Here is a 57671-nt window from a genome sequence, read left to right as displayed (position 1 = left end):
GTTGGGTCCGGGGACCAGATGTTCGAGGGGCGGATGCGGCCGGCCTGGGTTTGCCATCGACGATGGCGATCGGCGATGTCCAGACCGCCGTCCATCGACCGCTCTGCACTGAAACCCGCACGTCAAACGGGCTCTTCGAAACGGCGTTGAGGCGCACGGGATGCGCCAACTCGTGAAGTTGGCTATCGTTGCTAATACGCGAGTTACTCGCTTTTGTAAAGGTGCATCAAAGGAAATTCAGCTACTTTTGTCCTAATACGTTCAATTCGCATTGCCCTGATATCATACGTTCAATCAACCGCTTGGCCCTCTGCCTGCCGCTACCCAACGACGCAGCGTCAGGCATTTTCAGCGTGGGCGACGAAAGGATTTCTTGGTGCCAACAGCCACCAAACGAGCTCAATACGAGTTGATTCACGAGACTTTGCAGCATGGAACGGCCGCACTGGACTTCACAACGTCACTGTTCGAAAACAGTTACAAATCTCACTTCCCGGACCACATCAGTGAGGTCAGCGCCCTACTAGAGAACGCGTGGAAGTATCTGCTGGGAGCAAGCGACGGGCATGATCTGTACCAAGTATGCGCAGAGGTGCATGAGCAGTTTTTCACACCCGAAGGATCCGGGTCATGGTTCAGCGAGGGCTACGCGAGGTACAAGTCACTGCGCAAGCCGATACAGGATTTCAACAATCTCGCGGACGCCATCAAAGGCAACACAGTGCTCGACTTCGGCTGTGGCCGAGGTCATTTAGCGGCACTGCTCGCCCGTGCCGGCTTTGACTGCTCCACCACAGACGTCATGGACTACCGCGGCAAGGACGCTGGTGTCCTACCTTTTCGGCAGATGGCGTCACCCGTCGATGTCCCCTACCCGGACGACTCGTTCGACAGTGCGATCGTCAAAACGGTGCTCCATCACGTTGACGAGCCCGATCTGATTCCGCTGTTGATCAATTTGCGGCGTGTGGCACGGCGGTTGATCATCGAAGAGGACACTTACGCCGTCCGCCCAGCGCGGCTGGGAGCTCTGAGAAAACAGGCTGAATTAGCCGCATTCAACAAATTGAATGACCGTGATCAATTCCGGGCGCTGATGCTCATTGATTTCTTCGGCAATGCCGTTGCCCAGGGCCTCGTCGATATGAATTTCGGCTTTCAGTTCAAGCGGGTCAACGAATGGCATTCGATATTTAGTAGCCTTGGCTTGCGTACCGTAGAAACCGAAATCGTAGGGTTCCGCCCGGGCAACATTCACAAATGCTGCCAGGTTCGCTTCGTCGTTGATCGCGAGGAAGTGTAAGGAAGAGGCTATTTGGCCGGCCGCTCGAGCCCAAGGTGATCGCGCAATGTGGGCCCAGCGTACTCGGTGCGGAATCGGCCGCGGCGCTGCAGGATGGGCACGACCTGCTCGACGAACGTCGTGAGCTCGTGCGGCAGTGTCGATCCCATAATCGTGAACCCGTCGACCGCGCCGGCGTCCTGCCACGCCATCACGTGATCGGCCAGCTGCTCGGGCGTGCCGATGAAATGCGTCTGCCCTGCCAGCCCGCCAGTCACCTCCTTGGCGATCTCCCGTAAAGAAGCCTGCGGCCGCGCACGCGCAGCCGCAAAGAGCTGCTCCGCCCGGCTTGACGGCGCCGACCGCTCAGCCCACAGCTCGGCGGGCAGCGGAGCGTCGGGGTCGAAGCCGTCCGGATCAAGCCCTGCCGTGTAAAGAGTGTTCTGCCAACGAAACTCAGGATTCTCCAGGTCTTCGAGGCGCTGTGCCCGCGCGCGGGCTTCGGCCTCGGTGCCGCCGAGCGTGATCATCAACGCGGGCAACACCAGCACTTGATCGGGCTTTCGGCCAATGGCCGCGGCCTGCTGGTGGAGGTTGGCCCGGAAAGCCACCGCCGCCTCGAGTGAGGGAGGCCCGGAGAAAACCACCTCGGCGTATCGCGCGGCAAGCCCGATGCCTGCGACGGACTGTCCCGCTTGGACGAGCACCGGGTGCCCCTGTGGGCTGCGCGGAAACGGCTGGACGCCTTCGACGTCGTAGTACTTGCCGTGGAAGCGCGGCGCGTGCAACTTGGCACGGTCTGCCCACACGCCGCGATCGCGGTCACCGATGACCGCGTCGTCCTCCCAGCTGTCCCATACGTGGGTGACAGCGTCGACGAATTCGTGGGCCTGGGCGTAGCGGTCGGCGTGCTCCGGGTGGAACCGCTCGCCGAACGCGGCTGCGGCCAGCGGTGTGACGGTGGTGACGATGTTCCAGCCGGCGCGGCCGCCGCTGAGGTGATCCAGCGTCGCGAATCGTCGGGCCAGCTCCCACGGCTTGCTGTAGGTCGTCGAGCCCGTCCCGATCAGCCCGATGCGGTCGGTGACCGCCGCCTGCGCCGAGAGCACCGATATCGGGTCGAACTGCGTCTGGGGCAGGTACGTGGCGCGATATTCGGCGATGGCGAGGTTGTCGGCCAAGAAGATCGAGTCCATCAATCCGCGTTCAGCGATCCGCGCGATATCCGTGTAATAGGACAGGCCCAGGACATTGCGCACATCGCCTTCGACCACGCGCCACGCGGCCTCGTGATAGCCGTTTGGCCAGATGAAAGCGTTGAAGTGCAAAGGCTTGTTCATGAGTTCGACTCCTTCGTGCGCGTGACTGCCTGCGAGGGAGGCACCGTGCAGCCCTAGACATGCAGAGGGGGCAACGTGGTCCGAGCTGGAAATAGTCCTTCACGGCGCGGCTAGCCGAATTCGACGCCTGCCGCCGGCATGAGTCCTACCTCAACTTCCGCACATTTCGAAGGTGAATTCGTGCCCGCAGATGCAGATGCGATCACCGTCGGCCAGCGTCGCGCTGGCGCGAACGCGCTGATCCGCGACGTCGACCCCGTTGGCTGACCGCAGATCGGTGATAACAAAGCTGTTTCCGGTGTCGACGATCACCGCGTGGTAGCGACTGACGGTGTCATCGTCGATGACGATCTCGTTGTCGGGCAGGCGGCCGATCCGGGTGACCGTTCCTCGCAGCGGATGACGACTTCCGCGGGCGTCGCGCAGGTGCGCAACGACCGACCCGTGGTCGACTTCGGTCAGCCGCCGCCTCGTCGCGGCAGCACGTTTAGCCGTTGCGCGCGCTGCCTGTTGAACGTCCAGCGGCTCTTGGCGAAGGATCCGCTGATGAAGGCGTTGCAATGCGGGGCCGGGGTCGATCCCCAAATCGTCGGCCAGCGCGGCCTTCAGCCGACCGTAGGCGCCGAGTGCATCGTATTGGCGTTCCACCCGATAGTAGGCGGTCATCAACTGTGCCCACAGCGGTTCTCGGTACGGGTGCTCGGCCACTAGAGCTTCGAGCTCTCTGACTATGGAATGCGTTCTTCCGCAGGCGATTTCGGCTTCCGCCCGGGCGGTCAGTGCCACCAGCTTGTCCTCCGCCAGTGCCGCGGAGATGGCCTCCACGAATTGAAAGTCACGCAAATCCTCGAGCACGGGCCCGCGCCACTCGGCCAGCGCGGCCGACAAGTGGGCGCTGGCCTGTTCGAACCGGCCGGCGGCAGCGTCCTCGATTCCTGCTTTTTGTTCGATGGCGAAACGGCCGAAGTCGCAATCCTTTTCAGACACTTCCAACCGATAACCCGGCGGGGCGCTGGCCAGGATCGCGGCGGGATCCGCGCCGGCACTGGCTATCAATCGGCGGATCCTCGAGACGTGTGCATGCAGGCTCGCTCGAGCCTCTGGCGGCGGGGCTTGTTGCCACGCGGCGTCGATCAACGAGTCGATCGCGACGGTGCGGTTTCGATTGATCAGCAGGAAGGCCAACACGGCGCGCTGTTTTGCCGCACCCAACGGCAGGTCGGTACTTTCGGCGCTCATCTGCAACGGCCCCAAAAGCCCAAACCGGAGCGCACCGTGGCTCATCGGCACTCACCACAGGTACACACGCGCGCTGCTTCCGCCGATACAGGTGATCCAGCTGTCCCCCGGCTGTTGCTGACAGTGCATCAGGAAGTTGGAGCCGTTGCACAGCGCGCCCGGCACGGACTTGCAGTCAACGGCACCGGGCGCCGACACGGCCCGTGGTAGCGGGCTGGCGTCGCCGTATTCAGCCCAGTAGGTGGCCAACACGCTGTTGGCGAAAAGACATGAGGTCTCGGGCGTTCCGCGGCCGGCGCGGGTGCCAAAACCCGCGGCGTTCGGCAAGGAGAAGCCCTGATCGCAGGACTGATGCAGGCTGCTCAGGTCGGGACCGGTCACCAATGGGGGCTGCGCAGCACGCGCGCCCGGCGTCTCCCGCTGCCCGGCCGGCACGTGGGCGAACAGGCCGATGTCCAAGGCGATGCCCCCGAGGACCAGAGCCGCCGTGGCCGCGATCACGGCCGGCAGCAGCCATCGACGCTTGCCTGGATCTGGGTCGCGAGGCTCGGCCGCCGGGTGACCCGCATCCGTTGACGGAATACCGGCGGCAATCGGCCGAGTCTCGTCCGCCAATGCGCCGGCTGCCGCCGTCATGACGTCGGTCAGGTCGTCTCCAGTTCCCAACGCGCGCTGCGCCGCACGGGCCATGGCTCCCGCAGTCCCGTAGCGGTCGTCGGGGTGTTTGGCCATCCCGCGGGCGACGACCTCGTCGAGCGCGACCGGAACCCGCGGATTCGCCGCGCTCGGTCGTGGCGGTGGTAGGGCAAGGTGGGCCGCCACCAAATGCTCAAGGCTGTCACCGGCAAACGGGGCGTCGGCGGTGAGCGCCTCGTACAACACGCACGCCAGCGAATAGACGTCGACCGCGGGAGTGGTTATCCCGTCGCGGAACCGTTCGGGCGCCATGTAATTCAAGGTGCCGATCTGAGTCCCGACCGTCGTCAGCCGCGGATCGCCCTTGCCCTCGGCGATTCCGAAGTCGACGAGATACACGAAATCGGCGGGGGTGACGATGATGTTCTGCGGCTTGACGTCTCGATGGATCAATCCCTCGGCGTGGGCCGCATCCAGCGCGGCAGCGACCTGACTGATGATGGCCACCGCGCGGGATGGGGCCAGCGGGCCGTTCGCGATCAAGTCGAGCAGCGTCTGGCCCTGCACCAAGCGCATCTCGATATAGAGACTGCCGTCGATCTCGCCCCAGTCGTGGATCGGAATGACGTGTGGTTCCTGCAGAATTGCCGCTGCCTGGGACTCGCGCTGAAATCGGGTGCGAAATGTGGGATTGGTCGAAAGCTCGTCGGCCAGGATCTTGACCGCGACCGTTCGCTGTTTGCCGGTGTCGAAGGCTTCGTAGACCGCCCCGCCCCCGCCCTTGCCGAGCAGGCGCGTGAGGTTGTATTTGCCGAACGTCATACCGACGCGCGAGTCCACGGCTATCCCCTTGCTTTGGATACCGACGCAGTATCTCGCTCACGGCGCGCCAATGCACCCATTTGCTGCGGAAGCCTCGGCTGCGGGTCGCCGCCCCGACACAAGCCCGACGCAAGAAACACGCAAGGCGTGCGGCGCAGCCTCTAGTGACCGGGCACCGCGGCCCGCTAGCAAATAGACCGCCCACCGGAGCACAGAACCGGCCACGATTTCAAGGACACCAATATGATCACGACATCGCATCACGCACATCCCGCGCCGCGAAGCGACGCCCCGTGTAACGCCCCTTCGCGCAGCGGGTTCCGACGACGGATGGAGATGACGACGCTCGCGCTGACGGCAATGGCGACGCTCGCGGCGGGAATCACCCCGTCGCCAACCGCGCATGCCGAGCCCGCGCCGGCAATGGCCGCCCACGGCATCGAGGCCCCTCTCGAGACCGTTCCCTGGTCGCAGGTCGGTCCGGGGTGGATGCTCGCGATGTGGAGCCCTGTTCCAGGCTTGCACCCCGGCCAGATGCCACCTCCCGGCTCACCGACCTGGGAGACGGCCAGCACGACCCTGTACCTGGTCGATCCCGCGGGTGGCCGCTATCCGATCACCACCTTCCCGCCGCCGGGCCAAGGTTCGAGCCCGAGGTTGGTCGACTGGTCGGGTGACGGGACCCGCGCCCTGTTCGTCACGGTTGAGAAGGGCCACCGGGCGATCACCGAGGTCGACCTGCGCACCGGCGCCAAGAAGACGTTCACCGTTGAAGGCAACAATGTCGCCGCCAGCTACACACGCCCCGACGGCAAGGCAATCCTGCTGGACAGGTGGGATGCCTCGGAGCCCGAATCGCTCGAGCGCGTCGACCTCGCGGGCAACCACCAGCTGACGTACCCGGTGGAGCAACACGTCCAGGGGTTTCTCTCTACCCAGGACGGCACCCAGCTGGTGCTGGGCACGAAATCCGGTCTCACCCTGATGAGCAACGACGGGACCCCCGGCAACGCTTTGCCGCTCGCCGGCCAGAAGGACTGCACCCCGATGCGGTGGTGGGACACGGACTCGAAGATCGCCCTCACCCGTTGCGGCAGTTCCCAGGGGTCACAGCTGTGGCTGGTCCCCATCGACGGCGGGACACCGACCGCTCTCACCGCGCCCAACGACGGCCACGGCCCCGACCTTGGCGACTTGAACGCATGGCAGCTTCCGGCAGGGACCTTCCTGCAGGCCGCCGGCGCGTGCGGCGTCGTGTACGTCGCCAAGGTCAACGACGACGGCACGACCTCGCCGGTGGCGGTGCCGGATGTGAAAAGCGGCAGCGTCGTCGTCCTCGGCGTCAACGGGGGCGACCTCGATCTCCAAGCCCGAGCCGGCTGCGGAAGCGGGCAGTCACTGATCGACTACAACCCCACGGCCGGCACCTCGACGGTGCTGCTCGGGCCGACCGTCAACGGCGGCGGCGTCAGCAGTGCAGTGCCCTACCCGGGCCAGCGGTAGTGGACGGATGCCGACATGACGAAAACTGTTCTCCACCAATGGTGGATCGGCTGGACCACCGCGGCGACGATCGCGGCCGTGGCCCTCCTCGCCGCATGCTCGACGAGCACTGCGCCGCAGTCGATTTCGAGTGCACCGAAGACCGGTCAGCCCAGCAGTTGTGCGGTTAACCCGTCGTCGGTGCCGATGCCGAGTGCCGAATCCCTGCGACCGGTGCCGGCGGTGGGCCGAATCTCCGTCGCGCTGACCGGCATCACGTCGGGCATCGTCAAGCCGGGCGACGCGCCGGCGGAGGTCGACGTGACGCTGTGCAACAACTCGGCGGTTGACTACCCGAAGGTCGGCGTCGTGCTGGTGATCGAGCGCTGCAGCTGCGCGACCAACCCGATGGGTCTCCCCGACGGCACCGTCGAACGCTTTGACCCGGCGACTGGGGGCTGGATCGAGATGGACTATCCGGTCATCGGAACGGGCATGGATTACCTCGGCACCTTCGCGAATGTCCAGGCTTTACCGAAGGGCAAGGCCGTCACGCTGCGATACCGTGTGGCGCTCAACCATTCGATGACCGCGGGTAAGGGCGGCGTGGAAGCAACGGTGGTCACGCCGGATCCCCTTGTCCAGATCGGCAAAGCGAGCCTGCCCTTCACCGTCTTGAAGGAGTCGACGACTCCGTCGAGTGTCTCCGTTCCGGCGGGCAGACAAACGCTGCTGCCCTTCCCGGGTCTCACCTATCCGCGCAGCATCGCGGTCGACGGGCAGAGCAACGTCTATGTCACCGACTCGTGGAACGACCGCGTGCTGAGGTTGGCGGCTGGGGCAAGCGAACCGACGGTGTTGGCGTTCAGCGGCCTCAAGAAGCCCGGCGGCGTGGCGATAGACGGCGCCGGTGACGTGTTCGTGGCCGATGCGGCCACCAACCGGGTGCTGGAGCTAGTGGCCGGATCCAACCAACAGACGGTGCTGCCGTTCGCCGGCCTGGACCATCCCGGCGATGTCGCGGTGGATGGCGGCAGGAATGTCTACGTCACCGACAACAAGGCGCGAGTCATCAAGCTGGCGAGCGGATCCAACGAGCAGACCGTGTTGCCGTTCACGGGCCTGCGGTGGCCCGGTGGCTTGGCGGTGGACGGCGCGGGCAACGTTTTCGTCTTCGACCCCAGCAACAAGCGGATTCTCAAGCTGCCCAGCGGTTCTGATGACCAGACCGTGCTGTCGGTCGGCGGCCAGGGCGGCTCCATTGCGGTGGACCCCGCCGGTGCTGTGTACCTCGCCGACGGTGAGAACAAGCGGGTGCTGAAATTGCCGGCGGGGTCGCATGACGAGACCGAGCTGCCGTTCACCGGTCTCAACGGGCCGACCGCCGTGGCGGCCGATGGTGCCGGCAACGTGTACGTCCTCGACCGCAGCGGCTTTGGCCAGGTCGTCAAATTGGCGGTGGGCTGATGCGTGGCCTTGTTGCCCTCACCGTGGCGGTCGGAATTCCGCGTCCTCGAACTGCCGGTTCGGTGATGGTGATGTCGTATCGGGGCGCGCTGATCACGGTCGTGGCCGCGGCCGTGATCGCGAGTGCAGCGGGGTGCGGCACGTCGCGTATCGCACAACAGACCACGTCGACAGCGTCGTCTGCGGCGGTAACCACATCGGTTGTGGTGCAAGGGCAATCGGCGTGGTCAGGGCTGCACGGAACCATTGGTGCCGACCTATATTGCCATGTCCATGGTACGACCTCGGCCCCCAATATCGAGATGAGTTTCCCTCTTGACTACCCGGACATGTCGCCGGTGACCGACTTCCTAAAGCGTAACCGCGATGAATTCCTCGACTGGGTCACCAAATTCGGCCCCTCGGATGGGCGTGGTCGGCCATACGAGTACCACGTCACCGCCATGACATTCCGTTCCGGGCCGGCGGACTCAGGCACCCAAAGCCTGGTGCTCAAAATCGACAACGACACCGGTTTCGCCCATGAAGGCCACCCCAACACCACATTCCGATCGTTCAACTTCGACCTCGGCAAGCGCGTCCCGATCACCTTCGACACGCTGTTCAAGCCCGCGACGAAACCGCTGGAGGTGCTCAACCCGATCGTCGCGCGCCAATTCAACGCGCCGACAGCCGATCTCGACGAGACGACGTACCAAAACTTCGCAATGACGAACGAAGCGGTGATCTTCTTCTTCGGCCAAGACCAAGTGGTGCAGGACAACGGCGGGCCACACAAAATCACAGTGCCCCGATCCGAACTGGCGTCGCTACTTGCCTAAACCAACGGGAAAGCCGCGCTTCGTCTGCTAGCTGGTGATAGTGGCGATCTGGGCGTCAGACAGCTTCACCACGGCGCCCGGCAGCGGCTGAGCGTAGAGGTGCGGCCTGCGCAGGTATCTCGGCGAGCTGCCTGCGGTGACTGCCCAGTGCAGGAAAGACCGGATCGTCTGCGCGACGGCAGGATCCTTCTGCTTGCTGTAGACCACCGCGTATTCGTAACCGACGATCGGGTATCCGTCCGGAGCGGGTCCGTTGACCAGTGAGATCGCCTCGTTGGCCGGTGTCTGCGAGACGAATCCCAACGCTTCGGTGTCAACGCTCTGGGGGCTGGCCAGCACGAAATTGCCTGAGGCATTGCCCAATTGAGCGTCGCCGAGCCCCTTCTCCATAGCGTCGTCGTAGAACCGGGTGCCGATGTAGGCCACGCAGCCAGGAGACTTTACACAGCCACCCAACATGCCTGATTGGCCCGCGGCGCCTACCGCATTCGGCACCGTGGGAAAGTTGACGGTGGTGCCGAAGCCGGGCGACTGACCCCAACCGTCGGGGTCTTGCTTAGCCAAGTACTGGGTGAAGAGGAAAGTGTCGCTGCTTTGACCGTCGGAGCGGTGCAGCGGAACTACCGGGATGGCCGGCAGTTTTACCTCAGGGTTGATCGCGGCAATCTGCGGGTCGTTCCAGGATTTGATTGTTCCCTGGTACATGGCTGCCAGTACTTTGCCATTGAGCTTGAGGTGCCTGGTGACACCGGGCAGGTTGTAGTTGACGTGCACGGAGGAAACCGCCATCGCGATGTTCATCAGGCCCTGGTGCGCGGCGATGTCGGCATCGGACAAGTAGGCGTCTGAGGCGCCGATGTTCACCGCGCCGGCAGCGGCTTGGGCGATGCCGACACCGGATAGGGCGCTGTCGGTATTGATCGTGACGTTGGGGTATTTCGAGTGAAAGACCCCGGCCCACGAGCTCATCAGCGGGTAGAGATTGTTGGAACCGGTCTCCGACAAGGTCACGTCCGACGTCGGGGGCGCGGTGGCGAGATTGCCGGAGGTGGCCGCGGTGCTGCCTGAACCGCCTGTCGAATTCGACCCGCATGCCGCCGCGAGCAGCATCACCGCCGCCGCAATAAGCGCACGACACTTCATCTGTCCTCCCCTTTGCTTCCCCGGTGTGCACCTATCGCCGATCTCAACGAGCGTGGGAACACTATCGCGTGCTCCACGCTCGGGTAGCAAGAACGAGACAATTGGCCTCTTGAAGCGTGATCTGGCGCGGGTTGGTGGGAGCCAATTTGTATGTGCGTCAACACTTCCACCGATATCCCCGCTGATTGAGAGTCAGCGGGTGCCGGCGCTAGGTGTGCACTTTCCAGCCAGCCAACGGGGTCGGCGCCGCCGGAGCGTTAGGATCGCTGAACTCGATATATAAATCGCCTTGTTTCACATTGCTGTCGTAGGCGATGAATCCGTGGGCGGTTTGGCCATTGGCGACGGTGCCCGAGCGCAGGGGCGGCGTCTTGCCGATCGTCTGGTAATCGACCATGGATGAGCCGCCCTGGATATCCCGGTATGGGTCTTGCCGCCACGGGGTAGACGCGGCGGTGATGGACCTCTCGCTGTAGGTGAATGGTGCGTCGGACTTGCCGACGATGGTGATCTCGATGACGTTGCAGCCTCCCCCACCGCCACTGGCGCAGCCCGACGAGACCCAGGTCGCGTTGTTGAGCGTGACGTCGGCGGTCGCGGCGCTGTACTCCGTGACATGGATGGTCGTGCCGGACTTACCGGTCGGGAACGGCGACTGCTGGGTCGTCGGGTCGGCGTTGCCGGTGGGCGCTGTCGCGCACGCGGCTATCGCCAGCAATGTCGCAAGCGCTGCGCTTATGGGCGGAGGTATGGCCACCAGCAGACGATAGCGCGCTTTGGAGAAGGCTTTTGCTGTTGTTCGGCGGCCCGCGGCGATGCTGGAGAGATGTTTCGAATCGCGGGCAGGCCTTGCGGACCCTACTATTCGGCTAGCGCGGTGCTGCAGATGTTGTCACCGCTGAAACCCGGGGCGGCAGTACCGTCGTCTTCGACGAAAAGGAATCCCAGCATGAAGACGTCAGTATTGATGGCCACCATCGGCGCCGCATCGGCGGCCTTGGCCGCTGGTGTTGTGTGGACGGCATCACCCGCTTCGGCTGGCACTCCGTATTGCGATTCGCTTCCCAAACCCCAGCAAGCCCATGAGTGCAACTGCGGCTTCGACTTCGCGCCGGCCAGTCCTGAGTTTCAGGATTGCATGCGCGGAGGTGCTGCCGCGCCCGCTACCCCGAAGCCCTAGCCTTCCGGGCCACACCGAGCTGGCGCCTTGGCCGGCTTCGCGCGCGCCCAATCCGTTTGCCGCAGCCTCCATTTTTGCCGGTAATCGGCGGTTATGATCTCGCCATCGCGAGACGACAGGAGCCGCCCATGCCCGGAGATCATCAGCGTGTGGTCGACCTGCGCGCGCAACAGGTTGTACCGGACATCGGGCGGACGTTATGGCTAGGCACTCTGCTGCAGTTCGGATTGCGCTCGGTGCTGATCGTCTTGGTCGTTGCGACGTTGTTGCTGGAGCCGCCGGACCATTACGAGTGGGTCTGTGTGACCATCCCGCTGGTGTACGTGGTCGTCCTCGGATGCTGGACTGCGTGGACGCTGCGACGTCGGGCGCCCACGACGACGTCCACCAAGACGCTGGTACCACTGCTGATGTTGACCGCCGACGTCACGATGGTTTCTGTCCTGTCGATACTCGCCGGTGTGACGTCCCCGCAGGACTGGACATCGGACGTGATGAGGAATGGCTTCTTCCTGATTCCATTGATCGCGGCTGCGCAGCTGGATCCCAAGATCAGTGCGGCCGTGGCGATTCCGACTTTGTCCGTATTCGTTCTGACGTGCTGGATCACTAGGTCGGCCAACCAGGAGCCGTGGGCGTCGATCCTGCTGAGCTCTTTCGTCTTGGCAGCGTTGGCCGGCGGATCGGTTGTCCTGTCGTTCATCCAGCGGTCCAGAGTAGACATGATCGCGGACTTGGCGCGGCAGCGGCGCCAGCTGTTGGAAGAGTTGCTGGAAGTGGAAAGGCATGAGCGGCAGGCAATTTCAGAACGTCTGCACGATGGCGCCCTGCAGTACATCTTGGTTGCGCGCCAAGACATCGAGGACGTGCGAGAAGGCTCAGCCGATGCCGCGGACCGGGTGGCATCCGCGCTCGCCGAATGTTCGGGGCTACTGCGCGACGTGGTCCGCGAACTGCATCCGGACGTGCTGGTGCGGATGGGATTGAAATCGGCCCTCGCGGCCCTCGCCGCAAGTCTTGGTTCCCGGGCGGGGCTGAGCGTTGATTTCGACGCGGCCAGTTGGCCCGATGGCCTGCGCACCGAGGCCGACGACGTGCTGTACAACGCTGCACGCGAGGCGTCCAACAATGTCATCAAACATGCACGGGCGCAAAATATTCGGATCGAATTACAACACTGCGACGGGTTAGCATCGCTGCGTGTTGCCGATGACGGAGTGGGTATCTCGGAGGCTGCGATCGCGCGGAAGGCCGACGAGGGTCACATCGGAATGACGTCGATGCGCGCGAGAGTGCTTGCGTCCGGCGGACAGCTCGACGTCCGCTCGACATCTCCCGGAACCGAACTCGCCATCTCCATACCCCTACGGCAGGCACGGCATCTCACCGCGGCCTGATCGTCTTTCGCACAGCCCCGTTGGGCGTTCGTGCTATGCCTTGGATTGTCTTCGAGTTAACCGACCAGGTTTACGAATCCATGGGGCTGTGGTGAGCGGTGTGCAAAGCTTGCCGCATGCCGACCAAGGACCGGAAGATCGAGCTCCTCAATAAGCAGATTGAGGCAGCGAACGACGGTCACCCCGAGGACATCGCGGAGTGGCGATTTAGGACAGAGACCCTGCTCAGGCGCACAGTCGGCGAAGGAAGCCCTGCGCTCACAGCCTTCCGATCGATTAGCTTCAGCTGGATAAGTTGGGGCGATCCGATCGACCAAACACAGGCGCGACAGCGTGACGCCGTGATGCGGGCGGTGATGTGTCTTAAGTCCGCCGTCGCCGAACTCGAGCTCCAAGAAGGCATGTCGAAGGACCGGAAGATCGAATTACTCAACCAACAGATCGAGGCAGCGAACGACGGTCGCCCGGATGACTTGGCGGAGTGGCGAATGAGGACGGAGACAGTGCTTCGATACACAGTCGGCGAAGGCAGCCTCGCACTCACGAAGTTCCGCGACATCAGCTATGGCCGGATAACTTTTGACAACGAAGATCCGGCGGATATCCAACGCGATGGCGTGTTAAAGGCGATCGGGTACCTGCGTTCCGCAATCGAAGAAGTTGACCTCCTCGACGACGAACCGCCGTCGAGGCCGGCAATCGAGCAGCTCGGTAGGAGCATGGTTTATCGAACTTTTGCCGACCTAGTCATGGACCTGGACAAGCGGCGCGGCCTCGCCGAGAAACCACCGGTACTGCTCCTTGGCGCGGGCGCGTCGCTGCAGGCCGGCGTCGGCGCGATGCCTGAGCTCTACAAATTCTTCAATTGCAAGGACTTCGAAGAGTTCGCCGAGTACATCGATACGCTGAGCGAATCCGAGCGCTACCGCTATCTCGCCAAATTTCTGCAGAACGAGAGCTTTCCGGACGACATCACTGCGGGCTATCAGGCTCTCGCCACGTTGTTGGCAAACAAGTACTTCGACCTCGTGCTGACGACGAACGGGGATCCGTTGCTCGACGATGCGCTGTCCGCGGCGCGCCTCTGGCGACGCGACTACATAGTTCTCGTCAACGGGCTAATCCGGCCGGAGCGCATGGAACTTCCGCTACGTGAACCGAGTCCGCGCGTGAAGATCGTGAAGCTGCACGGCGATCTGTTCTCACGGTTGATGGCTTGGACCGTCGATGAGATGGACAGGTTCCTCAGCGAAAGTTGGGACATTCTCGAAGAGGCAGTCGCGGGTCGCGACTTCCTCGTGATCGGTTACAGCCTGCGTGACGAGAAAGTGCTCGAGCTCGTGAAGTCAGCCGGCGGTTCGGTGTGGTTCTTGCATCATGAGAAGGTGCCGGATCATTTGAAAAATATTCATAAGGAGATCGAGTACTTCCGCGCCGTAGTCGATTCCAAGTGCAGGTTCGAGGAATTTTTCCCCGCGCTCGCGGAGGCGTTAGGCGAAGCAGTGCCGACAAAGCCCTTGGAAGCCGCCAAGTTAGAGCTGAGTTCAGTAGTGATAGTCGATGCAGGCGCACAGACTATCGACGATTTGACGTCCGCGACTTTCGGCATCGCGGGCCCCGACGGCGTACTGAAGGCGAGCGCGTTTCTACTCGAGGAACCACGGGTGATCCTGTGCGACCGCTCTGCAAGCGATCTGCACATCGACGACGGCAACGCAATTCTCATTGATTCCAACGGTAATTCGTTCAGCACCCGCGAAATCGCCGTCAACTCAAACAGTCCTTTTGGCCCGACAGTGCTGGAAGCGCCGGGTCACCTGCGCGCGCCAGGTCTGAGGCTCGCGACCGGCCGTTTACAGCTCGGCGCCGCAGTGCAGATGCTCGTCGCTGCGGGCGCGGTAACCGGCATCAGTTCCGGCAGGGTCACGGCTCTAGACGCCTCGATACGCATCGCCGAGATTGGAGAAGTGGGTGGTCTTGTCGAGCTGGACGGTTTTGTTGCCCCGGGCGCCTCGGGTGCGCCTGTTGTCGACGAAACGTTGTCTGTGTGCGGGTTCGTTGTGGCCACGAACGCCGATCCGGAAGTTCCGCGCTCGTTCGCTTACCCGCCGGAGCACTGGGCATCGTTCGTTCGAAGGAGCGCGCCTGGCAGATCGACCAGCGGCGAGTGAGGTCCCAATGAGGGTGACGTCTTCCTGCTGTCAGCATCCGACCTGCGTTAGAAATAGTTGGCCAGCCGATACAAGCCGCTATTAGGGAGCGGACGGGGCTCGACCCGCGACCAACGGATCAGCGCCACCGTTCACGATGGTTGCTGATAGCTGCCGTAACTGTTTGTCTACCAATAGATTACGGCCATAGGCGCACCAGTCGGGGCTAGCTCCGCGCGACCCAAAGCTTTAGCGCTTTTTGACCAGTCCGCCCGGTGGATTTTCGTCAACGTCGTTGAGGATCAGCTCGCGCACGGAGGTACGCGTTCCGTACGGTCGCAGCATGGTGCTGGCCGGCCGTGGACGCACGTGCTGCGGCCACCAGAACCAGCGCCCGAGCAAGGTGGCCAGCGACGGTGTCATGAACGACCGCACGATCAAGGTGTCGAACAGCAGACCCAGCGCGATCGTCGTACCCACCTGGGCCATCACCCGCAGCGGGCTGAAGGCGAACGTGGCCATGGTCGCGGCGAACACCAGACCGGCGGCGGTCACCACCGAGCCCGAACCGGCCATCGCGCGGATGGTCCCCGTCTTGAGCCCGGCGTGAATCTCCTCCTTGAATCGCGATATCAGCAGCAGGTTGTAGTCCGAGCCGACCGCCAGCAGCAGGATGACCGCCATCGCCAGCACCATCCAGTGCAACTTGATCCCCAGGATGTACTGCCATAGCAGCACGGAGAGTCCGAACGAGGCGCCCAGCGACAGCAACACCGTGCCGACGATCACGCAGGCCGCAACGGCGCTTCGGGTGATTATCAACATGATGACGAAAATCAGTGTGGCCGCGGCAATTCCGGCGATCAACAGGTCGATGGCGGAGCCGTCGTGCATGTCTTTGTACGTCGCGGCGGTACCGCCGAGGTAGACGTTGGCACCCTCCCAGGGCGTGCCCTTGATCGCCTCGTGCACGGCTTGCTTGATCGGCTCGATGTGGCTGACGCCTTCGGGAGTCGCCGGGTCGCCTTCGTGCGAGATGATCAATCGGACAGCGTGCCCGTCCGGCGATATGAACTGTTTGAGACCCCGCGCGAAGTCCGGGCTCTTGAACGCCTCCGGCGGAAGGTAGAACGTGTCGTCATTCTTCGCTTTGTCGAAGGCATCGCCCTGCGCGGTGGCGTTGTCGGCCTGCGCTTTCGCCTGGTCGTTAAGACCCTTGGTGATCGCGTAGTTCGACATGATGGTGTCGAGGTTGTGCTGCTGGCTCTCGATCTGCGGCGGGATCAGTGCCACCAGCTTCGGCTGGATCTGATCCAGCTTGTCCAGATTCGCGCTGAGATTCACGATGTTCTCGGCCACCTGGTCGATGCCGTCGAGCGCGTTGAAGACCGACCGGATGGCCCAGCAGGCCGGGATGTCGTAACAGTGCTTCTCCCAGTAGAAGTAGCTACGGATCGGCCGGAGGAAGTCGTCGAAGTTCGCGATGTCGTCGCGCAACTTCTCGGTGATCTCCACGGTTTGCTTGGTGAGCTTGGTGGTTTCGTGAGTGGTGTTGCTTAGATCCTGGGTGACCTGCATTTGCTCATGCAGCGTCGCCATCGTTTTCTTGAGCTCATCCGCCTGGTTCAGCAGGTTTCTCGCTTGCTCTTCCTGATAGTGCTGGGTCTGGAGCCGCCCTGCGGCTTGTGCACCCATCTGAAAACCGAGGGTGCTGTGGTCAAGCGGCGTGCCCAACGGCCGGGTGATGGTCTGGACTCGGCCGATACCCGGGATGTGGAAGATCGCCTTGGCGACCTTGTCCAGGACGATGAAGTCGGCCGGGTTACGCAGGTCGTGATCGGTCTCGATCATCAATAGCTCAGGATTGAGCCGAGCCTGGTTGAAGTGCCGGTCGGCAGCCGCATAACCGACATTGGCCGGAGTATCTGCCGGCAGGAAGTGGCGGGTGTCGTAATCCGTCTTGTAGCCGGGCAGAGCGAGCAGGCCGACTAGTGCGGCGGCGATGGTCACCGCGAGAACCGGTGCGGGCCAGCGGACGATGGCCGTGCCGATGCGCCGCCAGCCCCGGGTCTGCAGCTGTCGCTTCGGATCCAGCAGCTTGAAGAACGTTGCCACGGTCAGGATCGCCGGTGCCAGAGTCAAGGCCGCGAGGACCGCGACCAGCATGCCGACGGCGCAGGGTATGCCGAGGGAGGAAAAATAAGGCAACCGGCAGAAGCTCAGGCAGTACATCGCGCCGGCGATGGTCAGCCCCGAACCCAATACGACGTGCGCCGTGCTGTGGAACATCGTGTAAAAGGCTTTTACGCGGTCTTCGCCCTGACCGCGGGCCTCGTGGTACCGGCCGACCACAAAGATCGCGTAGTCCGTTCCGGCGGCGATCGCCATCAGCACGAGCATGTTATTGGCGAACGTCGACAGCCCCATGATGCCGTAGTTGCCCAGCGTCGCGACGACACCGCGGGCCGCGGCCAATTCGATGAAGACCATGACCAGCATGATCAGCATGGTGATCACCGACCGATAGACCCACAGCAGCATCACGATGATCACCAGGAAGGTGATCATCGTGACTGTCGCGACACCTTTCTCACCCGCGTGAGACTGATCGGCAAACAGCGGACCCGCCCCGGTGACATAGGCCTTGATCCCCGGCGGCGCGGGCACCGAGTTGACGATCTTGCGGACGGCATCCGTGGATTCGCCGGACTGGGCGCTGCCCATGTTGCCGGCGAGGTAGACCTGGACGTATGCGGCCTTTTGATCGTGACTCTGCGAGCCCGCAGCGGTTAGCGGATCGCTCCAGAAGTCCTGGATGTGCTCAACATGTTTCTTGTCCTGTTCGAGCCGCTTGACGATCTCGTCGTAGTAGCGGTGGGCCTCCGCACCCAGCGGTTTGTCGCCCTCCAGCAGGATCATCGCCGAGCTGTCGGTATCGAACTCCTTGAACGTCGATCCGACGTGCATCATCGACTGGAAGGACACCGCGTCTCGGGGGCTTTGCGACACCGATTGGCGCTTGGAGACGACCTCGAGCTGCGGGGAAATGGTGTTGGTGACGAAGACGATGCCCAACCACACCAGGACGATCGGCAGCGCAAGCCGATGGATCATCCGCGGCAGGAACGGCGGGATCAGCGGCTGATCGACGCGCGGCACAGGCTCGGTGGTCTCGCTCATGCGGACTTGTCCAGGCAGTAGACCATGGCATTGACGTTTTCGTTGGCGGGCGATTGATTAGCACCCTTGATCACCGCCCCGCGCCCGTCGTGGTTGTCCACGACGAAATGGCAGGCGATCCAACTCCCGTCTCCTTGCGCTACCAGGTTTGCCGGGATGCCGGGCTTCGTTGACTTCAACACTGTGCTCCAGGGCAAGGGGACGTTGAGGGCCTGCTGCGGATGGGAGTTCTCATCGAGGTAGTTGATGGTCGCCGTGCTGCCCGGCGAGCCCCAGACCTCGAGCGTGATGGTCTTGGCGTTGAACTGGTCGAGGACCTCGCCCGACGTGCCGCCGCCGAACGAACCGCTGTGGACGCCGAAGATTCCGTGCAGTCGGTAGACCATGAAACCCGATAGTGCGACGACGGCTGCGATGGTGAGGATGAGCCAGAACCGGCTGAACAGGCCCTTCTTCTGGCCGTCGCGCTGCGGACGGGGTTTTTCCTCTTTGCGTGGGGGAACCTCAGGATCTCGCGACTCTGTCCATGGCTTGGTGGTCGTCATGGGCGCTTTCCTAACCAGGGGCGAAGGCTACTCAACTAAATAGCTCAGAGATAACCTTAGCCACTCTAACCTACACCGCGGTGGCCCGGGCCTCATGTTGTCAACCGAGAGCGATCCGCGAACTCCGTACTTATCTTCCGGCCTTTCCGCGCAAGTTGACTAGAGCGAGGCCGTGCACCCGCAGCAGGTCTGCGCTTTCAGCGTTTCGACTTTTCGTTGACGGACGCTGCCATGTGGGCCTTCTGCACTCGCGGGTGGGGCGGCTCACAGGCGCGCGCGGGCCGCTCCCCTTGCTGAGCGGGTATTGCTGCATCTCGGCGAATAGGAGGACGACAATGAGCGAGGAAACGCAACGCCAACTCGGCTCGTACGACAGCCCGATTGAAGACAAGCTCGAAGATGCTTTCACCAGGATGCTGAGCGAGGGAGCGCAGCGCCTGCACCGAACCTGGCGCGGCCTTTTGGTCACCGGCTTCTTCGGCGGCACCGAGGTCGCGCTGGGCGTGCTTGCCTACCTGGCGGTCCTAGATGCCACCCACCAGCCGCTGCTTGCTGGCTTGGCATTTTCGATTGGCTTCTTGGCCCTGCTGTTGGGCCACAGTGAGTTGTTTACCGAGGGTTTTCTGGTGCCGGTCGCGACCGTGGCGGCCAAGCGCGCCAGCTTCGTTCAGCTATTCAAGCTGTGGGGAGGCACCCTGTTCGCGAATCTCGTTGGCGGCTGGGTAGTTATGTGTCTGATCGTGGTCGGATTTCCTCAGCTGCGCGCTCAGACCGTTGAATCGGCGACCCACTTCGCCACCGCCCCGATGTCGGCCCAAACAATGTCGCTGGCCGTGCTCGGTGGTATGGCGATCACATTGATGACCCGCATGCAGCACGGCACGGACTCGATGACGGGAAAGATCGCCGCGGCCGTTGCTGTTGCTTTCCTGCTCGCCGGTCTGCAGTTGTTTCATTCAATCCTGGACTCCCTATTGATCTTCGGCGCATTGATCACCGGTCGCGCCCCGTTCGGCTATTTCGACTGGCTGACCTGGTTCGGCTATACCGTGGCGGGAAATGTGTTGGGCGGGTTGCTCTTTGTGACTCTGCTGCGACTGCTGCGGACCAAGGATCGACTGCGAGAGGAACGAGCCGACGCCGAGGTCTCGTGACGGCCATCGCCCTATTCGTCCGGGCGTGAAATCCAAGATGGTCATGGAATAGCAGATGACGCCAACCGCTTTGCCAGGTATGGGGCCGTGCGGCTGTTCTTGGCGCGAGCCACGTCCGTAGGCGGACCAGCCGCAACGACGCGACCGCCGTCGCCGCCGGCTCCTGGCCCCAGGTCGGTCACCCAGTCCGCACCCGCGACCATCCGCATGTCGTGTTCAGCCACCACCACGGTGTTATCCGCGTCGACGAGGCGGTGCAGTTGTCGGTCGAGCAGATCCACGTCGGCGGGGTGAAGCCCGGTGGTCGGCTCGTCGAGGACGTAGAGGGTGTGCCCTCGCCGCGGTCTCTGCAGTTCGGAGGCGAGCTTGATCCGCTGCGCCTCGCCACCGGACAGCTCGGTCGCGGGCTGCCCGAGTCGGAGATATCCCAATCCGACCTCTCGCAACGTCGTCAGGCTGCGCGCCGCCTTCGTCACGTCGGCAAGAAAGTCCGAGGCCTCGTCGACGGTCATCGCGAGCACGTCGGCGATCGTCCGATCGCGGTATCGCACTTCGAGTGTCTCGTCGGAGTAACGCGCTCCTTGACACGCCGGGCAGGTGGCGTATGTGCCTGGCAGAAAAAGCAATTCGACCGAGACGAACCCCTCCCCCTGACAGGTGGGGCAGCGGCCTTCGGGCACGTTGAAGGAAAACCTGCCCGCCGTCCAACCGCGGCGGCGTGCCTTCGGAGTCGCGGCGAATTCGTGGCGCACGGCGTCGAACAAGCCAGTGTAGGTCGCCAATGTCGAGCGCGGCGTGCGCCCGATCGGACGCTGGTCGACAGATACCAGCCGATTGATCTGCTCGACACCTTCTGCCGTCACGCCGACGCTCGCGTCACGATCGAGATCGACGATCTCGGTGTCGGTTTCGTCGTCATCGTTTGCGGCCGGTTCGGCTGCACGTCCGTTGCCGAGGTGGCTGTTCACGACGTCGCCAAGGACCTTGACGACGAGCGTCGACTTGCCCGAGCCGGACACTCCGGTGACCGCGCTGTACACACCAAGTGGCAGGTCTACGTCGAGATCTTTGAGATTGTGGAAGCAGATCCCGCGCAGTCGCAGCCACCCGGACGGCGTGCGCGGTTGACGAGACGGCGGCCTTGCCTCCTCGAATAGGTACTTTCGAGTGACCGATTCCTCGATGTCGGCGAGACCCGGCACCGGCCCGCTGTAGAGCACATCCCCGCCGCGCTCCCCAGCTCCGGGACCCACGTCGACGATCCAATCCGCACGCCTTACCACGTCCATGTCGTGCTCGACGATGAAGAGCGAATTGCCCGCGCGCCGCAGGCGATCGAGCACGTCGAGGAGCGGTTCGGCATCTGCAGGGTGCAGTCCAGCCGACGGTTCGTCGAGCACATAGAGCACACCGAACAGGCCGGCGCGCAGCTGAGTGGCCAGCCGCAACCGCTGCAGTTCGCCCGGTGACACCGTCGGAGTGCGCCGACCGAGCGCGAGATAGCCGAGGCCGAGATCGATGAGTACCTGTAGGCGTGCGACCAGATCCGCGGCGATCATGGTCGCTACTTCCGTCAGCTCACCGGAGTTTGTTGACTCGTATGCAGCGGCAGCATCGGTCCGAGAAGCCGTCGGGCGCAACACATCAGCGAGATCGGTCAATGGAATCGCCACGTAGTCGGCGATAGTGCGCCCGGCGAAAGTCACGTGCAACGCCTCCGGCCGAAGTCCGGAACCGCCACATAATGGACAGTCGACGCTGTCGACGAACTGCAATACGCGGCGACGCATCATCGCGCTCTGGGAGTTGGCCAACGTGTGGCGGACGTGGCGTTCGGCGCTGGAGAAGGTGCCGTTGTAGTAGTAGTCGGCCTGCACGGGATACTGGCCCGGATCGATTTCCACTGTTGGCTGCTCGTCGGTGAACAGAATCCAATTGCGTTGCCGCTTAGGAAGTTTCCGCCACGGCTTGTCGATGTCGTAACCCAGCGTGACCAGGATGTCACGGAGATTTTGGCCCTGCCAGGCACCTGGCCAAGCGGCAACGGCGCCTTCACGGATGGTTAGCGACGGGTCCGGTACCAGCGTCTCTTCGGTCACCCGGTGGATCCGTCCTAGCCCGTGACATTCTGGGCACGCCCCGACCGCGGTGTTCGGCGAGAACGCGTCGGAGTCCAGTCGTTCCGTGGTCCCCGGCGGGTAAGTTCCGGCGCGGGAGAACAACATCCTCAGCAGATTCGACAGCGTTGTGACGGTGCCGACCGTCGACCGCGACGTCGCCGAACCCCGGCGCTGCTGCAATGCAACGGCAGGCGGTAGTCCGGTGATGTCATCGACCTTCGGCGCGCCGGCTGGCAGTAGCAGGCGTCGAGCGTATGGGGCGACGGACTCGAAGTAGCGGCGCTGGGCCTCGGCGTAGATGGTCCCGAAGGCCAACGACGATTTACCCGATCCAGAGATTCCGGTGAAGGCGACCAGCGCGTCGCGGGGCGCCACGACGTCGACGCCCCGCAGATTGTGGACCCGCGTCCCGTAAACACGCACGCAAGAGTCGAGTTCATCCGTGGACTGGTTGGGCGTTCCCGTCATTGTGCTTACCCGAGTACCCGTGCTGGCCCAGCGCAAGCACGATGTTTGCTGCTCAACCGCGCAGCGGAACTGCACGGCTCCGGTCGACTCCTCATCTCGGGAGTGTCAAGGATCAACCGAATTAACTGTCAACCATCAGCCGAAGCACTGTCAGGCATCACGCGGCACGGATAACGTCTTGCGTCGTAGGCCCGCACCTTAGAGCTGAACCGCGCCGCGTCGGCCCGGTGAACGTGCTTTCGCCGACGTGCCCAGCCGCCGTGGATAGTCACATACTGCGCTGCCACGACCGATACACGATCCGACCGACCGTCGCGGGATCGGGTTCAGGTGCAGTCATCGAGGCGTCGAGGCCCGAATGATCTTCGAAGCCAAGAACTTCGCGGAGATGGAATGCCACGTCGCCCTCGGCGTCGCGATCGGGGTGCTTGAAGTACTGGGTGTGCGCCGTCCCTGGGCGTAGCCGTTCGGGCCTGTTACCACTAACCGCGATCTCGCGGATTCCCGGCCCGAACAACGGGCGAAGCACACCGCCGAACCAGTCACCGCGGACGCTGCCTCGACGGACCGGAAACCAGATGTTGGTCCAGCGGGTCACGGCGAACGGGGACTGCGCTCCCAACACACCGGGCGCACCATAGCTCGCTGGCCCGTCTCGGACAGCGTCGACAGGTAACGCCTCCGACCGAGGTGGGCAACGGACCACCACACCCCTGCGGGTCAGCGTGTCGAACAACTCGCGCCGCCGACCGTCGGAGAGGCTGAGACCGCTGAGAATCGGCGGTCGGGCTACGAACAGGTCGGCCAGCGCCATCGATGTACCAACCGTAACGAAATCTGTTATTCGCCAGGGGTTTCCGAGTGCTCGAACGTCCTGCCACAGGCCGAACTGCATTGCCTGGAAGTCATCGAGTGCACCCTGCGAGTCCGCATCGGAAGCCAGCCGGTCGGCGGCTGACTCGACGCCATCCAACGACTCGAGGCCACCGGAACTCTCGGCCGGCGCTGCGCGGAGTTCGTGCATTTCATCCCACAACGTCGTCAGCGCGTCATAGGCGATATAGCCGCCGATGCCGTGTCCCACCACGACGATGCGCGCGTAACGGCCTTGGTGCAGTGTGTACAACAGGTCGACGAGCCCACCCCGGATCGCCCGCCGGGCCGCATGGGACTCCGGCAAGGGGTCAAAGTAACGGGCGACGTTGACGAAGCCGGTCGTGAGAAAGCTGCGGGTCAACGCGCGCGGCGCGACGCGAAGCAAGGCCAGCCCGATGGTCACAACCACCACGCTGGTGGCAAGCCCGATGATCCATCCGGCCACCCCGGTGTGCAGGAAGTAGCCACCCACCACAAACAGTCCCACCAGCACGGTGAGAGGGACAAGCACAGCCAGCCACGCCAAGCGCCAGATGCCGAACAACTGGTCGGCCACGTGTCGAGGTCGGCGGAGGAAGACCCGTGCGAGCGCGGCCATGCATCCCGCATACCGGGCACTCGTCATCAGAAACGACCAGTCGTACTCGAAGAGTTCGACTCCGATCGACGGCGCAATGTAGCGGCGCGCCTCGTAGGAGTCCGTGATCTCGATGGGCTGGGAGTAGTACTCCCAACCTTCACTGCACGGGGGCAATACCGTCTTGGCGAAGTCGTCGAAGGTGTCCATGGGCCGGCGCTCGCGCAGACCGTGCACGAAGACCACGGCGGTACGTACGGCGGTGTCCGTGCTCATCGTCCTCCCGGGACCGTGCATCGAGCAGGTTAACAGTTTGCCCACCACTTAGTAGTGGGAGCACATCGGTGAGAACGAGCCGGACAGATATCGGGTGGGGCGGGCGGGGCTCGAACCCGCGACAACGGATTAGCGCGCCGCCGTCCGCGTTACATGCCAACAAATCCTGTATTCTCCTGTCTACCAAGCGATTACGTTGACCATTAGATACTCATCGTTGCCGTTGATTCCCATACCTTTTCGGCCATAAACGACGAATAGAGGACGAGCTGAGGCGGGGCAAGAAAGACCTTAAGACCTCCCTCTGCGGTAGCCCGACGTGTCTGGCTGCGGCAGCTCACACCACGGCACCACGCTGCCAGGAGCAGGCCGATTCCGTGACGAGGCACCATAAACGGCGACGTCGCGGCTCCCCGTCGAGCCCCCGCGACAACCCAGCTACTCCCGATTTGCGTACTGACAAGGTTTGAACGCACGCCTAGCTGACCCCGATGGAGGCAAGAGTTTCGCAGGCATCAGCAGCCATAGGATCGCCGGCACTCGACGTGCTGTGATGGGCACGCAGTTGTCCGCTCTAAAGAACTCGCGTCCGAGCCGCGAGTCCGAGTACGCGCCAATCTCATCCGCGAATCATGGCTAGACGAGCGGCTGGCGCAAAGCTGGATATCATGCTGAACGGAGCAACCCGCTGCCAGACTTTGAACACGTCGGGAACTCCTTGCTGAGGCTCAACGACTATATGTCGATGCCACGGGGGGCTTACAGGAGGTAAAGCGCCACAATGTCGGCGACGATCGAGGCAACTGACGAGCACTCGGCTCCCATGCAGCGGATGGAACTCGAGATCACCGGAATGTCCTGCGGGGCTTGCGCCCGGCGAATCGAATCGGTGCTCAACAAGCTGGAGGGCGTGCGGGCGTCGGTAAATTTCGCCACCCGCGTAGCCACCATCGATGCCGGTGCGGATGCCACGGCCGATGGGCTGTGCGAGGCGATCGAGCGCGCCGGGTTTCAAGCCGAGCCGGTTCAAAAGCGAGGCCTCACCGATGCCGATCCCGACGCCGATCACGCGCGCTACCTGTTGGTCCGCTTGGCGGTCGCCGCAGTGCTCTTCGTGCCGTTGGCCGATCTATCGGTGATGTTCGCGGTCGTGCCCAGCACCCGCTTCGCTGCCTGGGCATGGGTGCTTACTGCATTGGCGATCCCGGTCGTGACGTGGGCGGCGTGGCCGTTCCACCGAGTCGCGATCCGCAATGCGATGCACCACGGAGCGTCCATGGAAACGCTAATCTCGGTCGGGATCACCGCCGCCACCACCTGGTCGCTGTTCACCGTGTTCGGTCAGCACGATTCGTCCGACCGAAAGGGCATTTGGCAAGCCCTGCTGGGAAGCGACGCCATCTACTTCGAGGTCGCCGCGGGTGTCACGGTGTTCGTGCTCGCTGGACGGTATTTCGAAGCGCGCGCCAAGTCGAAGGCGGGCAGCGCGCTGCGGGCTCTGGCGGCACTGAGCGCTAAGGATGTCGCAGTCCTGCAACCCGATGGGTCCGAGATGGTCATTCCCGCCGAAGAACTCAAGGAGCAGCACCGGTTCGTAGTCCGTCCGGGACAGACGATCGCCGCAGACGGACTCGTCATCGAGGGCTCGGCAGCTGTCGACATGAGCGCAATGACCGGCGAGGCCAAACCCCTCCGGGCTACTCCAGGCGCGAGCGTCATCGGGGGCACGGTGGTGCTCGACGGCAGGCTGATCGTGGAGGCCGCGGCCGTCGGTGAGGACACGCAGTTCGCCGGCATGGTTCGTCTGGTCGAACAAGCTCAGGTGCAGAAAGCCAACGCGCAGCGACTGGCCGACCGAATCGCCTCGGTGTTCGTTCCGTGTGTGTTCGCCATCGCGGCGCTGACCGCCGTCGGATGGCTGGTGGCGGGCGAGGGACAGATCCGCGCCTTCTCCGCCGCTCTTGCTGTGCTGGTCATCGCCTGCCCCTGCGCGCTTGGATTGGCGACCCCGACGGCCATGATGGTGGCGTCCGGCCGCGGCGCTCAGCTCGGAATATTCCTCAAAGGCCACAGCTCGCTGGAGGCCACCCGCGCCGTGGACACCATCGTGTTCGACAAGACCGGCACCCTGACGACTGGACGGTTGACCATTAGCGCGGTCGTGGCGGCTCCGGGCTGGGAGACCGACGAGGTACTGAGGCTTGCGGCGTCGGTCGAGGCGGCCTCGGAGCACGCAGTCGCGATCGCGATCACCGCGGCAACCTCCCAAACGGAACCCGTAGCCGACTTTCACGCAAAGCCCGGCCTCGGAGTCAGCGGCACTGTGGCCGGTCGCGCGGTACGGGTTGGTAAGCCGTCGTGGATTGCGTCGGCGGACAGCCCGACGACGTTGGTCGCAGCTCGTCGTGATGCCGAATCACGCGGTGAGACAGCAGTATTCGTAGAAGCCGATGGTCAACCATGCGGGCTGATCGCAGTCGCTGACGCCGTGAAGGACTCGGCGGAGAGCGCCGTCGCAGCCCTGCACCACGCCGGCTTTCGCACCGTGTTGCTGACCGGAGACAACTCAGCGTCCGCCGCGGCGGTGGGCGCCCGCGTCGGTATCGACGAGGTAATCGCCGACGTCCTGCCGGAAGGCAAGGTCGACATCATCGAGCAGCTGCGAGACCGCGGCCAGGTGGTGGCCATGGTCGGTGACGGCATCAACGACGGGCCCGCACTCGTGTGCGCCGATCTGGGTATGGCCATTGGACGTGGCACCGACGTGGCAATCGGTGCCGCCGACATCATTTTGGTCCGAGACAACCTCAATGTCGTGCCCCTGGCGCTTGGTCTGGCCAGTGCCACCATGCGCACGATCAGGCTCAACATGGTTTGGGCATTCGGTTACAACATTGCGGCAATCCCGATCGCGGCAGCCGGTTTGCTCAATCCTCTCGTGGCGGGTGCGGCGATGGCGTTCTCGTCGTTCTTCGTCGTATCAAACAGCTTGCGGTTGAGGAACTTTGGTGCGGCACCGGGCGGTTCCAGTCGCCGCTCCCCCGTTGCGGATCACGCCGAAGCCGTTTGACCGCAGACAGCGTTGGTCGGACGGCCCACAGAACCCGTCGGGGTGCAAAATAGAGTCCAGCCGCCAAAAGCGCGACATCGCTCGCGCGGGCGAGCGACAAGGAGGAAACGACCATGGGACGCGAGGCCGGAGATCGCTACGCATGCAGCGAGTGTGGGTCCACAATCGTCTACGAGAAGAGCTGTCCCTGCTGCGACGAAAGCAACCACACTGAAGTGTGCTGCGACAAGCCGATGGAAAAAGTACCCGCCTAAGTCGTCCGAGATCGGAAGCGGACGCTCAATCAGGTTGGCACACGGATCTTTTATTGCCACGTCGGGCAAAATGCCGGCGCATGTCCGGCTGGGAACGCTCGAGCGGGGTGACGATCACCGCCAGCCATCCCACCGTCAGCGTCACAACGGCTAGATCGGCGAGCACCAACCAGGAGATCCCGATCCGCGTGGGGCCGGTCCGCACCCACCAAAATGCGCCGATTCCGATCACGGCACCCAGGCCGCAGCAGTAAGCCGCGGCGCAACACCAACGGTAGCGTCGCAGCCAGAGCGCGAGCGCCGACAAGACGGAAGCGGCTACGAGTAGCGCCACAGGGACCGTAGCCACACCGTCCGCGGCGCCCGACGACTTCACATGCGCGTCATGCCACCAAGCCAGCGCCGCACTCGTGGACACAGCGGTCACCGCGACGCCAGCGGCCCGCCAGACCCGCCCAACCCAAACCTGATCGAGCACCCGACTTTCGATCGACCGGAACGTGTGTTCATGGCTGATGAAATACCGCTGGTCGGTCACCCAGCTCCTCTCGCCGCGGGCGTGCGGGGCCGACGCCCTTCCACGTTGGTCGGGTCAACCCCCACCTCAGTTCCATTGGCGCTAGGTCCGCCGATTGCGCGATAGCTCACGCAACATGGCGTTGTAGGCGTCGAGATCGTCGTCCGCATAGCCGGAATCGGCATGCCGGTCCGAACGGGACGCGACCCGGCGATCTTCCCGCGCCCACTGTGCGACCAGCGCAACAACCACCAACACCACCGGCAATTCACTGGTCCCCCAGGCGATCGCCCCACCGAGATGCTGATCGCCCTGAAGGTTGGGTAGCCATGGCAGGCCGACGTAGCGATAGAACTGTCCGCCGATGACCGATGTCATCGTCATGGTCGCGATGCCGAAGAACGCGTGGAAAGGCATGACCGCGAACAGCAGCCCAAGCCGGCCGAGGAAGGGCAGTTTTCGCGGACCCGGGTCGATGCCGATGATGCCCCAAAAGAACAGGTAGCCGACCAACAGGAAGTGCATGGTCATCAGCTCGTGACCCCAGTGGTAACGCACCAGGGTGTTGAACAGTGGAGTGAAGTATACGACGTACACCGAGCCCACGAAGAGGACGAAGGACGTGACCGGGTGTGCGAGAAAAGCAGTTGCTTTCGAGTGAACCAGCCACGACAGCCATTCCCTGGGGCCCGGTGGCTGATCGTGCCCGGCCGGTATCAACGCACGCAGCGCCAGGGTCACCGGACCACCCAGCACCAGCAACACCGGGATGAACATGTTCGTCGTCATGTGATCGGCCATGTGAACGCTGAACATGGCCGACCCATAGGCTTTGACGCCGGAACTGCTGACGAACAACAGCATCAGGCACCCCGCCACCCACGCCACCAGGCGACCGACGGGCCAACTGTCGCCACGCCGGCGCAACCGCAGATAGCCGAGTACGTAGCCCAGGGCCAACACCAGTGCGCCGGCGGCGACGAACCCGTCGAACCGCCATACGGTCAGCATCGTCAGCACGCTCGGTGGATCCGGTAACGCGTAGCCCAGGAAGACGTCCCAGGTGGTGAACCGATGGCTTAGTAGCCGCGGCGCAGTCCGCGTCGCCATCGACGCGATCAACGCGACGACCGCGATCATCGCCAACGCAGCCAACACGTCGCGGGTCCCAGACTCCGGTATCGCGCGACGCTGTGCCGACGCCAGCGACGCGGCGTCGACGAGCCACACAACACCGAGCACAAGCACAGCCGCCGCGCCCGCACGGCCAAATCCGGTACCAGTCAACTCCCCCGGCCCGGTCAATATCCAGAGCAACGAGGCGCCATAGCCGAGAGCGACTGCTCCACAGACTGTTTCAAACGCGAGCACCCGGCGCGCCAGACTTGCGGCCGGTGGGGCTATCGCCGCGGCCACCTTGGCACCCGTCAGCGCCGCGACCGCCACCGCGAACACGATCGCGGCACTTGTCGCGTAGTCATGATCGGGCCCCTGCCCGGCATTGCCGCTGACCGGCAAGGCAACTACCCCGATCAGCGCGGGCGGCAGCAGTACGACGTGGTTCACCCACCGCACGGACAGACGCACGCAGACCGCCACGACAACGGCACCGAGAGCGACGGCAACCCAGGCGCGCGACATCTCGGATACCTCGATGGCATCGATCATGGCCGCGCTGCCGACTAGTTGGGTTACCGACGCGCCCGCGGTACTGGCAGCCTGAATCACCACCATCGCGATCGCGGAGACCGCCCACACCACCGACACGTACTCAATCACCAGATGTATGCGGAATGCGCCCTCGTCGATCACGCCGTCAGCGTCGGGCCATGCAACGACGATGACGTACAGCAGGCCTCCGAGGCAGATGCAACCGGCCAACGTCGCGATGAAGTAGCCGACCGGCTCGGCCACCGCAGTCACGGCGCCCGGATACTGCTCGCCACTGGCGCTGTACACGCGCGTGCCCGAAACAAGCGCATAGCCGACCAGGCCGAGCAATGCCGTGACAGATCCGGCGACCAACGCCAGAAGCGGCACATTTCGGTCTGCCGACAGCGACAGACGCATCCGATCCGACTGCACCGTCGCCGGGACCTTTCCAAAGACTATGCGTTGTCTATCACTCTACGACCCGACGTCGTAGGTGACCGACAACTGGAACTTTTTGCCGATCAGTGCCGACCATTGCACACAAACCCCTGTCCCGGCCGAAAGCAGCCCAATTTCGTGAGAAGCTCATTCGCAGAGCCCTTCGATCCCGAAGGCGCCGACCGGGACGACGACGTCTTCGAGCAGGTGTCGCAATGATCCAGGACATCTTCCTGCGCTGGATCGCCACCGTGCTGTTCGTTCTGAGCGCCGCCGAGTGCGTCCATGCGATCACGACCGGCCGCCGCTCCTGGATCCAGGTTGCCGGCGTCGTGCTGCAGCTGATCATGTCGATCGCAATGCTGGTTATGGTTTGGCCTTGGGGCGCAACACTTCCCACCGCTGGCCCCCTGGTGTTCTTTCTTCTTGCCGGCTTCTGGTTCCTGGCCGTTGGGGTTTCCGACGCCGACCACCGAGTTGTCAACGGCTACCACGCATTGAAAATGTTTGCGATGTCATGGATGTACGCCGTGATGAATGGCGGTTGGCTGGCCGGTCAGGCCGGCGCTGCCCAAGGCACACACCACATGACGTCGCCGCACACGAGCATGCCCGACATGGACATGCCGGACATGGACATGTCGTCGTCGAGCAATGGTTACCCCGGGTGGATCGAGGCGGTCAACTGGTTCTGGACAATAGGTTTCGCGATCGCCACCCTGTGGTGGCTATACCGATCCCGCGTCCCCCACAAACATGGGTTGTCCCAGCCACGGAATGACATCCTCGATGCGTTACGCCAGGCGATGATGGCCGTGGGTATGGCGATCACATTCGGAACAATGTTGTAGCGGCCGACTACGCCGCCGAGTCATCAGTGGGCCACAAATGGCCGCGCCGTCGGCCACGAGATGCATTCTGGGGCAGCACAATATCGGGTTCGGGCGCGATCGAATCCGAGATCGACTGGGCAGCGGAGTTGTTGCGCCACACCAAGATAGCGAGGGCTGCACCGATCATCACCGGCAATTGAGTCACCATCCGCATCGCCGCAGCCGACACCTCATCTACGGCGACCAATACCGCTAAGACGGCCACGAACACCGTCAGCGCACCCGCAACGCCGACAGCTCCACGCGGACACACGGCCGCCCCCACCATGGCCACACCGAGTGCGACCGACCACGCTATCGATTCGTTCAGTCCCGTTGCGTGAGCCTGCGTGAGGCCGACTTCCTGAAGAATTGCCAACACGAGCTGCACCACGCCGACACCGAGAAGGGCCCACTGTTGCCAGCCCATGCGTCGACGCCAACGTGGCAGCACATGTCCGACCTCGACGGGAACGGCGGGAGTGATAGCCGATCGGGACTTGACCAGACGACGCAACCCGTCCGCTTGAGTCTCCGTCTGATGAAGCCAGGCGCGGCACGCGACGCACACCTCGAGATGCTCATCGACACGCGCCGACGGCACAGGCTCGCGCTCGCCGTCGAGGCGGGCCGACAGCGCTTCGCGGGCCACGTCGCAATTCACTTCTCTATAGTGCTACAACCGCGAGCAAAAAGAGCGCCCGCACGCCGGGTAACCGGATCAACTTCCGCCCACCTCGGGCCCGCGTCGGAAGGCGCGAACCTGGTCGGCGACGCTGAACGCTTGTGAATCAACCGAATTCGACGATCGTGACAGCCGGCCTGAGATGGACGAACCAGGGCGAGCCGTACACAAGCGGAACAGCCCAACTCAGCAACCTGCCGCGCCCCGGCGGATACCGCAACTCGTGCACCGCACGGATCCCGGGGATCGCGCGCAGCCCGTCGTACTCGTTGGCAGTGAACCAGAAGGGCATCGGGGGCGCGGTGTATTCCTTACTAAGCTTGAAACCGACCCGCCTCGAATACACACTCAAGAACCACGGGACGCTGTCGAATACCAGCCGCCCGTTCGGAAACCGCTTGGCGCAACCCTCGATCAAGTCGAACACCACGTCGCGCCCGAGGTACTGGAGCAGCCCTTCCGCGGTTATCAGCACTCCGTGGGAGTCGTCGACTAGCTCCATCCAGGAGTAGTCGAGCGCAGACTGCGCGCAATAGTGAAGCCGATTCGATGTCGGCAGCAGCTGCTCGCGCAGGTGCACGATTGGCTCGAGGTCGACTGAAAGCCAGGTCAACTCGCCATTGTCGAGGCGCCAGAAGCTGGTCTGTAAACCCTCTGCGAGGGAGACGACGGTCGCATGTGGGTGCGCTTCCAGATACTCGCGAGAAGCGTTGTCGAACACCAAGGCTCGCAGTGCGGTTAGCTGGTGCGTACGGCCGAAGTGATCGTAGTCATAGTCGATGCTGTCACGCAGCGTGATGGCCATGGGGTCGTCAAGAATGCCACCGGCCTGTGCCGCCTCGGTCGCCCGGTGATGCAGGGTGAGAAGGGCCGTTTCGGAGATCCCGCTGAGATGGCGAGCATCGATGACTGGCATGGACCGACTGTACTGCGACCGGCCGTCCCGGGCACGACTTCCATCGTTTGCCACAGCAATCAGCTCCGTTTGCTAGCGCGACATAACGATTTTTTTGGCGGCGGGGGAACTTTTTGCCTGTGCGGCCCGACTATATCGCTGCCAATGCAGATCCACCCAGCTCGCATCGCCATCAGCGAAGCGGTGTGGATCCGTGGAACAACGCGCTCGATGCCCGCACTTAGGAGGTGACACTTGACGGCCCCGATATGGATGGCCGTGCCTCCCGAAGTGCACTCAACCCTGTTGAGCACCGGGCCAGGTCCGGGATCAATGCTGGCTGCCGCCACCCAGTGGCAGGAGCTCAGCAAACAGTATGGTCAGACCGCGGTCGAGCTGGCCCAGCTGCTGACCGAGGCATATGCCAGCGCCTGGCAGGGGAACACCGCGGCAGATTACGTGCATGCACACGCCCCCTACCTGGCCTGGCTCGAGCAGGCCTCAATCGACAGTGCGATCACCGCCGCACAGCACGAGGCGGCGGCCGCCGCTTTCGCCAGCGCCCTGGCCGCGATGCCCACGCTCGCGGAACTGGCCGCCAATCACGCGACTCATGGCGCGCTGATCGCCACGAATTTCTTCGGGATCAACACAATCCCCATCGCACTCAATGAAGCCGACTACGCCCGTATGTGGATTCAAGCCGCCGACACGATGGCCGCCTATCAGGCCATCACCGAAGCGGTGAGTTCAGCGATACCGACTCCGCAACCAGCGCCGTCCATCCTGGCGTTCGGCGCCCAGGCCCAAAGCGAACAATCCACCGCCGGAAACATATGGGATGCAATTGGTCAGTTCATTCGGGATATTCTGAATTTCTTTGCCGATCCGCTGAAATATTTCCGCCAGTTTTTCGAGCGCCTCGGATTTCACCCCGGCACCGCGATCATTTTGGCATTCATCGCACTGCTGCTTTTTGACATTCTTTGGTATCCCTACTACGCCTCCTATGCTCTCCTACTTCTCCCCTTTTTCGCTCCCGCGTTGAGCGCATTGAGCGCATTGATCTTCCTGTTCTTGGACGACGATCTGTTCGACGAGCCGTTTCCCGAGCCGGCACCGTCGAGCCCCGCCCATCACGACGCCGCATCGAGCGTGGTTGCCGCAGTCGCGGCGACCCCGCCAACCGTGCCCACCGGCAGCGCTCAAACCGGCAGCCCGGCTTCGACAACTAGCGCGCCCACCTCAGCTCCGGCCAACGCCGCACCGACACCAGCCCTCGACTGGGCGGTACCCGGCCTCGCCCCACCCGGGGTCAGCTTCGGTCCCCGAGCCGGCTCCAAGATGACCGATGCCGTGGCCGCCAGCGTCGCTGCCGCCGCACTGGCCAAGAGAGGCGCCCCCGCTCAGGCCCCACACCGGAGGCGAAGCAAGGCCAAAGGCGGGCTGCGCGGATACCGCGACGAATTTCTTCAGGCCACCGACACCCTTGGCCCCGCGACCAATGGGTCCGCGCCACCGGAACCCATCGCACATACGGCAAGCGGCTCGGGCGCCGACCGCTTCGGCTCCTCCGGCGTCGTGCCCACCGCCGACACCGAGGTTCCGGCCGGAATGGTCCAACTGTCAACCGACAGCAGCACGGCAGTCGTTCCTCTACTCCCCTCGACCTGGACAAACGAGGTCGACAAAACATCAGGACACCATTAGGCGAACATTCCACATCCAATTTTTTGTACTGCTTCTGTAGCTGAACTCACAGAAGCCGAAGTGCCGGGGGGCTCACAAAGGAGGTATTAAGCGCCGGGGGGATCTCGCCACGGAGATATCAGTGGATCGCCTCGGCTAAGGATGTCCGACGCTATTTTGTGCGCCTTATCCCGGTACCGGCAGTAAATGAACAGTCTGTGAGTTGGCCCAAACAGGTATAGAAGCAGGAGATCCTATGACGCTTAACGTGAAGGGCGAGGGCCTCGGTGCGCAGATCACCGGGCTTGATCCCAGTGACCTGGACAATGTTTCGACCGACGAGATTCGCGATCTCGTTTACGAGCATAAACTCGTCGTTCTGAAAGACGTCCATCCGTCACCGGAGCAATTCATCCAACTGGGCAAAACCCTCGGCACAATCGTGCCCTATTACGAGCCCATGTATCACCACAAGCAGCATCCGGAGATCTTTGTTTCTTCCACTGTGGAAGGTCAGGGAGTTCCACGGACCGGCGCTTTCTGGCATATCGATTACGGTTTTATGCCGGAACCCATCGCGTTCTCTATGGTGGTACCTCTCGCCGTGCCCGGGGCCGACCGCGGTACGTACTTCATCGATCTCAACAGGGTGTGGGAATCGCTTCCCGCCGCCAAGCAGGATCCCGTCCGCGGAACAGTCAGCACCCACGACCCTCGGCGCTATATCAAGATCCGCCCGAGCGACGTTCACAAGCCCATCGGAGACATTTGGGACGAGATCACCCGCACCACGCCGCCACGACAGTGGCCCACGATCATCAGGCACCCCAAGACGGGCCAGGAGATTCTCTACATCTGTGCTCTGGCCACCAACAAGATCGAGGACAAGGACGGGAATGTGCTTGATCCGGCAATTCTGCAGGAACTCATGAACGCGACGGGGCAGCTTGATCCCGAGTACAAATCGCCATTCATACATACCCAACACTACGAAGTCGGCGACATCGTCTTGTGGGACAACCGGGTTCTCATTCACCGGGCTAAGCACGGCACAGCCGACGGCACCCTGACGACCCACCGGCTCACCATGCTTGACGGTCTCAAGACACCGGGGTACGCGGTATGAGCACCGAATTGAGCCCGGCCGCGCCGGCCCCGACCGCGCCGGACCAAGCGGACCTGCTGGCCACGGTTCCCGTGTCAGAGGAACTCCTCAGTGAAGTCCTGGAACCCTATTCGCACAAAGGGTGCCGCTACCTGCTGGACGCGCAGTACGGCGCCGGGCCCAACCACGTGATGGCATATGGGAATTTCAGCATTGCCGAGTCCGCCTATATTCGAAGCACGGGACACTTCAATGCAGCCGAAATGATGATCTGCTTTAACCAGCTCGCCTATTGCGCCTTCGCGCCGGCCGTCATCAACAAGCAGATCCCCGCCGTTCCGGGTTATTCGATCGAGGATTTCTTCGACAACCAGCTGCCGGCCATGTTGATCAAAAGCGCATCGTCGCGATTCAGAAAACCGATCAACGCCCAGAAGTTCTCCGCACGCCTGATGTGCCAAAACTTCCGGGTTGTCGAACGGGCCTGGCGCTACCTCTTGATCCCGTGCGCCATCGAGTTCTGGGACGAGGACGGCGGAGCTGCGTCCGGCGAGGTCGAACTCGCGGCCCTCAATATCCCCTGACCCGCTGGAGGTAGGCACTTATGGCCACGTCTCACTTGCCCGCCACCGTGCTGCAGCGTGTTTTCGAGCAGGCACTCCAACGGCCCGAAGCGATCGCGATCCGCCGGTGCGACGGGACGAGCGCAATGCGATACGCAGAACTCCTGGCAGAAGTGGACAGATATGCCGCGACTCTTCGCGCGCAGTCTGTAGAACGCGGGTCCCGCGTGCTCGTCATTTCGGATAACGGACCCGAAACGTACCTCTCGGTGCTAGCTTGCGCAAAGCTCGGAGCTATCGCGGTCATGGCGGACGGCAACCTTCCACCAGCAACCATCGAGCGTTTCAGTCAGATCACCGTCCCACGCGCGGTCCTCATCGCGCCAGGGAGCAGGGCGCGATCTTCGGATCTGCCGGAAACACTCGCCCCGACAGCGATGATCACCGTCGACATTGCGTCCAGCGCCGACGGCGCAGCACAAACCGTCGACCCGGATTGGCTCGCCGGAACGCCAACTTTGGGCGCCGATGATCCGCTCGCGATGGTGTTCACCAGCGGCACCACGGGCGAACCCAAAGCGGTTTTGCTCGCCAACCGGACCTTCTTTGCTATACCGGATATCCTGCAAAAAGAGGGTCTGAACTGGATCACGTGGGTCACCGGCGAGACCACCTACTCACCGCTGCCGGCAACCCATATCGGTGGGCTGTGGTGGATCCTCACCTGTCTCGCGCACGGCATGCTGTGCATCACCGGCGGGGAGAACACGACGTCCCTACTGGAGATTCTGAACGCGAATACGGTCACAACGACATGCCTGGTGCCGTTTCTGATTTCGAAACTCGTTTCCGAACTGAAGACCGGGAACACACCGGTCCTATCGCTGCGGGAACTCGGATACGGCGGCTCGCGTGCGATCGCGGCCGATCTGCGCTTCATTGAAGCGGCCGGCATCCACACCGTGCAGGTCTACGGCCTGAGCGAAACGGGTTGTACCGCACTGTGCCTGCCGACCGATGACGACTCGATCTCGAAGATCGAGGAGGGCGCAGTGGGCCGCCCGTACCCGGGCGTCGACGTTTATCTGGCCGGTCCGAATGGTCGCGGCCCGACCTCCCCCGACGCACCGCCCTCGGCCTCATTCGGCACGCTGTGGATCAAGTCACCCGCAAACATGTTGGGGTACTGGAACAATCCCGAACGCACCCGGGAAGTATTCATCGACGGATGGGTGAACACCGGCGACCTGCTGGAGCGTCACGAGGACGGCTTCTTCTACATCAAAGGAAGGTCGTCGGAGATGATCATCTCCGGCGGCGTCAACATCGTGCCCGACGAGGTCGATCGGATCGCCGAAGGCGTTCTAGGGGTCCGCGAGGCCGCGTGTTACGAGATTCCCGACGACGAGTTCGGCGCATTGGTCGGCCTGGCGGTGGTCCCCACGGCAGACCTGGACCAGTCTGAGGCCCGCAAGCTCAAACAGTCGATCGCATCGTGCTATCGGGATCACTCCGAATCGATGGCGCGGCCATCGAACATCGTGATCGTCGCCGACATTCCTCGCACGCAATCCGGCAAGGTCATGCGAAGATCGCTGGCCGCCGCGATCAGTAGCGACCAGACCGGAGTGGTGGTACGTGGCTGAGACGACGAGAGCACGAGTCTACGCCGCGCTCTGCGAGGTGTTGTATATCGATGAAGCGGATCTCATTGACGGCGACGCGACCGACCTGCGGGACCTCGGTCTGGATTCCGTTCGTTTCGTCCTTTTGCTGAAACGCCTTAGCGTGGAACGAGAGTCCGAGCTGCCATCCCGGCTGGCCGAGAAGCTGTCGCTTGCTGGCTGGGTCGAGGAGCTCGAGAGATTCGAGCTGGAAAAATCGGCGTGACCGTGCCCGACGACGCCCCCGTGGATCGAGTTCCCCTCAGCAGGTCTCAGCAGAACCTCTACAACGGGGTGATCCACGACAACGATCCGGGCCTGTACCTGATCCGCAAGAGCTATCGTTTCCATCCGTTGGAGCTGCCGAAATTCCTGACTGCCCTTGAGACAACGATCCTCGAAAACCCGGTGCAGCTGTGTGTTCTCGAGGCGCCACCGCCGGGGGTGGACTACCCAGATCTCGTGGCAAGGCTGCGACCCAGTGACATCGTGCACGTCGGGCCGGACAGTCAGGGCCAGTCAGACGACTGTGTCGACGAGCTCATGCGCCTTTGGTCTTCCGGCATCTTCACCAAACCGCTTGTCGCGTATGCCGTGCGGACCGACAGAGCTGGCTGCGTGTCCAGACTCGACGTATGCACCCACCACATCCTGATTGACGGTGGCGGAACGGCCATTATCGAGGCCGATCTGGCTCGAAACCTCACCATCGGTGGTTCTGCTGAAACTCCGTGTGTGGCGCGGGGGCTGGCCAAGATCAAAGACGCGAATCTTTGCGAGACAACCCGGGTCGACGAATCGTTGCGGCGCCTCTCCGATGTCGTGCAGCGCGAGCTCACCGACGAGGCGCGGCACGGCGGGCACGGTCTTGTCTCGGACAACACGATCGGGAGCGCCGCCAAGGGGGTGCTCTGCGAGTCCGTGCAGGTATCCGGCGTGGCCTACGATGCGATCCTCGCGCTGTCAGACACGAAGCAGATCCCGCTCAACGTGCTGGTGGCCGCGGCCGCGGTAGCAGTGGACGCGAGCCTTCGACAAAGCACCGAAAGTCTACTGGTTCACGCGGTGGACAACCGCTTTGGCGACCCTGATCTGAATGTCGCGACATGTCTGGTCAATTCGGTTGCGCACTCGATCCGGTTTCCGCCATTCGCCTCGGTGGAGGATGTCGTCCGAACGCTCGACCGCGGATACGTCAAAGCGGTCAGACGCCGGTGGTTTCGCGAGGAGCATTACCGCCGAATGTACTTGGCGATCAACCACACCGCCCACGTCGAGGCGTTGACGCTCAATTTGATCCGCGAGTCATGCGCGCGCACCCTGCGCCCCTTCTTGGCGGAGGCACCGATTGCCACCGATATCGGCCCGGTCGAAGGCATGACGGTGGCGTCGGTTCTGGACGAAGACGAGCGCACTCTGAACGTGGCGATCTGGAACAGGGCGGACTTGCCGCCGCAGCGGACGCATCCCGGCGTCGCGAAGCGGATTGCGGCGGCGCTGGAATCGATGACGGTGCTGTGGCATCAGCCGATCGCCATGACCGTCGACGAGTGGTTCGGCATCGGTCCCGACGGCGCCCGCCGCCCGGGCAGCGGAGCAATCGAGACGCGGGAAGCGGCTCGCGCGTGGTTTCTACCGTCCGCAAGAGGCGTCGGGCGTTTCCTCGAAGGGCGTCGTTACGTCTATCCGTGGGTTGCCTGGTTGGTCCAGCACGGCAGCGCACCCGGTGACGTCCTGGTGTTCGCCGACGACGAGACCGAGAAGACCATCGACCTGCTGGTCGCCTGTCACCTTGCCGGATGCGGCTACAGCTCCTGCGACCTTGCCGACGATGTGCCCTTGCGCGCGAGCGAAATTGCCGAGCACGGAAGTGGAATCTCGGCGCATGTGGTCGACATCGGCGCTGTCCGACTGGCGCCGGCGGACGACGAACTACGCACGATCGTCGACGCGCGCATGGAACAAGTTGCCCGGGATGAAGGTCTGGGCACCAAGACCGCGTACATCATGCCGACCTCAGGGTCGACGGGGCAGCCCAAGCTCGTACACATCTCCCACAGTTCGCTCGCGCTTTTCTGCGATGCGGCCAGACGAACCTACGGATGGGGACCGGACGACACCATCCTGCAATGCGCGCCACTGACTTCGGACATCAGTGTCGAGGAGATCTTCGGCGCGGCAAGCGCCGGAGCGGAGCTCATCCGATCCCCGGCCATGCGGGCCGGAGACTTCACCGCCCTCACAAGCGACCTCCTCACCACCGAAGCAACACTGATCGACCTGCCCACTGCGATCTGGCATCTCCTGTGCGAGGACGACGACGCGCTCGACACGATGCGCCGTTCGCGCCTGCGCCAGATCGTCATCGGCGGGGAGGCCATTCGGCCCGCCGCGGTCGACAAGTGGGTCGATTCCGATGACCTACAACGGATATCGCTTGTGTCGACCTATGGTCCGACGGAGAGCACGGTCGTCGTCGCCTATCTGCCGCTCGTCGGTGACGGGACGGCGGCTGCGCCCGCCGATCGTCTGAGGCTGGGCCGACCGATCGCCCCGGGCACGGTGTTCATTGCTTTCGGTGAACTGGTCATCGTCGGAGATCTGGTATCGGCGGGGTATCTGGGTATCGACGGCCCCGGATTCGGCACCGTGACCACCAGCGACGGTTCGCGCCACCGCGCGTTCGCCACTGCCGACCGGGTCACCATCGACGACGACGGCTTCCCCGTCTTCGCGGGCCGTAGAGACGCCGTCGTCAAGATCTCCGGCAAGCGGATCGACACCGCCGAGGTGACGAAACGAGTCCTCGAGGATCCCGCGGTGGCCGATGTCGCCGTCGAACTGCACAGCGGTCGGCTCGGGGTGTGGTTCGAATCGCACCGGGCCCGCGAGGCCCAGGAGGATGCGGCAACGGCGACACGTATCAGGCTCATCCTCGTAAGCCTCGGGGTGGCATCGTTTTTCGTCCTCGCGGTGCCGAGCATCCCGCGCAAAATCAACGGGAAAGTCGACAGCGACAGTCTACGAGCGATGCCGCAGGTGGTGGCCGCGCTGCCCGGCGACGCCGAGACCGGTCAGCGAGCAGCCGACTTGGCCGAGCTCTGGAGCGTGCATCTCGGGCGGGTGGTAGCACCTTCCGCATCGCTGCTGAGCGAAGGTATCGGCTCGTTGGATCTCATTCGAATTCTGCCCGACACTCGCAGCTATCTGAATCGCCAGATTTCGGTTCTGGATCTCATCAGCGCCGACAACGCGGTCAACCTGGTCACCGACTTCGGCGACACGGTACCGACAACCGATTCGTGGATGGACGCCACTACCGCTGCCGAGATCGAACGCGATCTCGCCGAGCTGTGGGGGCAACGGCAACCGGTGACGGCGAGCGCCGCATCGTGCCCGAGCCAAAGCGACGGACGGGCAATCGTCGTGCTGGGCGCGTCCGGAATTCTCGGCACCGGATTCGCCCGCGCAGTCCTCGATCGAAGGCTGTCGGGAGTGGCGCTTCCGGAAGTGGTTCTTGCGACGAGATCCACTCTCCCCGATCATGATCCATGGACAACACTGCGGAACGTCGATAGGGTGCGGATCGACCTGCTCCCTGCTGAGTTTGACACAGCAATACTAGAGGCCCTGATACGCGGGACTGACGCCGGAACCGTCATCAACTGCGTCGGCAACACCAACGTGCTGGTGCCCTACCGCGAACTTCGGCCGGCGAATGTGGAAATTGTCTCCGCCCTGGCCGAAGTGTGCGCGCGTCACGGGACTCGACTGGTGCATCTGTCCACGTTCGTCGTCAACGGGCAGGCCGCCGGGCCCGAAGTTGCCGACCCCCGTCAGGCGCCCTACCCGTATGCGGCGTCGAAATCACTTGCGGAGCTGGCACTGGCCGCGTCATCGCGAGAACTCGATTTCACGATCGTCCGCTTGCCGCGCGTACTTGGTGACGGCCATCAATTGCACGACTCCGCCGACGTCCTGATTTCGGTCGTTGACGGCTGTACCGCGTTACGGGCTTATCCTGCAGTGGCATTGACCGAAGAGGTCACCACAGCCCAAGCCGTAGGACGTGCCCTCTTGGGCATGCTCACCGAGCGAGGTGGGTCAGCAAGCTTGGGACGCGGCATCACAGTGACGCGCGGCGAGGCAATGACCTACGCAGACTTTCTCGGCGAGTACGGTTTCGACGAACTCGACCCTATCGAGTGGAAACATCGCCTGGATCAAAGCGCTTGGGCAAAAAGCAATCTACGAAGGTGGTCGGTGGTAGATGGGTGGTTCAGCTTGGGTATGAGATTGGGGGCGCGTTCCTACGCGGAGTACCTCGGGGATCGGCCGACCATTGCCCTGGGCGTGGAATCGGTCACCGAGCTCGACGCATTCCCCCTTTCGGTTCACGCGCTTCTCCGCGCACCTGTGGTCCAAGGCGATAACGACAGTGGCGGGGGCCGACTTCGGTGGACCACCACGCCGAAGCCGGGTTCCGCATGAGCGCAATGCTTTCCGAGTCGACCGACTCCATCCACGCCGAAAGGTCCTTAATCGCCAGGACGATTCACGCCCTTGCAGTGCCGATCATCCTGTTCTGGCTGGCAGTCGTCGTCATCCTCACAGTGTTCGTTCCCCCGCTGGAGGTCGTCGGACAAGAGCGATCGGTGGCGCTAAGCCCTACGGACGCACCGTCGTTGGTGGCCCTCAAACGCATCGGTCACGTTTTCAACGAGGGAGATACCGACAGCGTGGCGCTGATCTTGCTCGAGGGCGACAAGCCCCTCCGCGACGATGCCCACAAATACTACGACGTCCTGGTTCGCAAACTGCGCGCGGACAAACAACACGTGGTCGGTGTCCAAGACTTGTGGGGAGATCCGTTGTTGGCGGCGGGCTCGCAGAGCAACGACGGCAAGGCCGCATACCTGCAAGTCAACCTCGCCGGGAACCAAGGCGAGCAGCTCGCCAACGATTCCGTTGACGCTGTCCGCGGTACCGTGGATAGCACGCCAGCGCCACCCGGGATCAAGGCCTACGTCACCGGGCCGTCCGCGTTGGCCTCGGATCTGCATCACAGCAGCGACAAATCCATCGCGAAGATCACCCTCGTCTCCGTCGCGGCGATCTTCGCCATGTTGCTCCTGGTCTACCGGTCGCTGCCCACCGTGATTCTGCTGCTGCTCACGGTTGGCGTCGAATTATCCACGGCACGAGGAGTTGTCGCGCTGATCGCGCACGGCGGACTGGTCGGGCTTTCCGCCTTCGCGGTCAGCTTGCTCACGTCGCTGGCGATTGCCGCCGGAACCGACTACGGAATATTTCTGTTCGGTCGCTACCAGGAGGCCCGTCAGGCCGGCGAGGACCGCGACGCGGCTTTCCACACCATGTACCGGGGGACGGCCCATGTCATCTTGGGCTCGGGCATCACGATCGCCGCCGCGACGTTGTGCCTGAGTTTCGCCCGGATGCCGTACTTTCAAACCCTGGGGATTCCCTGCGCAGTGGGCATGCTGGTTGCGGTTCTCGTCGCGCTGACACTCGGACCGGCGGTCCTGGCCGTCGGCAGCCGGTTCGGTCTCTGCGACCCGAAGCGGCGGCTCGAGGTGCGTGGCTGGCGGCGAGTCGGCACGGTGGTCGTGCGCTGGCCGCTACCCGTTCTGGCCGTTACATTCGCGGTCGCCCTCGTCGGCCTCATCAGCCTGCCGGGCTACCGGCCCAGCTACGACGACCGGGCCTACCTACCCAGCTTCATCCCGGCCAATCAAGGCTTAGCGATCGCGGATCGCCACTTTCCCCAGGCGCGGATGAAGCCAGAGATACTCATGCTCGAGACCGATCACGATATGCGTAATCCAACGGACTTTCTGATCTTGGACAAGTTGGCCAGAGGCATCTTTCACGTTCAGGGGATCTCACGCGTGCAGGCCATCACCAGGCCGGACGGGGCGACGATGGACCACACCTCGATACCGTTCCAGCTCAGCATGCAGAACGCGGGGATGGCGCAGGACATGAAGTTTCAGCGTGATCGGATGGACGACATGCTGAAGCAAGCTGACGAGATGACCAAGACGGTCGCCACGATGCAGCGGATGTACGACTTGATGGAGAGGTTTGCGGCCACCACGCATCGGGTGGTCGGCGATACCGAAGAGATGCAACAGATCACGAACGACCTACGCGATCGCATCGCCGACTTCGACGATTTCTGGCGACCCGTCCGGTCGTACTTCTATTGGGAGAAGCACTGTTACGACATTCCGATGTGCTGGTCGGTTCACTCGATGTTCGACGCGGTTGACGGCGTCGACCAGATCGACGAAAAACTGAACACGCTGCTGGCTGACGTCAGGGACTTCGATCGGCTGATGCCCCAGATGATTGCCCAGCTGCCACCCATGATCGAGACCATGGCGAATATGCGGACCATGATGCTGACGCTGCACAGCACGATGTCCGGCATTTTCAACCAGATGGAAGACATGACCAAAAACGCGTCGGCCATGGGCCGTGCTTTTGACGGTTCCAAGAACGACGACTCGTTCTACCTCCCGCCGGAAGTGTTTGAAAATAAAGACTTCCAGCGGGCGATGAGCAACTTCCTGTCACCCGACGGCCACGCGGCACGATTCATCATTCTGCACCGGGGCGACCCCGCGTCGGATGAGGGGATCGCGAGTATCGACGCGATACACACCGCGGCTGAGGAGTCGCTCAAGGGAACTCCGTTGGAGGGCAGCAAGATCTACGTGGCCGGCATCGGCGCCGTCTTCAAAGACATCTCCGAGGGCGCCAAATGGGATCTCGTGATCGCGGGCATTTCCTCGCTGTGCCTGATTTTCATCATCATGCTGATCTTCACCCGTGCGCTCGTACCAGCCGGGGTCATCGTCGGCACGGTCGCGATGTCACTCGGCGCATCGTTTGGATTGTCGGTGCTGGTGTGGCAGTACATTCTCGGCACCCCGTTGCACTGGCTGGTGCTTGCGATGTCCGTCATCGTGCTGTTGGCGGTGGGCTCGGACTACAACCTGCTGCTGGTCTCCCGATTCCGACAGGAAATACACGCCGGCCTCAATACGGGCATCATCCGATCCATGGGCGGCACCGGCAAAGTCGTCACGAACGCCGGCCTGGTGTTCGCGTTCACGATGGCATCCATGATCGTCAGCGACGTGAAGATGATCGGTCAGCTCGGTACCACCATTGGTCTGGGTCTGCTGTTCGACACCTTGATCGTGCGGGCATTCATGACGCCGTCCATCGCCGCGCTGCTGGGCCGCTGGTTCTGGTGGCCGTTGAAAGTACACACGCGCCCTCATCGGGCTTCGGCCGTGCCAGCCCAAACGCAGCCGCAAGATCGCTCTCTCGTACACGCCAATTGAGGGATGTGTGCTAGATGATGTTGTCGCCGTTGGTCCGCAGCGGTTCCGAAGCTCGCTCGGTGGTGATCCTGGGCTTTCCCGGCGTACAGGCGCTGGACATCGTCGGGCCGCATGACGTGTTCGACGGTGCAGCGCGGCTGACCGGGGGCGGGTATCGGGTCAGCGTGGTATCCCGAAACGGCCAGCCGATATCTACCTCCACCAACCTGGCTTTCGTTGCGGAAGCGATGCCCAAACCAAGAGAGATCGACACACTCGTGTTGCCCGGGGGTGCCGGTGTCGAACCTGCCGGGCAAGACCCGGACACCGTGGCCTGGATTAAATGCGCCGCCGCCAACTCCCGTCGTGTGGTCAGTGTGTGCACTGGCGCGTTTCTGGCCGCTGCGGCCGGTCTCCTCGATGGCTGTCGTGTGACGACGCACTGGGCGTTCGCCGATCGGCTGGCCCGCGAATTCCCAGCCATCACCGTCGACCCGGAGCCGATCTTCGTGCGCAGCTCAGACTCGGTGTGGACAGCCGCTGGGGTCACGGCGGGCATCGACCTCTCGCTTGCGCTCGTCGAGGAGGACTACGGTAGGGACGTCGCCCAGGCTGTCGCACGTTGGTTGGTGCTGTATCTGCGTCGGCCCGGTGGCCAGTTGCAGTTTGCCGCGCCTCTGTGGGTGCCTCGTGCCAGCCGTCAGTCCATCCGGGGCGTGCAGGAAGCGATCGAAGCCGAACCCGGTGCTGCCCACAGCATCTCCGACCTGGCGCGGCGAGCAGCGATGAGCCCGCGACACTTCACCCGGTTGTTTACCAACGAGGTCGGCGAGGCTCCTGGGGCTTACGTCGAACGGATCCGTACCGAGTCCGCTCGCCGCCAGCTCGAGGAGACTGACGATGCTGTCGTCGCCATTGCTGAGCGGTGTGGTTTTGGGACATCGGAGACGATGCGTCGCAACTTCATTCGCCGAATCGGTATTCCGCCCGACCAATACCGCAGAAGCTTTTCGTCAAGGCCTGCATGCCCCGACCGCCCACCCGGGGGGTGATCAATTGATCTGCCGTTCTAGGCCGGCCCAGAACCGCTCCCTTAATGTCCGGCGCAGGATCTTCCCGCTGGGGTTCCGCGGGATTGCATCGGTGACGTGGAACGTGCCCGGCACCTTGAAGCGAGCGAGCCGCCGAGCGAGAAACCGCTCGAGGTCGTCGAGCTGCAGTACTTCATCCTGTTTAGCAACAACGAATGCGTGAATGCATTCGCCCCGCAAGACATCCGGTGCGCCCACCACCGCGCTGTCGTGTACCGCCGGGTGAGCATTGATGGTCTTTTCGACCTCTGCGGGGTAGACGTTTTCGCCCGCGACGATGATGAGATCTTTGACGCGGTCCCGGATCACCAGAAAGCCGTCGTCGTCGAGATATCCCGCGTCGCCCGTGCGAATCCAGCCGTCGACAATGGTCTGCCTGGTAGCGGCCGGGTTGTCGAAATACTCGAGCATTTGCGCCGGGCTGCGGAGATAGACTTCGCCGCAGCGTCCGGGTGGAAGTTCGGTGCCGTCGGGGTCCCGGATGGCGACTCCTACGCCGGGATAGGGTCGGCCCGCGGCGTGCAGACGGGCCCGGCCCGGCAGGTGCTCGCTCGGTGGTAGGCATACCGCGGTGTTTCCCGTTTCGGTCAAACCGTAGATCTGTGCGAAATCGCAGTCGAACGTGTCGAGCGCTTGCGAAAGCAGGTCCGGGCCGATCGGAGAGCCCCCATAGGCGATCTTGCGAACCGTGGCGAAATCCGACTTGGTCAGGCCGGGCTCGGACAACATCATGAGCAGCATCGCCGGAACGAAACAGCTGACAGTCACCCCATTTTCACGGATCGCCGTAACGGCATCGAGTGCCTTGAACCGTGGGATCACGACGCTCGGTATCCCCTTGTTGAGGCCCTGCGTCGCCCACCACATACCGCCGATGTGGAATCCCGGTAGCGCGATCAGACTGACATCGCCGTCCCGCCAATCGATCCAATCCAAGCCGGCATCGTCTAGAAGTTCACGCACCGCGGTGAAGGTACGGTGTGCTAGCACAACACCTTTGGGACGGCCCGTCGTTCCGCTGGTGTACATCTGCACGATCGGGGTATCGCGATCGACAACGATCTCGGGTAGCTCAAGAGTGGGCGCTCGGTCACGCCATGCGGCGAAGCTGTCGACGTTGATCACAGTTTCGGCTGTGAGGTCGGTGCGGTCGGTGATCAGGACGCGAGCCCCGGCGTGGTCGACGATGTAGTCGACCTCGTCAGCAGCCAAGCGCCAGTTAACCGGTACCAAGACGGCACCGAGACGTGCGCAGCCATAAAGCAACTCGTAGAGTGCCGGTGAGTCAGTGGCGACGTGGACGATCCGGTCGCCGGGACGGACACCGGCACTGGCAAGCGCCCTGGAAACCGCCACCGATCGCCGCGCGAGTTCGCCGAAGGACACCCGTGCCGACTCGAAGATCAAGGCGGCGCGGTCGCCGCCCAGGCGCGCATTCTGCTCGAGAACAGAGACTAGGTCGAAACGGCTTCCCGCCATTATGATTTCGCGGGCAGATCCGCCAACACGATTTCGACCTCGCCCAGGGCGCTGCCAGCGCCGTCGTCGGTGAACTCGACCGTGGTCTGCAACGCCAACACCGGGCGCGACCGGTGGCGGAATTCGACGTCGGTGATCGTCAGGACACCGCGGTAAGACCGGGAATTGATCGGTTGCCGGAATCGGGTGCTCATCTTGCTGATCAGGACTGAAGGCAGTTGCCGCTGCCAATAGTCGTCCATCGTCCAGTCACTCAGCTCGGGGATGAGCTGGTCGCGAACCGAGGCCGCGAGCGTGTAGTAGATGAGCTGGTTATAGGAGATGACGAACTCGACCGCATTGAAGTGGCCGGTTTCCTCGATATAGCAGGAATGGTCGAACCCCAGATCACCGGAACCGACGACGATGTCGCCGCGGCGCACAACCGTCGCCTGCTTGAGGTAGACGGTGTCCTTGCGGACGTACGGGGTCATGGTGCGATCGAGCAGCACGGTGTCGTCCTGCAGGAATTCGGCGAGGCTGGGTTGCGATGTTTGCGTCATGCGGCGACCTCGGCGCCGAGCGGGTATTCGTCGGTGACGGTCACGCGGTAGGACTCCGTTGGTTCGTTGTTTGGATTGTGCAAGGCGCGGTGGATCAGGGTCCGGTTGTCCCACAGCACGAGATCGCCGGGCTCATAGGTCTGCACGAAGATGTTCGGGTGTTCGTAGGACTCGTCGAGTTGTCCTGAAGCGTCGAGGAGTTCGTCGCGTAAGGAGAGAGGCAGCGCGTTGCCCTCGGAGTCTTCGATGGCGTACGTGAAGGCCTCCGATACGTAGAGAATCCGCTCGCCCGTGACCGGGTGGATGAGCACCGTCGGCCAGGTTTGCGGCGGTGTGACCCGCTCGATTTCGGCCCGGATGTCACCGATCGGACGGTAGACATCCGAGGGCCGGATCTTGACGTAGCGCCGAGCGCTGTGCTTGCTGAAAGTGTCCGCGATGGCTTCCTTGAGTCGTGGAGTCAGTCGCTCATAGGCGCTGGCCATGTTGATGAAGCGGGTACCTCGGGTACCAGTTGGCAACTTCTGCGGATAGAAGAGTGTGAACGCGAACGGCTTCGGCATGAACTGGTAATCGGCATGCCAGAATCCGCCGGTCCTCGGCACGCCGATCTGACCCTCCGCCCGGGCGAGGTTCGAGGAGACGAAGATGAGGCCGTTTTCCGGATGGTGATACATCGGTTCGTAGTACGAAACCGGCGTTCCAAAGTGTTGCCCGAGTTCCACGAACGCGGCCGGCTTCAGGTCTTGGGCTTTGAGGATGACGAGTTTGTCGGTGTAGATGTGGTGTCGGAGCAGCTGGATGTCGTCGCTGGTTGCCATCGCCGGATCGAAGTCGTACACCTCGACAGCCGCTAGTTCGGTGAACTTACTGATGAACTGCACCAAGAGTCTCCTTCTCCACCCCCGGTTGTCGGTCAGCAATCCACCCCCATGGTTTGCCCGTGTGTATTAGTCGTCGAATATTGACGTTGAGTTCCCGGCGAATTCGAAAGGTCTCGCGAGGTCTCGCCTCGCATGAGAAAGCCGGCGACGGTATGTACATTGAGGGCCGCGCCCAGCCCGCACCGGCTGCCTCTTGTGGCGCTGGATCTGCTCCGAAGAAGGGCCCATATGAGCACCCCCATCGACAACACGCTGACGTACATGGACCAGAACTGGTTTTTGACAATGCGTGGGCTGGGCAGAGGACACGTCATCCAGTACATCTGGATCTACGAGAACGGTGTCAATCTCGAGGGCTTGCGCAGGTTCCAGCGCAACCTCCAGCACACGCTGGTGAATCGCCTAATAGAACGCTCGCCGTTGCCCTTTGGCAGGCATCGATGGGTGTCGCACAACGGATCCGCCGACCTCGATATCGCCGTCGCGCAGCGGCGCCGCGACGAAGTCTGGGACTGGGTCGACGAGCGGTCCTTCGTCGCGATCGATCCCGAATTGGGGCCGCCCTGGCACTTCGGGGTTCAACCTCTCATCGGTGGCGGTGCCGCGGTGTCGCTGGCCGTTTCGCACACCACGGGTGACTCCAAGGCCGGAATCCTGGCGATCGCGGATGCCGTCAACGGCACCCATCGCGACTTCGGATATCCGCCGCCGGGTTCACGCAGTCGCCGACAAGCGCTCAGGCAGGACGTCGCGGTTACTGTCCGCTCGGCCTTGAAGGTACCGGCGGCCATTGCGGCGGCTGTGCGCGTTAACCGCGCACAGCCGGAAAACCTGTCGTCCTCGGCCAGGCCGGTATCACCGCCCTCGGCCAGGTCTGCAGCAACGTCATCGTCGGCGGCGCGAGTGCAGCGACTGGTGGTGCCGAGGGTCTACGGCTGCGTCGACGCGCGAGACTGGGATGAGCGCGCCAGTGCGCTGGGCGGGACACGCAATGTGTTGTTTGCTGGATTCTCCACTCGGCTCGGCTATCGACTCGGCCGGACCGACCACGACCGAAGCGTCGTGCTGTCGGTGCCGGTAAGCAACCACGCCGATGGCGACACGCGAGCCAATCCGCACTCAGGGGTTGCCGTGCGGGCGAACGCGAATGAGGTGACGCAGAACCTTGCCGAGCTTCGCGGGGCCCTAAAACAGGCGTTCATCGAACTTGCGGAAACAGGCGATGCCTTAGAAGCGCCATTGGCGTTGATTCCATTCACCCCCAAGATGGTTGTTCGCCGTATAGAGAAGTGGGCGTTCAATTTGGGTAAACGCGTGGGCTGCACCAATATCGGCGAGATGCCGTCCGAGGCGAACCGGCCCGATGGCACCGACGCGGACTTCTTCGCTATGCGCGGGGGTGAAGCCGGGATCACGCCAGCGATCTTGGAGCGGCTAGGAGGGCATCTGCTGGTGTCGGCGGCATCGCTTCGCGACAAGGTGTGGTTCAGTGTCGCGTCGTGGGAACCTGGAAGGACGAACACGAAAGCGGCACTCGCGCAGGTGGTGTGTGCGGCGCTGGATGACTTCGGCCTGCGGGCCGCGATCGAGTACTAGAGCGGTGGTGCGGGGTCGTACTGAATGTAGCGGCGGACCTCGCGGGCACGCTCGGCCCCGGCGAGCCGGCCGACAAGGTACAAAGCCATATCGATTCCCGCGGACACCCCCGAGGAAGTGACGATGTCACCATCGTCAATGAAGCGCTCCTCGCGCCGGACATCGATCGTCGGATCCAGCGTGGTCAGCAAGTCCAGTGAGTTCCAATGGGTGGTGGCGGGACGGTGTGAGAGCAGTCCGGCGGCGGCGTACACCAGGGATCCCGTGCACACGCTGGTCATCAGCGGCACGGCGGCGCGTTGCCGCCGAACCCAATCCAGCCAGACGTCGTCGTACGCGAGTGGGCGCACGCCTTGGCCACCAGGATGCAACAGCACGTCAAACTTCGGCGCGTCGTCGAAGGAATGGTGAGCTTGCAACACCAAGCCTTTGGCGCAGCTCACCAAGCCACCGGAAGGCGAGAAACACGAGACCGTGTACCCGTCACCGGGAAAGTGGTGGGCCCACGACGACCAGACTTCCCATGGGCCGACCACGTCCAGCTCTTCCACACCGTCGAACAGCACGATTCCGATGTTCTTGGTCATGCTTAAGATCCTCCCTCGCCGAGGTACCAGGGCGGGCATCGCGGCGGCGAGTTTCGAACAGAGAACGAAAAAGGTCACCCGAGCTTATCGACGTGCCTCGACCCGCGCGGTTGGCGCGATTCACTACAACAGATGTATCAAGGCGAGACGGAGCGCAGGTATTCATAATCAGCTTGTTCGGCGATAGATATACCACCGAATTAGCCACTGCGCGAAAGTGTCTCATCGAACCTTCATGCGTTGATCAGCCATTCCGCCGAGGCCTAGGTGCACCCATCGCAGTAACTCGTGCCAGGCGGTCGGCATCGATGCCGTCACGCAACTCGCCGAGTGCGGATCACGGTCAGTCCGTCGCGAATCATGATTTCCCACAAGGCGAAGGACCGCGCCAATTGGGTGCGTGCTAGCGGATCGGATTCGGAGAGCTCGACGGCAAAAAAGCTTCCGATCGGGCATCCACCTGCGCAACCTCGGCCCCGCATCATGTCGACCTGTCCATACGCGAGTACTCGACTCAACTGCTGTTGCGGTACTTCTCAATTCGCTTCTGCCACTCGACCAGCCGGTTAAGTTCGCTTTCGAGGTCGGCCGGCTCGGGTGCCAAGCAGTTGGTTTTCTCCGCCTTATCTTGGCGCCGAGCCCACTCCGATGTCGTTTCGTAACGGTCTTGCAGGTCCTGATCGTCGACCTCGCTCACCGGGGCGAGCACGCGGAACTTCTCCATCAGCACATCCGCCCCACCTCGATCGAAGAGCTGGTTGAGGATATCGCCGGTGATGCAGTGCTCCCACGCCTCCGATAGCTTGCCCTCCCATGACGCAACGCGCTCCTCGTAGTCGTCCTGAACTAGGCTCGGCCGCTCCTTGGTCAGCTTGGTCAGCTCGGTGCGCAGGTCGTCGATTCGCGAAGCGAAGTCTTTGGCTTTCACGGCAGGAGGTCCAGGCAGACGCGAAGCTCCGACCCTCGGTGTTCGACCGGCCTTCCAACCGGCGGCACGTCTTCGCTGTCGGCCGCCACGCTTAGGTCGCCGACGAAGGCGAGGTCGTGGGGGAATTCGGCGGCCGTCGAGCGTACGCGGTGACAGTTCGAGACAACTCTGCCTTTTCCTAGGACTCTGATGAAGAACGCGATACCGCGGGATTGCGGCGTACCCGAAGGCGGCCAAAGCCTGACGACACCGATTAAGGAAGCTTTCCAGGACATTCGTCTCCCTTGCGGTTCAGCTGACCAACTTGACTTTGAGTATTACCGACAAAGCGTGCAAGGAGGAGCGACCACCGCTCACCGGCCGATGCGACCGATCCACCAACCCATCCAGACCTTCGGCCTCATACCGGGCCAACCAGGAGTGCAGCGTCTGGCGCGACACCCCCACCTTCTCGGCAACCTGCGACACCGACAACCCATCAGCAATCACCGCCAACACCGCAGCATGCCGCTGCTCGGCCACGCTCAACTCCCTCATCTCGGGAGTGTCAAGGATCAGCCGAAGTAACTGTCAACCATCAGCCGAAACACTGTCAGGCCTCACCCGAAGACAAAATGTCAAGCATCAACCGAGGTCATACATACAATCGGTGGGGCGGGCGGGGCTCGAACCCGCGACCAACGGATTAGCGCCCCACGGCGCCAATTGCATTCTGATGACGCCCGTATCTGCCTGTCGGCCAAAGGATTACATTCCGCATTAGACGCCGATGATTGCCGTTGATTCTCGTGCTTTCTCGACCATAAACGACGAATAAAAGACGAGCTCAAGAGCTGACCCTGTCAGCTCCACGTGCTGCGGCCAACCGCGGCGGGTCGTCGTTGCAGGAACGAGGATCGCGACCGCCCGCGACTACCCAGCCGAGGCGACGACGGCCGGCCTGCTCACGACCCACGGTGGGGTCGAGGTTGACCCCCACGACGGATCCAGGCGCGATCCGATCGGTCACTACGCGTAGCCATCAAGATCATCGTCGAGGGCCTCCCAAGTTTTGGTGTCAGCTCGCCAGTTCCGCAGCGTCTCCTCATCGGCATTACTCATTGCTGCCCAGACGGCAGCCAGGCGCTGGCGGCGGTCGCGTTCGTCCATCGCCTGCTCCATGAGGCTCTACACGGTTTGGTGTCACTGCCCAGCCGAGACCGTGATGCGATCGCGAACGCCTGCCAAAGACAATTTATTCGACGTGGTAACGGTCAAGCACGCAGATGATGCGTCTTGGACAGAAGTGATCGCCGCGGTCACGAGCGGTGCGTCTCGCGCAAGTGCGCTGCGAATTCGTCCTGTACTTGGCGCCGGCGCTGACGCTGTAATGCCGACAGCCGCGCGACGTCGCCGTCGAGGATGTCGTCGTGCGCGTCGTAGTCAGCGACGTTGATTCGCAACTCCAGATCAACTGCGGCCAGGATCCGGGCGAGCAGTGGAAGTGACGGCTGCCGGGTCCCCGACTCAATCCTTGCGATGGTCGATTGCGGCACATGCGCGGCCTTGGCAAGCTCCCGCTGCGACAGGCTGACGCGTGCCCGCGCTATTGCGCAGAATGTTTCCCGCTAACCGCTCCACATAGCCACTGGTCGTCGGCCCGATAACCGCCACAACACGACGATAGCCGATTAGGTATCGCCAGGCTGCCTCCTCTTTGGTTCAGTTGCGGGAACAGTGCAGACCCTGCTGCGTGAAAAGTTTCATCGAAATGGCAGCCGCCTTGTACAGATCTTGATCGGTCGCTTGGCCCGCGCCAACGCATTTCGTGCCCGAGCCAGCGGCGCGGTTCTGTCGATCACGTCAGAAATGCTGCCCAACAGTAGGTTTCATGCTAGCGCGATAGATAATCTACATTATCCATGAAATTTCCGATGGCTCGGGCGCGGCTTGACGACTCCACTTGCCTGGATGCTGCGTGGTGGTCGCCGGCCAACGACCCCTACCACCACAACCAACAGCCCGCGTTGTCATACTGCCCTGCAGGAAAGCGGGGTTAAGTCGCTCGGATTTCTCACCGGCATTGCACCCCAAAACCTTTGACTAGAAGCTCTCGGGGGCGGTACGGCGAATCGGTGTCCCCTGACGTCTAGGCGTGATGTGGCTTTTGTGGTGATTGGGGGCGTCCGTCGACACTCTTGAGTTTCAGCGAGACCCGTTCGCGGTCGATGTCGACGTCTTCGACGATGACTACTACGGTTTGGCCTAGTTGGACAACCGCCGATGGGTGGTGAACCTGTCGTCCGAGCTTTGAGATATGGATCAGGCCGTCGAGGTTGTCGCCGAGACTGACGAACGCCCCATAGTTTTCGAGGTTCTTAACGACGCCCGACATGGATTCTCCGACAGTGATTTTGCTGAGCGCTTGTCTTCGGGCCGTCTCGCGGTTGCTGGCTGGCGCCTTCTTGCGTCGTTCTCGTCGCCGTGCTGTGGGCGGTTGACTTTGCGTCGCGTCTGCCGGGGGTGATCCCATGGTCGCCGGTGAGTCTGTTCTGGCTGTGAGCGGTGCGGGCTGAGATGCCGGCTGCAGGTCCGACGGTGTGGAGGCATTCGACTTGATGCTAATGCGGTACTTCGCCGGAAGCGTTCCGACCACTTCCAGGGCGAGTGTGCAGTTCTCGGACATGTACTTGTCGTAGGCGTGGTCGGCCAGTTCCTGGTTTTGGACCAGGTCGCCTTCTTCGTGTCGGAACTGGCGCGACGGGGTGCCGCGGAAGGACAGCCAGTTGAAATTGGTTTTGATGTAGTAGCCGTCGCTGACGAGGACCTTTGCGACGGTGTTGGGGACTCTGACGATTGCCAAGCGGGTGGAACGGCGCGCGGCTTTGTGGAGCCTGTCCACGGCGGTCTCGTCGGTATCGGTGTTGTCGCCGTGCCCCCAGAAGATGGTGACGTCGGCGGTTCGGGCGAGCTTCTCCACCCGATCGACCCACCGTTGGTCGACGACGCTTCCGGTGATCCGTGGGCTGATGATCAGCAGTCGGTGCTGCGAGTTCGAGACGGCGTCGTTGAGCCAGGTGGGGTGCTCATAGACTCCGAGCCAGCGGATCTGTGCGCGGTCGAGTTGATTTCCGTCAGTGCCTGTTTCGTTGCTGTCGAGGGCGGTCTGCAGAGCGATGACTTCGTCTCGGCCCAGGCGGTCGGCCGAGTCGGTGACGGATTCGTGGACCTCGTCGGCGGGGGCTGCGGTGATACGCAGACGGTCGACGGCGCCGATCTTTTCGAGGGCGGCCGCGTGTGGCTCGCTCCACGTGCCATCGACGTCGACGCCCAACCGGAGTTCGTTGGTGTCAAAGTTCTTGTAGATCAGTAAGATTGCACCGTAGTAGTAAACCGGGTTCTCGGTGACGCCGCTGATGCCGAGGATGTGGATTGGCTCGCGCCGGATGTCCAGCGCAGCGGTCAGGGCGTCGACGTTGAGTTCGTGCAGGCCGACGGGCATGGCGCTAGCCGGCGGCAGCAGGATTCGTGCCGCATTGGATTTGGCGACTTGGGTGCGGGTCAGCGCCCGTTTGTTCCACGGGGTGACCGTTCTGGTCAGCCGGTCATAGACCACCGGGACTGTGGCTGGGGCCGGTCTGCGGAGCTGCGCGTCGCGCGCGGCGTCGCGGCCGGCGTCCCTCAGTGTGAGGCGACGCAGCGCGCCTTCGGGTGGCGGCCGGTAGTCGATGTATTCGGCGTCGAGGAGGCCGGCTATCGCGCGGAGGATGTCTCGATCATCGAGTCCAAGGAACAGTTGGAGGTCTTCGATAGAGTCGAGCCCGTTGAGCATGGCCCGTAGCGCGTATTTCTGCGCTGCCTCAAGTTCTTCGGTCTGTTCGACGAGGACGTCGAGGGTGAGCGTAGACGCTGGGATCGCGGCTGGTTCGGCGGCCAAGAGGATGTGGCCGGGCAGGGTGTGGGCGTACTTGCGCGCGGCGTCTGCGTAGACATCTCTACTCATAGCGTGTGCACCGTCGCATTGTCGGCGGTGCTGATGTGGTGCAGTACCTTTTTGAGCGGGCCGGGCTGGGCTTGGCAGAACTCGGCATCGCCTACGATCCACAGGATTTCGCGGGCTCTGGACAGCGCGACGTTCATCCGTCCTTCATAGGGCTCGCCAAGGAAGCCGAGTTCGCCACGCAAATTGCTTCGAGTCACCGAGAAGATCACGACGTCCGATTCTCGGCCCTGCACGGCATCAACGGTTTTGATCTGAACGTCGACGTTGTCCAAGCGGTGGCCGCGCCGCAGGGCCCGTTCGATCTCGACGCACTGTTTCCGGTAACCGCTGAGGATGAGGATCTCAAGCTTGCCGCCGTCGGTGCGATGGTACTTGCCCAGGCTGACTCCGGTGTTGAGGCGGTGGACGAGCTGGCAGACCTGTTCGACCTCAAGCGTATTCGCCAGGCTGGAGTCGCCCGCGAAACGCGTCTCCTCGTGGCGGGTGCTGCGGTGGCTGGTCGAGAACCAGACCACGCGTTCATCGTCGTCGATGGTTTCGGCGGCCACTACTGCCACAGGGTCATGGATCAGGCTGCCACCGTAGAACGTGTGCGAGATGAGCTCACCGATCGGGGCCGCCATCCGATGCTGGGTCACCAACCTGGCATGGCACTGCTCGGGCACTTCAGCGAGCAGAGTGTCGAATAGCGAGGTCGACAAGAACACCCGGTCGAGGTCATAGGTTTCGACGAGGTCATTGTGTTCGCGCCCGAGCACTTCTTCCATCATCGGTGGCAATTGTTTGGGATCGCCGACCATCACCCAGCGCTTCGACCGCGTCATCGGGACGAGCAGCTCGGCCGCCGTCGCACGCGAGGCCTCGTCGATGATGCATAGATCGAACTGCATCTCCTGGATGTTGCTATTGGAGAGAAAGCCCATACATGTTCCCGCGACGACACTTTGGGTTGGCAGGAACATCGGTTCGGCGGCCTTGGGATCGTTGAGACTCGACAACCAGTCACCTTGGGTTGCGACCAATTGATGCAGCCGCCGACGTTCAGTGTCAGGCTCACCGAGCAGCTGCGTCACCAAGCCGGCCAGCTGCAGCTCGTCCGGCTTGGCGGCCACCTCTACCCCCACCTCAGCGGCCATCGTCTGTAGCGACGACAACACCTCGTCCGCGCGTTCGGCCGCGCGCCGATAATCAGCGAGCAGGCTCACCCGTTCTTCGGACAGCTCATCGTTGTCTAACCGGTCCTCGGCGGTCAGCGGGCCTACCAGCGCGGCGGCCGTGTCGCGCTTGCGCAGCGCGGACAGTGCTTCTTCGGCGCGCAGCGCCAGCGCCAGATGCTCAACTTGGACGCCCTCGCGTTGCGCGAGTTCGGCCATTCCTTGGGCGGCGCGCTCGGCGATTGCTTGCGCCCAGGCTTGGAGCTTGTTGCTCAACAGGAGGTGACTTGCCTCGGGGTCGACGCGGTCGTCGTTACTTGACAGCCTCACGACTTCGGTGACTCCCGATCTGAAGAGGCGGGTGATCGCGTTATCGATCGCGACGTGCATCTGGCTGACCACGAGTACCTTGTCCTGGGGCCGGGAGGCCAGGTATTGGTTGACGAGTTCGCAGATGAAGGAAGTTTTGCCGGTGCCTGGAGGCCCTTCGACGAGGAACAAATCGGTTGATCC

Annotated in this window: 41 protein-coding genes and 1 pseudogene; 18 read left to right on the top strand and 24 right to left on the bottom strand. The window is 62.9% G+C overall.

The window, feature by feature from the left end; genetic code table 11:
- The first annotated feature begins 376 nt into the window (after window positions 1-376).
- A complete protein-coding gene (locus SKC41_RS20975; RefSeq protein ID WP_330979623.1) occupies window positions 377-1303 on the top strand; it encodes a class I SAM-dependent methyltransferase in 927 nt (308 codons plus the stop codon).
- An 8-nt stretch (window positions 1304-1311) separates the two neighbouring features.
- Here the strand turns inward: SKC41_RS20975 and SKC41_RS20970 are convergent, their stop codons facing one another.
- The 3 genes from SKC41_RS20970 to SKC41_RS20960 all read right to left on the bottom strand — a co-directional run bounded on the left by SKC41_RS20970 (window position 1312) and on the right by SKC41_RS20960 (window position 5319).
- The gene (locus SKC41_RS20970; RefSeq protein ID WP_330979622.1) at window positions 1312-2622 is read right to left on the bottom strand and encodes an NtaA/DmoA family FMN-dependent monooxygenase; all 1311 of its coding nucleotides are present in this window, start codon (window positions 2620-2622) and stop codon (window positions 1312-1314) included.
- A 150-nt stretch (window positions 2623-2772) separates the two neighbouring features.
- Complete coding sequence (locus SKC41_RS20965) at window positions 2773-3861, bottom strand: BTAD domain-containing putative transcriptional regulator (protein ID WP_442931734.1); 1089 nt, start codon at window positions 3859-3861, stop codon at window positions 2773-2775.
- Window positions 3862-3912: 51 nt separating this feature from the next.
- The gene (locus SKC41_RS20960; protein WP_442931762.1) at window positions 3913-5319 is read right to left on the bottom strand and encodes a serine/threonine-protein kinase; all 1407 of its coding nucleotides are present in this window, start codon (window positions 5317-5319) and stop codon (window positions 3913-3915) included.
- Window positions 5320-5655: 336 nt separating this feature from the next.
- On the opposite strand from SKC41_RS20960, the gene SKC41_RS20955 reads away from it, so the two are divergent.
- From SKC41_RS20955 to SKC41_RS20945, 3 genes are read left to right on the top strand one after another with little or no spacing between them, the layout of a single operon-like run.
- Complete coding sequence (locus tag SKC41_RS20955; protein WP_330979619.1) at window positions 5656-6822, top strand: hypothetical protein; 1167 nt, start codon at window positions 5656-5658, stop codon at window positions 6820-6822.
- 15 nt (window positions 6823-6837) lie between these two features.
- Window positions 6838-8268, top strand: coding sequence for an NHL repeat-containing protein (locus SKC41_RS20950; RefSeq protein WP_330979618.1), 1431 nt, complete (start codon window positions 6838-6840; stop codon window positions 8266-8268).
- The gene (locus SKC41_RS20945) at window positions 8268-9089 is read left to right on the top strand and encodes an RsiV family protein (RefSeq protein ID WP_330979617.1); all 822 of its coding nucleotides are present in this window, start codon (window positions 8268-8270) and stop codon (window positions 9087-9089) included. The genes SKC41_RS20950 and SKC41_RS20945 overlap by 1 nt, the downstream gene beginning before the upstream one ends.
- 27 nt (window positions 9090-9116) lie before the next feature.
- Here SKC41_RS20945 and pstS read toward each other — a convergent pair whose 3' ends face one another.
- The 3 genes from pstS to SKC41_RS20930 all read right to left on the bottom strand — a co-directional run bounded on the left by pstS (window position 9117) and on the right by SKC41_RS20930 (window position 11276).
- A complete protein-coding gene (gene pstS, locus SKC41_RS20940; protein WP_330979616.1) occupies window positions 9117-10232 on the bottom strand; it encodes a phosphate ABC transporter substrate-binding protein PstS in 1116 nt (371 codons plus the stop codon).
- Window positions 10233-10440: 208 nt separating this feature from the next.
- Window positions 10441-10983: a hypothetical protein gene (locus SKC41_RS20935; protein ID WP_330980062.1), complete on the bottom strand. Its 543-nt coding sequence runs from the start codon at window positions 10981-10983 to the stop codon at window positions 10441-10443.
- A gap of 110 nt (window positions 10984-11093) precedes the next feature.
- Entirely contained in the window at window positions 11094-11276 is a 183-nt protein-coding gene (locus tag SKC41_RS20930; protein WP_330979615.1) for a hypothetical protein, read from the bottom strand.
- A 264-nt stretch (window positions 11277-11540) separates the two neighbouring features.
- Here SKC41_RS20930 and SKC41_RS20925 point away from each other — a divergent pair, with 264 nt between their 5' ends.
- Together SKC41_RS20925 and SKC41_RS20920 are read left to right on the top strand one after the other, a co-directional pair.
- A complete protein-coding gene (locus SKC41_RS20925; RefSeq protein ID WP_330979614.1) occupies window positions 11541-12809 on the top strand; it encodes a sensor histidine kinase in 1269 nt (422 codons plus the stop codon).
- Between the two features lie 116 nt (window positions 12810-12925).
- Window positions 12926-14980 (top strand): SIR2 family protein, encoded by a 2055-nt coding sequence (locus SKC41_RS20920; RefSeq protein WP_330979613.1) that lies wholly within the window; start codon window positions 12926-12928, stop codon window positions 14978-14980.
- Window positions 14981-15208: 228 nt separating this feature from the next.
- Here the strand turns inward: SKC41_RS20920 and SKC41_RS20915 are convergent, their stop codons facing one another.
- Together SKC41_RS20915 and SKC41_RS20910 are read right to left on the bottom strand one after the other, a co-directional pair.
- Window positions 15209-18139 (bottom strand): MMPL/RND family transporter, encoded by a 2931-nt coding sequence (locus SKC41_RS20915; RefSeq protein WP_330979612.1) that lies wholly within the window; start codon window positions 18137-18139, stop codon window positions 15209-15211.
- On the bottom strand, window positions 18136-18684 hold the full coding sequence (locus tag SKC41_RS20910) for an MmpS family transport accessory protein (protein WP_330979611.1): 549 nt from the start codon (window positions 18682-18684) through the stop codon (window positions 18136-18138). Before SKC41_RS20910 ends, SKC41_RS20915 begins: the two co-directional genes overlap by 4 nt.
- Before the next feature lie 335 nt (window positions 18685-19019).
- Between SKC41_RS20910 and SKC41_RS20905 the strand changes: the two genes are divergently transcribed.
- Window positions 19020-19838: a formate/nitrite transporter family protein gene (locus SKC41_RS20905; protein ID WP_330979610.1), complete on the top strand. Its 819-nt coding sequence runs from the start codon at window positions 19020-19022 to the stop codon at window positions 19836-19838.
- Between the two features lie 41 nt (window positions 19839-19879).
- On the opposite strand, the gene SKC41_RS20900 is transcribed toward SKC41_RS20905, so the two are convergent.
- Window positions 19880-22426, bottom strand: a complete 2547-nt coding sequence (locus SKC41_RS20900; RefSeq protein ID WP_330979609.1) for an excinuclease ABC subunit UvrA — start codon at window positions 22424-22426, stop codon at window positions 19880-19882.
- Between the two features lie 268 nt (window positions 22427-22694).
- Window positions 22695-24155 carry a hypothetical protein gene (locus SKC41_RS20895; protein ID WP_330979608.1) on the bottom strand — a complete coding sequence of 487 codons (1461 nt, stop codon included), beginning with the start codon at window positions 24153-24155 and terminating at the stop codon, window positions 22695-22697.
- Window positions 24156-24936: 781 nt separating this feature from the next.
- Here SKC41_RS20895 and SKC41_RS20890 point away from each other — a divergent pair.
- Entirely contained in the window at window positions 24937-27225 is a 2289-nt protein-coding gene (locus SKC41_RS20890; protein WP_330979607.1) for a heavy metal translocating P-type ATPase, read from the top strand.
- A gap of 279 nt (window positions 27226-27504) precedes the next feature.
- On the opposite strand, the gene SKC41_RS20885 is transcribed toward SKC41_RS20890, so the two are convergent.
- Both SKC41_RS20885 and SKC41_RS20880 read right to left on the bottom strand, forming a co-directional pair.
- Window positions 27505-28017, bottom strand: coding sequence for a hypothetical protein (locus tag SKC41_RS20885; protein WP_330979606.1), 513 nt, complete (start codon window positions 28015-28017; stop codon window positions 27505-27507).
- Between the two features lie 81 nt (window positions 28018-28098).
- Window positions 28099-30066: a cytochrome c oxidase assembly protein gene (locus SKC41_RS20880; RefSeq protein WP_330980061.1), complete on the bottom strand. Its 1968-nt coding sequence runs from the start codon at window positions 30064-30066 to the stop codon at window positions 28099-28101.
- A gap of 236 nt (window positions 30067-30302) precedes the next feature.
- Between SKC41_RS20880 and SKC41_RS20875 the strand changes: the two genes are divergently transcribed.
- The gene (locus tag SKC41_RS20875) at window positions 30303-30938 is read left to right on the top strand and encodes a DUF5134 domain-containing protein (protein ID WP_330979605.1); all 636 of its coding nucleotides are present in this window, start codon (window positions 30303-30305) and stop codon (window positions 30936-30938) included.
- A 7-nt stretch (window positions 30939-30945) separates the two neighbouring features.
- Here the strand turns inward: SKC41_RS20875 and SKC41_RS20870 are convergent, their stop codons facing one another.
- Window positions 30946-31623 (bottom strand): zf-HC2 domain-containing protein, encoded by a 678-nt coding sequence (locus SKC41_RS20870; RefSeq protein WP_330979604.1) that lies wholly within the window; start codon window positions 31621-31623, stop codon window positions 30946-30948.
- A gap of 127 nt (window positions 31624-31750) precedes the next feature.
- Entirely contained in the window at window positions 31751-32560 is an 810-nt protein-coding gene (locus tag SKC41_RS20865; protein ID WP_330979603.1) for a class I SAM-dependent methyltransferase, read from the bottom strand.
- 252 nt (window positions 32561-32812) lie between these two features.
- On the opposite strand from SKC41_RS20865, the gene SKC41_RS20860 reads away from it, so the two are divergent.
- The 8 genes from SKC41_RS20860 to SKC41_RS20825 all read left to right on the top strand — a co-directional run bounded on the left by SKC41_RS20860 (window position 32813) and on the right by SKC41_RS20825 (window position 45967).
- Window positions 32813-34249, top strand: a complete 1437-nt coding sequence (locus SKC41_RS20860; protein ID WP_330980060.1) for a PPE family protein — start codon at window positions 32813-32815, stop codon at window positions 34247-34249.
- 235 nt (window positions 34250-34484) lie between these two features.
- On the top strand, window positions 34485-35354 hold the full coding sequence (gene scoE, locus SKC41_RS20855) for a (3R)-3-[(carboxymethyl)amino]fatty acid oxygenase/decarboxylase (RefSeq protein ID WP_330979602.1): 870 nt from the start codon (window positions 34485-34487) through the stop codon (window positions 35352-35354).
- Window positions 35351-35917: an FcoT family thioesterase gene (locus SKC41_RS20850; RefSeq protein WP_442931733.1), complete on the top strand. Its 567-nt coding sequence runs from the start codon at window positions 35351-35353 to the stop codon at window positions 35915-35917. Before scoE (SKC41_RS20855) ends, SKC41_RS20850 begins: the two co-directional genes overlap by 4 nt.
- A 20-nt stretch (window positions 35918-35937) precedes the next feature.
- A complete protein-coding gene (fadD10, locus tag SKC41_RS20845) occupies window positions 35938-37542 on the top strand; it encodes a fatty acid--CoA ligase FadD10 (RefSeq protein ID WP_330979600.1) in 1605 nt (534 codons plus the stop codon).
- A complete protein-coding gene (locus SKC41_RS20840) occupies window positions 37535-37786 on the top strand; it encodes an acyl carrier protein (RefSeq protein WP_330979599.1) in 252 nt (83 codons plus the stop codon). Before fadD10 ends, SKC41_RS20840 begins: the two co-directional genes overlap by 8 nt.
- Window positions 37783-42051, top strand: a complete 4269-nt coding sequence (locus tag SKC41_RS20835; RefSeq protein WP_442931732.1) for an AMP-binding protein — start codon at window positions 37783-37785, stop codon at window positions 42049-42051. The genes SKC41_RS20840 and SKC41_RS20835 overlap by 4 nt, the downstream gene beginning before the upstream one ends.
- 5 nt (window positions 42052-42056) lie before the next feature.
- Window positions 42057-44936 carry an MMPL/RND family transporter gene (locus SKC41_RS20830; protein ID WP_330980059.1) on the top strand — a complete coding sequence of 960 codons (2880 nt, stop codon included), beginning with the start codon at window positions 42057-42059 and terminating at the stop codon, window positions 44934-44936.
- A 17-nt stretch (window positions 44937-44953) separates the two neighbouring features.
- The gene (locus SKC41_RS20825; RefSeq protein WP_330980058.1) at window positions 44954-45967 is read left to right on the top strand and encodes a GlxA family transcriptional regulator; all 1014 of its coding nucleotides are present in this window, start codon (window positions 44954-44956) and stop codon (window positions 45965-45967) included.
- Here the strand turns inward: SKC41_RS20825 and SKC41_RS20820 are convergent, their stop codons facing one another.
- Genes SKC41_RS20820 through scoE (SKC41_RS20810) form a run of 3 tightly spaced genes read right to left on the bottom strand, consistent with a single transcriptional unit; the run spans window position 45968 to window position 48902 of the window.
- A complete protein-coding gene (locus tag SKC41_RS20820; RefSeq protein WP_330979597.1) occupies window positions 45968-47485 on the bottom strand; it encodes a long-chain-fatty-acid--CoA ligase in 1518 nt (505 codons plus the stop codon).
- Complete coding sequence (locus tag SKC41_RS20815; RefSeq protein WP_330979596.1) at window positions 47485-48027, bottom strand: FcoT family thioesterase; 543 nt, start codon at window positions 48025-48027, stop codon at window positions 47485-47487. Before SKC41_RS20815 ends, SKC41_RS20820 begins: the two co-directional genes overlap by 1 nt.
- A complete protein-coding gene (scoE, locus tag SKC41_RS20810; RefSeq protein ID WP_442931761.1) occupies window positions 48024-48902 on the bottom strand; it encodes a (3R)-3-[(carboxymethyl)amino]fatty acid oxygenase/decarboxylase in 879 nt (292 codons plus the stop codon). Before scoE (SKC41_RS20810) ends, SKC41_RS20815 begins: the two co-directional genes overlap by 4 nt.
- 237 nt (window positions 48903-49139) lie before the next feature.
- On the opposite strand from scoE (SKC41_RS20810), the gene SKC41_RS20805 reads away from it, so the two are divergent.
- On the top strand, window positions 49140-50507 hold the full coding sequence (locus SKC41_RS20805) for a hypothetical protein (protein ID WP_330979594.1): 1368 nt from the start codon (window positions 49140-49142) through the stop codon (window positions 50505-50507).
- Here SKC41_RS20805 and SKC41_RS20800 read toward each other — a convergent pair.
- From SKC41_RS20800 to SKC41_RS20770, 7 genes and pseudogenes are all read right to left on the bottom strand, one after another.
- Window positions 50504-51094 carry a DJ-1/PfpI family protein gene (locus SKC41_RS20800; protein WP_330979593.1) on the bottom strand — a complete coding sequence of 197 codons (591 nt, stop codon included), beginning with the start codon at window positions 51092-51094 and terminating at the stop codon, window positions 50504-50506. The genes SKC41_RS20805 and SKC41_RS20800 overlap by 4 nt on opposite strands.
- 514 nt (window positions 51095-51608) lie before the next feature.
- The gene (locus SKC41_RS20795; protein WP_330979592.1) at window positions 51609-52022 is read right to left on the bottom strand and encodes a hypothetical protein; all 414 of its coding nucleotides are present in this window, start codon (window positions 52020-52022) and stop codon (window positions 51609-51611) included.
- Between the two features lie 351 nt (window positions 52023-52373).
- Window positions 52374-52559: pseudogene (locus tag SKC41_RS20790) on the bottom strand (helix-turn-helix domain-containing protein); the annotation flags it as partial.
- A gap of 471 nt (window positions 52560-53030) precedes the next feature.
- The gene (locus SKC41_RS20785) at window positions 53031-53171 is read right to left on the bottom strand and encodes a hypothetical protein (RefSeq protein WP_330979591.1); all 141 of its coding nucleotides are present in this window, start codon (window positions 53169-53171) and stop codon (window positions 53031-53033) included.
- A 149-nt stretch (window positions 53172-53320) separates the two neighbouring features.
- A complete protein-coding gene (locus SKC41_RS20780; protein WP_330980057.1) occupies window positions 53321-53611 on the bottom strand; it encodes a helix-turn-helix transcriptional regulator in 291 nt (96 codons plus the stop codon).
- Between the two features lie 539 nt (window positions 53612-54150).
- Complete coding sequence (locus tag SKC41_RS20775; RefSeq protein ID WP_330979590.1) at window positions 54151-56004, bottom strand: S1 RNA-binding domain-containing protein; 1854 nt, start codon at window positions 56002-56004, stop codon at window positions 54151-54153.
- On the bottom strand, window positions 56001-57671 hold a 1671-nt coding region (locus tag SKC41_RS20770; protein WP_330979589.1), incomplete at its 5' end, for an AAA domain-containing protein. The genes SKC41_RS20770 and SKC41_RS20775, both read right to left, overlap by 4 nt.

It is taken from the genome of Mycobacterium sp. 050128 (assembly GCF_036409155.1).
Taxonomy (GTDB): Bacteria; Actinomycetota; Actinomycetes; order Mycobacteriales; family Mycobacteriaceae; genus Mycobacterium.
The sequence above is the reverse complement of the archived record's forward strand: the minus strand, read 5'-3'. Positions and strand labels throughout refer to the sequence as shown.

Coding starts and splice junctions, on each gene's coding strand:
- scoE (WP_330979602.1), top strand. CDS start 34,485: ATGACGCTTAACGTGAAGGGCGAGGGCCTCGGTGCGCAGATCACCGGG.
- SKC41_RS20905 (WP_330979610.1), top strand. CDS start 19,020: ATGAGCGAGGAAACGCAACGCCAACTCGGCTCGTACGACAGCCCGATT.
- SKC41_RS20875 (WP_330979605.1), top strand. CDS start 30,303: ATGATCCAGGACATCTTCCTGCGCTGGATCGCCACCGTGCTGTTCGTT.
- SKC41_RS20970 (WP_330979622.1), bottom strand. CDS start 2,622: ATGAACAAGCCTTTGCACTTCAACGCTTTCATCTGGCCAAACGGCTAT.
- SKC41_RS20925 (WP_330979614.1), top strand. CDS start 11,541: ATGCCCGGAGATCATCAGCGTGTGGTCGACCTGCGCGCGCAACAGGTT.
- SKC41_RS20950 (WP_330979618.1), top strand. CDS start 6,838: ATGACGAAAACTGTTCTCCACCAATGGTGGATCGGCTGGACCACCGCG.
- fadD10 (WP_330979600.1), top strand. CDS start 35,938: ATGGCCACGTCTCACTTGCCCGCCACCGTGCTGCAGCGTGTTTTCGAG.
- SKC41_RS20850 (WP_442931733.1), top strand. CDS start 35,351: ATGAGCACCGAATTGAGCCCGGCCGCGCCGGCCCCGACCGCGCCGGAC.
- SKC41_RS20900 (WP_330979609.1), bottom strand. CDS start 22,426: ATGACGGGAACGCCCAACCAGTCCACGGATGAACTCGACTCTTGCGTG.
- SKC41_RS20815 (WP_330979596.1), bottom strand. CDS start 48,027: ATGACGCAAACATCGCAACCCAGCCTCGCCGAATTCCTGCAGGACGAC.
- SKC41_RS20785 (WP_330979591.1), bottom strand. CDS start 53,171: ATGGACGAACGCGACCGCCGCCAGCGCCTGGCTGCCGTCTGGGCAGCA.
- SKC41_RS20860 (WP_330980060.1), top strand. CDS start 32,813: ATGGCCGTGCCTCCCGAAGTGCACTCAACCCTGTTGAGCACCGGGCCA.
- SKC41_RS20965 (WP_442931734.1), bottom strand. CDS start 3,861: ATGAGCGCCGAAAGTACCGACCTGCCGTTGGGTGCGGCAAAACAGCGC.
- SKC41_RS20890 (WP_330979607.1), top strand. CDS start 24,937: ATGTCGGCGACGATCGAGGCAACTGACGAGCACTCGGCTCCCATGCAG.
- SKC41_RS20920 (WP_330979613.1), top strand. CDS start 12,926: ATGCCGACCAAGGACCGGAAGATCGAGCTCCTCAATAAGCAGATTGAG.
- SKC41_RS20945 (WP_330979617.1), top strand. CDS start 8,268: ATGCGTGGCCTTGTTGCCCTCACCGTGGCGGTCGGAATTCCGCGTCCT.
- pstS (WP_330979616.1), bottom strand. CDS start 10,232: ATGAAGTGTCGTGCGCTTATTGCGGCGGCGGTGATGCTGCTCGCGGCG.
- SKC41_RS20880 (WP_330980061.1), bottom strand. CDS start 30,066: ATGCGTCTGTCGCTGTCGGCAGACCGAAATGTGCCGCTTCTGGCGTTG.
- SKC41_RS20775 (WP_330979590.1), bottom strand. CDS start 56,004: ATGAGTAGAGATGTCTACGCAGACGCCGCGCGCAAGTACGCCCACACC.
- SKC41_RS20865 (WP_330979603.1), bottom strand. CDS start 32,560: ATGCCAGTCATCGATGCTCGCCATCTCAGCGGGATCTCCGAAACGGCC.
- SKC41_RS20830 (WP_330980059.1), top strand. CDS start 42,057: ATGCTTTCCGAGTCGACCGACTCCATCCACGCCGAAAGGTCCTTAATC.
- SKC41_RS20820 (WP_330979597.1), bottom strand. CDS start 47,485: ATGGCGGGAAGCCGTTTCGACCTAGTCTCTGTTCTCGAGCAGAATGCG.
- SKC41_RS20825 (WP_330980058.1), top strand. CDS start 44,954: ATGTTGTCGCCGTTGGTCCGCAGCGGTTCCGAAGCTCGCTCGGTGGTG.
- SKC41_RS20960 (WP_442931762.1), bottom strand. CDS start 5,319: ATGACGTTCGGCAAATACAACCTCACGCGCCTGCTCGGCAAGGGCGGG.
- SKC41_RS20910 (WP_330979611.1), bottom strand. CDS start 18,684: ATGACGACCACCAAGCCATGGACAGAGTCGCGAGATCCTGAGGTTCCC.
- SKC41_RS20895 (WP_330979608.1), bottom strand. CDS start 24,155: ATGAGCACGGACACCGCCGTACGTACCGCCGTGGTCTTCGTGCACGGT.
- SKC41_RS20805 (WP_330979594.1), top strand. CDS start 49,140: ATGAGCACCCCCATCGACAACACGCTGACGTACATGGACCAGAACTGG.
- SKC41_RS20800 (WP_330979593.1), bottom strand. CDS start 51,094: ATGACCAAGAACATCGGAATCGTGCTGTTCGACGGTGTGGAAGAGCTG.
- SKC41_RS20915 (WP_330979612.1), bottom strand. CDS start 18,139: ATGAGCGAGACCACCGAGCCTGTGCCGCGCGTCGATCAGCCGCTGATC.
- SKC41_RS20955 (WP_330979619.1), top strand. CDS start 5,656: ATGACGACGCTCGCGCTGACGGCAATGGCGACGCTCGCGGCGGGAATC.